The following is a 46,507-nucleotide window of genomic DNA, read 5'->3' as shown; positions in this document are numbered from 1 at the left end:
CCTTTTCTTCCCATGATATATACCTCTTACTTTCATTTATTTTTATATTATATCATGTCCGAATATTTATTGTATAGCTAATTATAACCCATCCATTCTTGATATTTTCCATTTGCAATCACCTCCAAGTAAGGTGCTTATATTGATTATAAGCACTTATTATCATTATGAGAAGTTTGTCGCTTTGCAATATAAGCACACCACAAATTGCATTGTGCAAAAATGTGGTGTGCATTGTCTTTATTCATTCGCCTTATTTGCCACGCACCCAGGCAAGGGGGATATTTCGAGCTGTCATTGGCTGACATCATAGCCCCACAATACCGATTAGCCCTGTCCCTTCAAGAGGCTACAAATATCGCAGGAACTCCCCCTCAAGTCTGTGGGAGGTCGTGAGAAAGTATCATTATCACTTATGTGTGTCATCGCACCAATCGAGCCACCGATTGGTCTAATGGTTGCATTTTATCGCTCTGGCTGTGCAATGCTCTGTTTTGACATTCATTAACTTACAAGAACATTACAGAACCCATCATGGCGATGCCCATTATGTTGCTTTGCTTTTCAGCCACATAAGATCTGTACTCAAAATACCGTATATTTAGTTGTCAAGGTACAATATTGTGTGAGGATATAAAGTACATCTCACTAATCAGGACAAAATTCAGGCAAAAGTAAGGGGTGTTAAAGAAACTTTTTTAAAAACTTTTCGATTGAGCACAAGCCTCTTTCGATAGATTCTGATACCGATACTTTGCTGACTCCCTCAGAACGAGCGATTGCGGCTTTGCTCATGCCTAAGAAGAAATGGGCATAGATTCGTTTTGCCTGCTTGTCGGGCAATGATGCTATTGCTGCATGGAGCTGTTCTTGCGTCAACTTGCGTTCGTAAAGTTCATCAGGAGAGAGGGAAACGAAGAGAATATCACGTTCAATGCCATCTCCACGATCAAGGGAGTATGTAGCTTTATAACGACGCTTTGTTCGTTCATAGGTTTCCTCTGCCTTGGCATATTCCTCAAATATCTGTACCAGCTCGTCCGGCACGTCAATCAATTTATCTTCTTTGAAGTAATAAGGGTAAATATCCTTTAGATTTATGGTTTTCATATTTGTCCATCCTTTCAATTTTTAAAAATCTGATTGAAAGGACAGAAGGCGGAGAACGCCCGGATTTTAATCTAAAAAACCTATAATTCAAAAGAATAAAAAAACGCACCGATCCAAAATGGTTCGATGCATTAAACACAACAAGAAAACTTGTTTTGAGTTTAAGACAAAAAAACACCATAACCCTCCTCTGAGTTACGGTGTTTTTATTTTGGGGGATATGACGTTTTCTATGGCAATGCGTAATTCGGCTATATACTTTGCTTGAGTAAACTCCTTTTAGAGCCATTGGTATGAAGTTTACAAGTGATATAGCTCATTACTCTTAAACATACCATATGTGCTCCTTATTATTATCAAACAGGCAGGTTATCTTACATACTTTCTTTTACACCGAACTTGGTTTTAAAATCCTCGTAGCTATTGACCCAATTGAATTTAACCAATTCAGATACAGCCTTGAAGTGTAACTCGCCACAACGTATTTTATTTGCTTCAACATCGGTTAAGTCTTTTTTAAGCTTTCCAGCCTTTGTTTCTACGATAAAGTAAATGCCTACGGCACCTGTTTCAAGTCCATCTTTCCTACAAACAACCGCCCAATCGGGAGAGTAGTGTCCGTAAGGGGTGTCTATTACAAAACCGCCTTTTTTCAGTTTGGTGAATAAGATAACATTGTCATTTGCTTCTAGTTTTTCGGCAAATTCCTTTTCGCCTTTGCTATCCATCTTATAATATTCATTTAAGGCGTTTTTTCTATTTGGGTTAGACTTAAAGATACGCCATTCATCATTAAAATCTTCTTCGCTGATGGTATCTGTAGCGAAAATCTGTCCCTCATCAAGCTCATAGCCGTCAATGACTTCATATGAAGAGATATTTGCTGCCTTGGCATCATTTAATCGCACCAAAATCTTTTGAGTTACTCTATCAAGAATGTCTTGGAAGTTGAGTGCATCCCGTTTTTCAATTTCAGCCAGCACCTTAAAAATGGCAAGACGGGGCAGCATAGTGTGGTGCATGATATAGTTAACGACTTCAAAATCGCTTTTCGGAGTAACCTTCATGCCCACATCGATATCAAAGGTTTTATCACCTGACTTTTCCATTTCAAACATTTGGGCATCGTTAAATCCAGCCTTGCCGGTAGCAATATTCACTGCCTTGGTAACTTTAAAGTATTGCAAATAGGCATTTATTTCTTCAATACAGCCGGAAATAAACTTATCTTTATCCACATTGCATTTATAAAGCGTGCGCTTAGTCAAATTGCTGCTAAGACCAAAGTAGATTTGCTGAAACTCTTCTTGGGATACAAAGGCACGGATTGTATTCACATAAGGTTCATTATCACCATTTTTAATTTCAATGCGTTGAGAGCCTTTCTGCACCATATACTCTGCAAAATTTTCTTTCAGCATTAGAGCGTGCTCATTTAGTATTTCATTTTCAAAAACAAGACCTTCAAGGAGCTTGGATGTTTGCTCCATGTTTTTGCCGAGGATATTATTACTGTCAAAGATGCCTTTCCGCATTAGTTCCTGCTTAAAGGTGTCCACCAGTTCCGCAGTGATTTTTTCTTTCGGAACACCTGCTTTTTCAAGTGTAACAGTAAGGATTTCGGCAGTTACTTCATTCTTGTTGAAGTTCATGTTTTGGTTGAAGTCCTCTTGGAGTACCCTTGAAAAATTCTCGTAGCTGTCGTTTGCAATAACAGTCAGTTCATTGACGACCGCATCTAAACAACGGTTGCCGGTAATATCAACCGGCAGCCTTAAGCCACGACCGATTTCTTGCTTCTTTGCGATATCAGAGCTTCCGTTTTTCAGTGTACAAAGGGTAAAGACATTGGGATTATCCCAACCTTCACGAAGTGCTGAATGAGAGAAGATGAAGCCAAGTGGTTCTTCAAAGGAAATAAGCTCGTCTTTTCTTTCGAGAATTAAGCTGATACCTCGGTCGATATCTTCCTGGGATTTCGCCTTAACATCTAACTCGCTTTTGCTGTCATCCCAATCTTCAATTTCAACTTCATTATTCTTTTTGTCGATAGCGAAGTAACCTTCACGCACTTTTAAAATATCTTGATGCTCAGGGAAATACTCCTTATACTTTGCAAGCTGTTTTTCGTAGCCTTTGATTGCACTCTGATACTCTTCATCAAAGATACGCAGATATTCTCCACGTCCATCAGGACGAGTATTATCACGAACTTTGCTGACAGCATCTACAAAGAACAAGGTTAAGGTTTTTATCTTTCTACCGCTTTTTAAAATTGAAAACTGCTTCTCAAAGTGATTTCTGATGGCAAGGCGAATTTGAATACGGGTAGCTTCGCTATCCTCAAGTCCATTGTTGCTTTCGCCAAGGGCTAAGGTTATAGTGCCATCTGTAGTAGCAATTTTCAAAGGTTTGAGCTTATGGGGTTCTTCTGCTATACGCATATTCCGATATTGCACCAGACCGCCGGATAACTCCTCTAAAGAAGTATTTGCCGATACATCAAAGGTTTTAAAGCGAATGGAATCCCCTTGTTTTTGAGAGAACATCTCGATCCTTGCCTTTAAGTCCTTTGTGAAAGCGACATAGCGAATGTAGGGGTAATCTCTTTCAATAACTCCGTTTACCGTTTTTACTGTAATTTTCTTAACCAAATCATTCTTGTAGGCGGCATAGGAGTCCAGTTTGTAAATTTGATTGTATAGCTGCTTATGGGTAGCCGAGTAGCGCAGCACAAATAAAGGCTCAATATCATCAATTGCTTGTAAAGACTTTGATTTCTTGCCTTTCTGTCCCTCAATCTTTTGTGGTTCGTCAATGATAACAATGGGCTTTATGTACTTAATATCCTCCCACAAAATCTGTCCGTATTCATCTTCGCTACGGATTTTGTTATTGTCTTTATTGAAAGCTTGAATATTAAGGACACAAATGCTTAAATCATTGGTTTCCACAAGGCTTGAACTGACCATTTTGGGGTTGTTGCTGTCATAAATAAAGCTGTGCTTGGACAAATCCACATCATAGAGTCTTTTGAAATGGTCTTTTAACTGATCAATGGATTTTTCCACGCCTTTACGGATTGCAATACTGGGCACAACAATCATAAATTTCTTAAAGTCATATTCTTTGTAAAGCTCTAAAATGGAACGCAGATAAACATAGGTTTTGCCTGTGCCTGTTTCCATCTCAATGGTAAAGTTGTTGTTTTCAAGCTCATTATCTGCAAACAGCTTGTTATCAAGCTGCACTTGTCTTAGGTTTTGTAGCAGCCTACTGCCTGCTACAATGCTTTGGTTTCTTACAGGATCGCCCTCGCCAACCTTTTTGGTGCGGTTTGGTCGATAGATTCCATCTGTTTGACGAGGAAGCCCCTTAAACAAGTCTACAGTGGAGTTGATTGCTTTTAACTGATAGTCCAATTCATCATCGAATTGGAATGCAATTCTTTTTGCCACGGCTACTTCCTCCTTATATAAATTCTACGGTATATGTTTTTTTTGCAAGACCTGAATTTCTTTCAATGAGATTTTTCAGTCTCCTAAATGTTTCGTCCTTCAGGTTGATATCGTCTTTAAAAGCAGAATCTCTAAAGATAAATTTAATAGGCAGTGGATCAAGGGCAGCCAGTTTATCAATTAAATTTTCAGTAATTTCTGTTTCAAGGCAAACCAAATATGCACTGCCATACAAATAGGTTCTGCTGCCAATGCCGGTTAATGTTTCAAAAGTAGAGGAGAGTGGCGCATCCTTTTGACGGAGCATTACTTCGTATACAACATCAATGTCGCTAAAGCCCATGGTGAAGTCAGCAAGGTCAGAGGTGTGAGTCATTGCACTGGTATCGAGCTGTCCTAACGCATCATACAGATTCCATTTGATATTGGTATCAGCTGTGCGGAATACTTTAAAGCCGATATCAGTTACTCGCCTTGGTTCTTCGCCAATCTTAAGCTGTGCATTGGCGGCTTCAATTTCTTGCTTGATTTTCTCACCTGCACGACGGATGCGTTCTTTACCAAGTTCGCATATATCTTTGTAACCTGCTCTGTATGCATCACCGTTTTCACCAGTTTCCTCGGGAAGCTGAACCATAATGAATTTCCGGTTTCCAACATCTTCAGAATTAAGTTGCATAACAGCATGCGCCGTGGTGGCGGAACCAGAGAAAAAGTCGAGAACTGTATATTCTTTGCCCATATGGAATAATAATTTTTTAATTAATGATATTGATTTTACAGTATCAAATCCAACAGGAGTCCCCATTATAGTATTTAGCTCGTCTTTTCCTGTCTGTGCAGTTCCGTATTCTGCGGCACTAAACAACGACCAAAAAGGTTTGAATTGTATTTTATCTAACTCATCTTCTGGGTAAATAGCTTTTTTAACAACTCCATCAACTATTTCCACTTTGCCTTCTTTTTCTAAAAGGCGAGCAGTATCTTCCCCAATCTGCCAACGTTTCCCTTCTCTTGGATACTGACCGAGAATTTGGAATTTCATAGTAGGTCTATTATAACTTCCAGCATCAGATTTCTCTATTATTTCAAATCTACATGGACCAAGCTTTCCGATATGGGGATATGATAAGTCACCATTAACTTCTTCTACATTAAAACCTGGCACATTACTCTTGTTTTTAGAATATATTAATATTGGCTCAGTTTTTTTCTGTAAACCGAACTTGGCTGAACCAGCATTTATCGGTTGTGTTGTAGATTCCCAAGTGATATCTCCAAAATAATTAGCTTCATCAAAAATCTCATCGCATACCTTTTTTAGATTACTGTATTCATGTTCATCAATACTGATAAAAATTACTCCATCATCGGTCAACAAATCCTTTGCTACCCTTAATCGTGGATACATCATATTCAGCCAATTAGCATGGAAACGGTTAGATGATTTTGAGTTCTTTTGCAAGGCATTACCAGATTCATCACGAGCGCCCTCCAAAATATCACTTTCTTCTACACTGATTTTAAATTTATCGTTATAAACAAAATCTCCATCCGTGTTATATGGTGGATCAATGTAAATCATTTTAATGGTGCCGTAATAGTTTTGGCGTAGCAGCTTTAAAACTTCAAGATTATCGCCCTCAATATAAAGGTTTTCTGTGGTTTCAGGGTTCTTGCTGTCTGATTCGATATAGTTAAGCGTTCTATTATAAACGTCTTCTTGAGCTTTTTTCTTTGCATCCTGCTTGCCAGCCCAAGTAAGTTCGTATTTTTCTTTGTCCACTTCTTCAAATTGTCCAAGCTCTTCTTTTAAAGCCTCAAAGTCAACCTGCCCATCTTTAACGGCAGAGGGGAAGATCTGTGCTAATAGCTTTACATTATCCTCGACAATGTTGTTAATCTCTTGTGGTACTTTTGGGTAGTCCATTTGTTTTTCCTCCATGTTTATATTTTATCTAATTCACTTATAGCTTGTCTGATTTCTTGATTCAGCTTCATTTTTTCACTGTTTGATACAGCCTTTTGAACCTTTTCTTTATTACTTGCAAGGTTACAGAGGAGGGCGTAAACCTCTTTTTGCTTACTCAAGCTGTACCATATTGGCTTAGATAAAAAAGATTTTGCACCTGCATACACTTTGTCATTTGTCAAAATATAGGCTCGCAGGTATAGTTCAAAATAAAATGATCCTTTGTTGTCATTATTTTTGACGTTGCCATAGGCAAGCTCCCTTAGCAAATTATTTTTATCGGTGCTGGGCAGAACAATGGGGTAGACGGCTGTAAGAACCTTGTCTGTAACCACAATCTGCGTACTATCGTTTTGATTCAGTCTTTTTAGGGCAAAGGAGTATGTCTCATTGCTGCTATCATGTAGCCGGATCACACAAGGCGATTTGATAATCTCCTGATACAGGTTCGCAATAAAGGCAGCCCTTTTGATATCCGCAAGCTCAAGGTTATAAAATTGAATGACTTGAAAATTGTATTCTTCATTTACCAAAGAGGGAATGTCTTCGCCCATAATCTGATAGCTTAAGATGACGCTTTTTACACTTTCTTTGATTTTCTTTTTTGCATCGGGCTTAAATTCCTTCGGGATAAAGTCCTTCATTGGGATTTTTTTGCCCACCTTATATTTTTCGGGTAAGTTAAACATCATTCCACCACCTCATAGCTTAAAGGAAACTCTAGTACAAATCTAAGATTCAAGAATATCAATATCTTTTAAGAATCTTGATGGAGCTTGTCGTTTATTATCACCCCAAGGCATTTTTTTACTTATGGGGTAGGAAAGATAGCATAGTCGTTTTGCTCTTGTCACAGCAACGTACATGTTGTTTTTTTCTTGTTCCATTTCAGAACCACCGGCGTTAACTGCACGATAGTCAGGAAATGTTCCTTCAGACAGTCCGATAACGAAAACTACATCATACTGTAAACCTTTAGACATATGTGCGGTAAGCAAGGAAATTCCTTTGGAAGAAGAGGTGTCTTGAGTTTTCCCAAGAGATATATAATTTCTAAAAGAGAGTAGTGTTCTATTTTCTCGCTGTACTTGCCCGGAGTACTTTTTCCAATGCTTCTCCCATTGCTCAATATCGTTAATAATTAAATATTTCTCTTCGTCCGATATACTTTTCGGAAGTTGATCTTTAAGTTGCATCAAAACCTTGGGAAAATTCAATTCTTCTTTATTTAACAATTGGAAACAAGGGAGTAAGTCGATGAATACCGTATTTTCTAAAGCTTGGGTTAGGATTGCTAATGAATTATCATCACTAATAATTTCAGATGATTTTCGGTCAGCAATTTTGCACAATTCTCTCAAATGAACAATATCTTTCGGGTTTAATAATATTCTGATTCCTAATTCAAATGCTTTCATGTATTCCGATTCGTTCTCAAGTCCATTTGAGCTTTTTTTATAAACAAACGGGATATTAAGTTCTGAAAAAATAGTTTCTAAAGGTGAGAGCACATACTTGTTTCTTGCAATAACTGCAAAAGAATCATAACTTAAACCATTTTCTATGTCTGGATGACCACTATCTAGTAATTCCTTAATTCTATCTAATACAAATTGAGCTTCATCTTTTTCATCCGAAAAAGAATATGCTTTTAATTCTCCGGAATAAACATAATTGGAAACGCTATCGTAATTTCCTAATTTATTCGCAAAGTTTACAATTGTTTTTGCAGACCTATAGTTTTCATTTAGCAAGTAAACAGTAGGGTTAAAGTCCTTAACAAACTTTTCAGACATTAGGGTGCTATCCGATCCATTAAACCCATATATCGACTGATTTTCGTCTCCTACAAGCATTATATTTTTGCACTTATCTCCACAGAGTGCTTTGATAACTTGATATTGTGCAAAATTTAAATCCTGTGCTTCATCAACACATATAAACTTATATAGTGAGGTATATAAGTTAACAACAGATGGGTTTTCAGTAAGAATTTTATATGCAAAAAACAATATATCATCAAAATCCAAAGCATTTTGGCTTAATAAACGTTCATTGTATTCACGATAAATTACTGAAAAAGGTTCGTTTATTTCACACATTTCAGGCGAAACAAACTTCTTTTTTTTCTCAGAAATTAGAGACAAGCATTTTTGTAGAAAAGCTGTAGGCTTTTCTTTAGACTTTAATATTGCCATCAGTTGAGGATCGCTGGAGAAAACATCTCGTATTATTGAAAGCTGATCTGAATTGCTTTCAAAAATCATCAGTTCTCTTCCTAAGCCGATTAAGTTGCCTCTGTTTTGCACTAAATCTAAACAAAAAGAATGGATAGTACCAATAGTGACATTTTCAGCTAAATCACTGATTGCAGTATCTTCTTTAAGTCTGTTTTTCATTTCATCAGCAGCGAGGTTACTAAATGTAAGTGCTAAAATTTTGCAACGTTTTTTGGATAGAAGAAGATGTTTAATCCTTTCTATGAGGACTCGTGTTTTACCACTTCCCGGTCCTGCTTTGACTAGAATAGCGCCTTCCACATGCTTAACAATTTGTTCTTGCTTATTCGATAACTTCATTAGTTCTGTAATCCTCCTTTTCTGTTAAATCTAAAAGACATCCAATTTCTTTTAAAAAAGTATTAATTTTTGATGGAATTCGCTTGGTAACGTCTTGCTGTGACACTATCTTTTCAGCCACGTATGTAGCATATTTCGCTTTTGCTTTTTTCCCAGTACAACAATCATATAATGCACGTTCCAATCCACCTTCACCATCGAAATCCCTTAAGACGTCCTTATATATAGGTTGTTGACAAGTTCCGCACATAGGATCATTAGTACGTTCTCTGCCCAACGATGTATGATTTTTAGTCAGAATATGGTTAGCAAAATATTCTTCATCATTTTCACACTCATTTATTGCGGAAATTATTATGTCAGTATAACCATCAGATATTAAATATTTTTCGTAATCATTTTCATTGTCTAAAATAATAATATTTGACATGCTGTTCAATTCTTCAATATTTTCAACACCGACGGCTTTTTTGAGAGTCTTTATGGTTGCTGTTTCACCATCGCTAAAAATAAACCAAGGGATATCAAGATCTTTAATTAAATTTAGGAATGTTTTGTAATTTTGACCACCAATACCGATAATGTTTACACCACAGCAAATGGCTTCCACGCCAAAGTATTCTTTGAAATATACAGGCAGAGCTTGTTCTTCAGTTATACCTTCACATAGAACGATAGCATTAGAGAACAGTAGCTCACCTCTTGTATTTATAACTTCTCGCTCTATTCGATTCAATTCTTCTGGAGTATATTGATTTACATTAAAATGTTTTGCATTTGTTTTGCCTTGTTGCTTGTTGATGTAAATAATATCCCCTAGCTCTGCTTGAGCAAGAACGCTGGGAGAGTGGGTGCTAATTATTTTTTGCCCATCAAATTCACTTATCTGAAAATACAGTTGACGCTGAGCTTGTGGGTGTAAATGTGCCTCTGGTTCTTCCATTGTCAACATTGTATAATTTTCAGCATCTTCATCATCCTGCTTAAGTTTTTCATTGTGCCAATCTACATAAGCCCCTAGTGTTAAAAATGAAATCCAACTTCGTGTCCCCATTCCGTGTTGCGATATGGAAAACTGAGCGGCTACCCCGTCTTTATATACAATGTCCATTCCTTTATGCAAATCAGATATTTTCCTTGCAAGCGGCTCAATTTCCACAGTACCTGTTGATGAACCCATCGTTTTACCTATAGAAGACATTCTTCTATTTGTTTGTTGCAGTGCAGGTATATTTCGAACAATTTCTGAATTAATATGGTTCAGCTGACCTTCTAGTTCGGAAGTTAGCTGATCCGATAAATCACTTTGTGATGTAGCTTTGCCAAAAAATGATTTTCTGTTTTTGATATCTTCAACAGCATCACGATGAGCGTCCATATAAAAAGATATCAACGAATCCATCATATCGTTTCCAAAGTTTTTCTTTGCTCCAACAACAGACGTTTCAATAGAATCATTCCATTCTTGAATAGGTTTTTTGACAATGATATAGTCATCTTTTCTTATATCGTATTGAAGGACTGTTCTTATCCCAACAAAATCCCCATTGGTTTCATCGGGAGTAATCCATGAATCTGTAAATACGCTAATCCAGAAATCAGAAAATGTTTTTTGAAAACTGCCTTCCAAATCTACTGGTTTTAATAGAATATCTATTATTGCTGTTTTGGTATTTGTAATTCTTTCCTCTGATGAAATAAAAATATCAGATTCAGAAATATCTCGAGCATTACCAAAAGCAATATTTATTGCTTTAAGCAAGTTGGATTTTCCGCTATTATTCTGTCCTATGAGAATATTGGTTTTATTGATCGTTAAATCAATATCTTCCAATGATCTAAAGTTGTTCACTCGAATATTTGTTAAAGAAATTGGCATAGAGCTACCTCCTTAAAATTGCCAGCATTTTGGGGAATTAAATAATAATCATTCCACCACCAAAAATGAAATCAGTTCAAAATCATCCGTGGTTTCCTCGGCAAAAGCATTATTGAATCCGCCAAAATCAAAAGTGGCCTGGAAGGCTTTTTCTTCTTCTTCGCCTTTGATGGAGTGAACTGCCTTGTTGAGAAGCTCGGAATAAATCTTCATATCCTTTGTATTGTTCGTTTTTATAAAGAACTGATTAAACAACGAATGGACGGGTTTGTTTTTTCCATAGCAGAGCTTTCTGAATATCTTAACGACTTCACGAGCTTTTCCATTTCCATAGAGCACCTCACCGTTATTATCAAGGTAAAGCAAATAATAAGGATACAGTGAGCTGTCGGACATTGGCTTTTCGTCATAATTGCTGTGCTTAAAGCAGAATAAAACGCCTTGCTTTTCGCCGTCAGAAACAGAATACACTCCGTTCGGCACGCCCTTTATTGCCGGAGTATTGTTCACATAATCGGATAATTCATACAAGTATTCGTTCATGTTTAAATCGGTGAGTGAGATATTTTCATTGGCATCTTCAATGTCAATGACTTCATCTTTTAAGCGTTCCAGCTGCCTTTTTCTAAAGTTGAAGTCGTTCATTTCAGGGGACAAGAAATCCTCATCACCGGTGGAAACAATGTTCAGGGTTGTCATTTTTCCTTTTACTCGCTGCTCTAAGCCTAAATATTCATTAAGCTCAAGGTTAGGGAAGAAGTTGATCATCTGAATAGATTCATTGGTGCTGCCAATACGGTCGATACGACCAAATCTTTGAATTAGCGAAACGGGATTCCATTGAATATCAAAATTGATAACCGTGTCGCAATCCTGCAAGTTTTGCCCTTCTGAAATACAGTCTGTACCAATCAGAATGTCAATCTGTTTGTCCGCTGAAAGCTCTTTTTTCATTTTAGACTTAGGAGAAAAGGCACAGAGCACAGAATTAAAATCACTATCCACATTTTTGTTTGTTGTCTTTACACCTTTGCCTGTAACACAAGCTGTATTCAAGTGGGCTTTTTTAAGCTCGGAGGCAATCTGCTGATAAATATAGTCTGCCGTATCCGAAAAGGCAGTGAATACGATAATCTTCTTGTTGCCGCTGTTATAAGGCGTTTGAGATACTTTTTTAATAATTTCATCTTGCAGGGTGCGGATTTTTAAATCTCTACTTTCGTCTAAAATGCTCTTTGCATCATTGTATATTTTTTCGAGAATGATTCTGTCGCCCTCTAAATCGTACAGATAATCTGCAACACGCAAGTGGGCAACTTCGATTTCATATTTGCCTTCTAAGTATTCATATTCTTCATCAGGTGTGCCTGTTTCTTCATCGACAAATCCACCTTTATTGAGAACCTCCATGGTTCTATCTATCTTTTCCATCAATCTTCTGATGGTTTCCGCAAAAGAATAGACCGAGCTTTCAAGGCGCTTAAAGAGGTTAAAACGGTGCATGATAATCATACCTTTGGACTGGGTTTGAAAGTCCATATTTCCGCCACGCTTTCCTTTTAAGCTGTATTTCTCAGCATATATCTTCTGGTATTCGCTTTTAATGTATTTTGTAGGGGTGTACACCGATAATTCAAGCGACTCTAACAATTCATTTGTGTCAGCAAACTTTAAGAGCTTTTCTTGACTATCTATTTCAGGACGTCTAGTTTCAGGCTTATTTTTGTGAGGAAATTTCCCGACACTGCTGTTTCCGTAATAGCTGGTAATATGCTTTCTGCTTCTGGAAATCGTCATAAGCTCAAGCAGCTTATAGAATTCCGATGGAAGAGTATCCAGCAAATCATTTTTGTTATGGTTGGGGGTAGTTTCCCACTGATTTATAATGGTAGAGGACTTTCTAAGAAGGTTCTCTACGCTGGAGATTCCCTCATCCTGAAAAGCAAAATCCCTATCCCCCGTTATAATGCTAATCTGATTTTTAAGGTCTACTAAACTGTTATTAACAGGAGTAGCGGAGAGGAGCAGTACTTTGGTATTGTTTTTGCCTCTTTTAATCACGTCCTGCATCAATCTGGCATACCTTGTCATAATCAATTGGTCGTTGTCATCGTAGCGATCATTTCTGTTTCTAAAATTGTGGGATTCATCAATGACCACAAGGTCATAATTGCCCCAGTCAAATCTCTTTAGGTCTTGTCCCGATTGAGACATACCTTTATAACGGGACAAATCTGTGTGGAACATGATCCTGTAATTAAAAATTTCATTCAGGAAACTGTCCTTGTATGTACCTCTGAAAGAGTTCCAATTATCATACAGTTTTGCAGGGGTAAGAACCAGAACATTGTCCATTTTAATTTCAAAGTATTTTATAACAGCGAGGGCTTCAAAGGTTTTACCTAAACCAACAGAATCGGCTATGATGCAGCCTCTGTATTTTTGCAGTTTTTGAATGGCAGATACAACACAGTCCTTTTGAAAATCATAAAGAGATTGCCATATTTCAGTCTTTTTGAACCGCTCACTGTCTCTTTCAAATCTTTCTACACCGCTGTCTATTTGATATCCAAAAAGTTCATTGAGGGTAAAATAATACAGAAACTCAGGAGAGTGTTCTTTATAAACAAAAGACAAGCTCTGCAACAACTCTTCTTTATAGTCCGAAGAAACCTGATCGTTAAACCAGATTTGATTGAATATGTTGAGGGCTGAGAGTATTTGGTCTTTGTCCATTGTTCCATTGAGCATTGTGTCAAAATTTATGTTCCTGAAACCATTGCTCTTTTTCTTTGGAGATACCTCCAGAGAGGATGATCCTTGTATCATGAAATCATCGTCAATGATGATGATATTTCCACCTATTTTAGTTTTAGGGTTTGCTCTCTTAACATTAACGTTAGATTTGATAAAATCGTGCATTGCTTTTGCTTTTGCAAAATGTTTCAATTTATTTTTTTCAACAATATCATAAGAATTGTATAAAATATCGGCAGGAGCCATTTCAAACTCATGAGATATTTCAGATTTCTCTGGCACAAATTTAGTGTCCCTGATTACAAAATTTATTTCCTTTACGTTTTTAAGATTTTGCTCAAGTAATGCAAAAACTGACAGCGTCAGTTTGTCATTTACAATATTAACTACTGCATTTTTTTTCGTTTTAAGGACATCGTTGATTTTTTCAATCATTTGCTCTGTTGAAGATATTACGTTCCCCATATCTCTACTCCGTTCTTATTGAATATTTCAATTGTCTTCTGTAACACTGCCACCTGAAACGGCTGAACAAATATCACCGATGTCACAGTGTAAAACTTCACAAATTGATAGCAATACGGCAATAGAAACAGGTTCGTTTTTATTCAGCTTTGTGATTGTCCCTGCCGATATTCCGGTTAGTTTTCTCAAATCACTTTTCTTAATATCTCGCTTAATAAGCTCAATCCATAATTTCTTATAACTAATATTCATATCCATCCCTCATTCATCGCCGACTTCGCTTTGCAAGTATAGTAATAACCATTACATTATAGATCAAATATCATAGATTTACAAGAATTTATAACAAATAGGTAAAGAAAATCATACGTTTTTGAGATAAATGCATGTTGTTTTGTAAAAACGATGGAATATGGCGAAAGAATATGAGAGAGGGTACTGTTTGTTTTCTTTGAAACATTCGTGGCAAGCAGGGCAAGGTGGTACACACCTTGCTATTTTGCTTGTTGGGGAGTTTCCCCAATCCCCACTGAACACACAATAAATTGTGTGGCTACGCTCCCTTTGGGAGCTGAAAACCATAGGGTGGGTTATCTCTGTTCCAGAGGTTTTTCTTTCTCCTTTTCAGATGTTTCGCTTTGTAAAAGTCGGTCAATATTAGCCTTCGCAATCAACACTTCCTGCATTTCTTTTTTTACATTGTGATATGATCCATAGGCTTTTTTCTTGTTGGCAAGTAGCTCGGCATATTCCGCCTGCAAAGCCTTAACTGTGGGCAGCTTTTTTACACCAAGCTCATCGAAAGTCGCTTTTGCTGCCTTGTGTAAAAGCAGATCGGAAGTGTTTTCTTCATAGAATTTTTTTGAGTAGCCTGCCTTGCGGTAGTCAGTATAAGCATCACGGGTTTTTGCGTAATTTATGATATGAGCTTTGAGTATGGCTATTTCTGCCATTCGCTTTTCCGCGGTCTTGATTTCCGCAGAAAGCAGATTGAAATTGTTGGTGGCAGTCTGTGATTTTTCCTCTAAATCCTCATAGGCAAGAAGGTTATTTCCCGTTAAGAAGTTGATAGTCTGCGCCATTTGTTTGAGGTTGAAAATCTTTGCCCACTGCTCATAGCCTGCACCTTTGCCGGCTTGTAATTTTGCCTGTATATCTACAAGCAAATTAACACGAGGCTGTGGTTTTTGGCTGGAGCGCTTCTTATTAGTTTGAGATTTCTCGCCACTAATAATCGACTTGATTTCTTCTTCTGAATAATCATTGCCGAGAGAGCGCAGGCGAATGAATTTCTTTTGATTCTCTCCCTTGAAGGACAGATGGCTGCCTTGTTTAATTTCATAACCTGATTGTTTTATTTCTTCTAAGAACACTGTGAAGTCCACAGGCTTTTTTGCAAGGATTTCGTCAATAATCTGACGCAGTCTTTCAGAGTGGGAAAGTTGTTTCTTATCACCTAACCACTTGCCATAATGGCTTTTCCCACGCTTTGGATTTTCGATAATAGACAGTCTGTTTTCGAGACAAAGGCGATCAGATATTTTGCGGACGGCTCTGCCTGAACCTAAAAAATCCCTGAACTTTTTTGTACAGTCCAAGGAGGTGGAATTGAAAATAATGTGGTTGTGGATATGAGCCTTATCAATGTGAGTTGCCACGATAAATGCATGGTTTCCTTTGGTAAAACTCATGCCAAGTTCATAGCCTATTTTGTTTGCTAACTCTGGCGATATTTCTCCCGGCTTAAAGGACTGGCGTATCTGATAGGCGATCACATCATTCTCTTGCTGCCTGCCCGTAATATCAGAATACTGCCGCTTTGAAAGGAGAAATTCACCTTGTATGGTTTTGGGGTCGCACTCATAAGAGCTGATGTGTTCACCCTCGTTTGTTTTGTCGGGATTTTTGGCATAATCGGTGCGGTCAGCAAGGCAATCGGCAATGGATTTGCCTTTGTTTTGGTGCATGGAAATTAAGCGTGTGGTAGCCAGGATAACACCTCCTTGAAATTAACATTTGAAACTATATTTGGAACATAGTTTATGATAATATAGTCTTATATAAGCTTAACGAAAGGGGAATTATTGTGCTGATAGAAAATGAAAATGCTATATGCCAAGAGCTATATCAATACATAAAATTTGATTTGTATGACTGTATTGATTCCGAAATATTTACTAAATCTACTATGCAGGAATTAGGGGAGTTCTATTTCAATAAAGCTGTTGGTAGTGTTGATGGCGCAAATGACAGACTGCTTAATATAGTCATTAAATCTGTCCTAAAGAATAACGAAATTAGTATGCCAGATGATTTTTATATATCCCTTTGCAAAATAATCGGCATTAAAGATTTGCCAAATGATAAACTTGTTATAATTCAGGAAGAATATGATAAAATATTCATTCAACTGTATGGAACTGTTTTAAATAAAGCCGATGTGAAAATTGATTTAATCAATACCCAACTGCTATCTATAAAAAGACGAATAGCATCTGTGGAATCAAAAAAGCCAACTCTTTCTTTGGTTAGGGATCTAGCGACCGAAGAAAATCTTTTACAAGAGTGTCATAGAGAGTGCAATGAATTGAGAACACAGAAGGAAATGATATTGTTCTCAAAACAACACATGGAAAGGCAATTGAACCGTTTCTGTAATTTAGGAGAACCACAAAGTGTCCAAGATATTCTTCAAGGCTTGGCTCTAAAGCTGTCAAAAGATACTATTACTATAATGAATGCATCCCTTGAATTTTCGTTTTATAGAGAGGTTCTTGAAATTGCAGAGGATCATTTAGATAGACCGTATGCCTTGTTTTTCAAAGTGAAACTGTATACAGCTATTGATGCCCTACACAAGAATTGGCATTTTCATTCATATACTAAAAGTGACGAAGATCGAGTGGCTGAACTTAATCTTGCCAAAGATAAAATTCCCTCCATTGATGAATTGCACACTCAGAAGAATTCTAATCCCCAACTATATCTAAATACACTAAGGAAATTTGTACTAGAGCATGATGTAATAAATGAATTATCTAAGTTACTTGAAAAAAGTGTTTGCTTAATAGAAAGAAAAGAAGTATTACTTAAAAGTATAACGCTGTTTCAATCCGATGATTTCATAATATTTAATCACATTGTTCCGTTGCAAATCGAAGGAATGTTCGGCGATTTTTTGAAAGATGCTACTACGTTTAATCGGTTTACAAATATGGCAATTTATATAAACGATGTTCTTAAAGAAAAAATCCAACACTTACAAGATATACAAGTCGATACATATCCTGAAGTAGTTGAATATTTCATGTATTATTTCAACAACCTAATTCGCAATCGCATTGCTCATGGTAATTATAAGGCTCTTTTCAATAACAGCATATCAGCTGAGATATTTGCTCATGAGTTGCTACTCGATCTAAGTATCTTAGTTCATATGCTATCACGTAAAAGCGAAACTGATAAAATGCACTGCTTTATATCAGGATATAAGACACATTATTCTATGTTAATTAAGTCGGAGGAAAATCCTCATTTCGGTGCAATGTTTAATGATATGATTGGAAATAAAATCATATCTGACTATGACTCTATAGAGAAAAACCGTCCACTTCAAGTAGCATATTGGCTTGTAAATCCATACTATGAAAGAATCTTCGAATCAACAGGTGATAAGACAGATTTAATTGAGTTAAGGACAGATTTTCTGAGCAAGGAATTCTGGGAATATGTTGTAGACTCATTGACTAATAGGATTGAAACAAATTTCGGCTATCAATTAATAGATATGGAGTTTTTAGCTGTTGTAAACGGACTTTTCAAATGCGATATAAGCCCAGATGTGAGAGTCCTACTGGGAAAAGCGAATGCTGCGCTCCAACAAATAAAAAAAATGCAAAGACAATAAAATAGCAGGAGCATCAGTATAAAAATAAGAGCAGAGATAATCGACTTGGTTGCCCTTATTCTATGAGGATACTCCTGCTTTGCGTCAATTAGGGGAGGAATAACCAAAATGCTTTTGTCCCTCTTAGTATCAAATAGATTTGAGCCTTTCATTTATTCCGCCCATCGTACCAAGGAGCCAAGCGGCGAGCAGGGGGATTCCATAGGGACTGATGAGGTAGGCAATGAACATTGCTGTTAATCCTTCATTTGTATCTCCCAAGAATACCATTGCAGCAAAGCCCAGCGCAAACAAGAAAAATGCTAAAATCGAAAGCAGCATCGAGCTGAATACACAGACAAACTGGCATACAAGTAAAATGATAGATACCATAAGTGTTATGGGAAACAACAATATTTTAAGCAGTATTCGCATATAATCGACCTCCATTTCTATGAGATAAGCGTACCAAAGCTTTTTCTGTCTGTCTATGATATGGATTTTAGATGGCAGAAATACGGCAGAGTATTTCGTCTGCCGTCTCCCAAAGCTTGTCATAGCTTTTTCTTAATTCCTCAATGTCATCGGCGTAAATATTGCCTGTTTCATGCACTCGCTTCGTGAGTTGATTTAAGCTGTTACTGGTGCGGCGAAGGAGACTTACCAGCTCTCGTATATCGGATAAATCAAGCTGTATTACATAGCCGTCCACCGCCATCTTGCGAAGATAGGCTCCTAAATTTTTTGTGCCGAGCTGTTCCATTTTTTCTGTTATAAAACTGCGTTCATGTTCTGTTACCATGAAGTGGAGTTGAATATTTCTTACTCGTTTTGCCATTATCGTGCCTCCATTTGTTTCTCGTGTTTTAACTTTTGCTCCTTTCCTGCTTTTGGTGACTGCTTTAAACTGTCTAAGATCGAGGGGCGGTCTTTTTTGCATAGAGCATCAGTAGTTGGAGCATGACCGCTAGCGTCCATATTAAGCTCTGCATCTAGGGCAGAGAGCCGTACAGTTTTCTCCTTTAGCTCCTGTTCTTGTGGGAATGGCTTGCCAAGCTCTGCCTTTGCAGCCGCTTGCTGATTGTAAAGATTTTCGAGCTGATCCGTCACTGCTTTTAAGCGTTCAGGCATAGCGGCAAGAACGTTGTCTATACGAATAAGATTACCCCTAGAATCCATACCGAGCTTAGCAGGGTGGCTCATTGCTCCCTTTAGGGAGAGTTGAAACTCCCTGTTAAAGCTGTCAAAGGATAGATGCATGGAAAAGCCACGGTAGCTGCCGATTTCCACGGATTCACTGCCTTTTACTTCTTTGCAGGCCTCTAAAAGTGCTGCTCCTGCGTTGTCCTTATCAGTTAAGGCATCGCGCTTAATGACCATTGGCATAAATTCGCCATCTTTTGGAATATGCGCTTTAAGGATCTGTAAATCCTGCTCGAAGCCTTTGATGTAGCCTTTATTTCTTTCTATGTTCTCAGGAAAGTATTTCAGTAAATTATCTTCAAGGCGGTACTGGCTGCTTTGGTGGTTTGCCTTTAATAACTTTAGCCTTGATACATCAATATCTAAATCCATCTTTTCCTTGATTTTGGGGTTACCTGCACAAAGCGCCTTAATTTCTGCATAAGAGAGAGCTGCCTCATCTACATCCTCACAGGAACGGACGGGACTTTTGGAGGTCATAATTTGCGAGATGAATTTTTGCTTGTTTTCTACAGTCTGCCAGAGGTACGCATCAAAGGTTGCCTCGGTTACATAGCGATAGATCCCGACTTCCTCGTTTAGGTTGCCTTGCCGTTCAATTCTGCCTGCTCGCTGGGTCAAATCCCCCGGACGCCACGGGCAGTCAAGGTCGTGGAGAGCTACAAGGCGGTCTTGGATATTCGTGCCTGCGCCGCATTTGGCGGTACTGCCAAGCAATACACGAACATCGCCACTGCGTACCTTTGCAAATAGTTCTTTTTTACGCACTTCGGTATTTGCCTCATGGATAAAGGCTACCTGATGTTTGGGCATTCCCATTTCCACCAGTTTGTTACGAATATCATCATAAACATTAAAAACAGCAAAAGGTTTAGTCGCACTATCCGGAAGACTGTCCTCAAGTGCTGCAAGCTCAACACCGTTAATGGCTTGTGAGCCTGCCTTTGCCGCTCGCTCGTCCAGTGACATGATTTTTCCCTTTGGAGTAGAGATGTCGCAAAATACAAGCTGTGTCAGCTTATCCACAGAACCTTCTTGCCAAATGCGGTAGATGTTATTTACACAGGCATTGACTTTGCTTGCTTTATCATCGGGAAGGAGTGGGTTGATAATGCGTTGGTCTAGCCCAAGTTTTCGACCGTCAGAGGTAATTTTAAGCATATTGTCGATGGAAGGGTCAACTTCATTCGCATGGACTTCGGCAGCTCGCTTTGATAGCTCCTTTACCATATCCGATTGAATCTCCGTAGGTTTTACTGCAACTGTTTCATAAATCACTTTTGGGGTCGGTAAATCTAACTGGTCAGCGGTTTTAATATCCGCTACTTCTTTAAACATCGCTATCAGCTCCGGCAGATTAAAGAACCTGGAAAAGCGTGTTCTTGCACGATATCCGGTGCCTTCAGGAGCAAGCTCTATTGCCGTTACCGTTTCGCCAAAGGTGCTTGCCCAACAATCAAAGTGGTTAAGTCCGTTTTTTTGTAAAGTGCTGTACTGCAAATATCGCTGCATGGTATAAAGCTCGGTCATGGAATTGGATACCGGCGTGCCGGTGGCAAAAACAATGCCTTTGCCGCCAGTCAGCTCATCCATATAGCGACATTTCAGAAACATATCACTTGATTTTTGAGCGTCGGAGGTGGATAGCCCTGCCACGTTTCGCATTTTGGTATATAGGAACAGATTTTTGTAGCTGTGTGTGGATAGGTTACACTAATTTAGACAGAAAATACTCGGACATGATAGAATAAATTAAATTAATTTGGAGGTTTATCATGTCTAATACAAATAAAAGGTATAATGAAGAATTTAAAAAGCAAATTGTAGAACTTATAAATAGTGGAAAAAACATAAATGAAGTTGTTAAAGAGTATAACATTGCTAGGTCTACTGTAAATAAGTGGGTAAAAGACTATTCTTCTTCTGGTTCTTTTAAAGCGAAGGATAACAGATCTGATGAAGAAAATGAGCTTATTAAACTTAAAAAGGAAAATCAAAGGCTAAAGATGGAAAATGATATTTTAAAGCAAGCGGCGCTGATAATGGGACGAAAATAGATGTAATTAAGGCTAATAAGCATAAATACAGTATCAGCGCCATGTGTAAAATCTTAAACATCTCAAGAAGTCTAATTTACTATAAAAAAGTTGAAAAAACTTGCGATAGCAAATTAGATAATGAGATTATATCTATCTTTAAAAAGAGCCGAAATAACTACGGCAGTAGAAAGATTAAGGTTGAATTAAGCAAAATAGGTTACATTGTTTCAAGAAGAAAAATACGAAAAATAATGAGCAAGTACTCACTGGTTTCTAAGTATACTTTAAAGCAATATAAAGTTCATAAGACAAAGTGCAATGAGGAAAAAATAAATAATCTTCTTAAAAGAGACTTCAAAAATAAAGAAAAACTAGATGTTATTGTAAGTGATTTAACATATGTAAATGTTAATGGAAAATGGAACTACATATGCATACTTTTGGATCTTTATAATCGAGAGATTATCGGATACTCTGCTGGCGCAAATAAAGATAAATACATTGTTTACAAGGCTTTCGCCAATGTGAAGTATCCACTAGATAATATAAGTATACTCCATACTGATAGAGGTAATGAGTTTAAAAATTCTATGATAGATAATCTTCTGAAAACCTTTAATATTAGCAGGTCTCTGAGTAAAAAAGGGTGTCCATATGATAATGCAGTAGCCGAAGCTACCTTTAAAATCATAAAGACAGAATTTGTTTTTAATAGAATATTTAAAAGCTTTGAAGAGTTAGAAACATCATTATTTGATTATGTCAACTGGTATAACAAATTTAGGGTTCATAGTTCTTTAGGATATCTTAGTCCTATTGAATACAAGGCAATTCTGTCCGAGAAAAAGTTGTCCTAATAAGTGTTGACAATCCACTTTATTAATGAATGCGATATGCTTAACCGCATTGTAGTTGGGATGTCAGCAAAGCAATTTAGATTGGCTAACAACATAGAAAAAGGAAAAAGTATTAGACCACACCTTAGTGATGAGCAAATCAATATGCTTGAAATCTTACAAAAGGTTGATATAGGTTTGCTTGTGGCAGTACCAGATTATGAGCAGCGTAAGCATCACCTTGAATGGTACGTTACTAAGATGAAGGACAAATCCATATAAGAGGAGGAAATTTTAATGTTTTATGTTAAGGAAAAAAGAAATGATGCTATAAAAGTGTCCATGGAAATAAATGATGAAAATGTATTCTGTATCTGCCCTATTTGTGGATGTAAAGTTAATGTTGATCTTTTACAAATATTTGCTGATAGGAATGAAGATTTATACGGAACATCTGTCTATTACAATGAGTGTAGTAAAGAAATCAGAGCGAGTTATGGAGGTAAGGGTTATGTGCATAAACAAATATAACTCACAAGGTTACTATGACCCAACAACCTATGAGGCTCTTACAAATATTATTAGAGAGGAGAGGGCAGAAAAAAATGCTGCCTTCAAACCTCTTGTATATGTTTGTTCACCCTATTCAGGGGATGTTGATGTAAATGTAAAAAAGGCTCGGGGTTTTTGTAGATTTACATTAGAGAAGAATGGTATTCCTATTGCTCCACATTTGCTTTTTCCACAGTTTATGAATGATGACATTCCACAGGAAAGGGAATTAGCCATGTTTATGAATATGGTCTTACTTGGTAAGTGTAATGAACTATGGGTGTTTGGAGAAAGAATATCAGAAGGTATGAGAGTAGAAATTCAAAAAGCCAAGCAAAGATGTATGGCAATCCGTTATTTCACAGAGAACTTAAAGGAGGAAAGCATATGAAGTTAATATTTTATACAGCAAATTGCACAGGCAATACCAAGAACTGTAGCTACCCCAACAGAGTGGAGGTAACTAATGCAGAAGAATTAAAAGCAGTAGTTAAAATGGATCATGTTTGTGCAGAGTACAAAAATAATTATCGTAGTGCAGATAACTTTAAAGAATCTGTAGTAGTTGTAATGGATTGTGATAATGACCATTCAGAAAAAGAAAATGAATGGATTACTCCGGAAAGAATAGATGAACTTCTACCAGATGTTTCTTATGCCATTGCACCAAGCCGTAATCATATGAAACAGAAGGATGACAAATCAGCAAGACCAAGGTTTCATATATATTTCCTTATTCGCCCATGCACAGATAACATAAAGTATGTGAAGCTGAAAAGAAGGATACAGGAGACATTTCCGTTCTTTGATAATAACGCCTTAGATGCAGCTCGTTTTATATTTGGTGCTGATTGCGATGAAGTTATATGGCATGATGGCTGGGAGACTATTGAAGAGGAATTACCTGTAGATAAAGGCGATGAAGATAATGAAACAACAGAAGTTTCTTCTATTCCAGAAGGAAAGAGAAACAGTACATTATCACGTTTTGCAGGTAGAGTGGCAAAACGTTATGGTGCTATAGAAAAGGCGCATCAGATTTTTCTTGATGAGGCAAAGAAGTGCGATCCTCCTATGGATGATGAGGAACTTGCTACTATATGGAACAGCGCCGTGAAGTTTGCTGAAAAAGTACAAGACCAAGAAGGTTATGTTGCCCCAGAGGATTTTAATGATGACTTTAAAGGAAAGTCCTTAAAACCTTCAGATTTCTCTGATATAGGTCAGGCAAAGATCCTTACCCATGAATATGGAAATGAACTTTGTTATACAGATGCCACTGATTATCTTCGCTTTAATGGGGAATATTGGGTGGAGTCAAAACAACAGGCTGTTGGGGCAATGGAGGAATTCTTGGATTTACAGCTTGCACATGCTTTAGATGAAGTACAAAGAGCGATGGATGCTGTTGTAGCAGTTGGAGTATCTATAGATGATGTTAAGGCAGGAGGAAAGAAATTTGAAAATTCATTACAAGGTCAGCAGTTAGATACATATCGTGAATATTTATCTGCAGTATCATACAGAACGTTTGTTATGAAGCGTCGTGACATGAAATATGTAATGAGTGCCTTACAGGCTGCAAAGCCTATGCTTTCTATTAGTGTCAGTGATTTAGATAAAGATGAGTTTCTTCTTAATACACCGGGAGCAACTTATCATTTAAAAGATGGGCTTTTAAGAATGCATAAACCCGATGCCATGGATTACATTACAAAACAGACCTCGGTTACTCCAGGAGATAACGGCAAGCAGCTGTGGCTTGATGCACTTGATACCTTTTTCTGCGATGACCAGGAACTTATTGATTATGTTCAGCAGATTGTAGGTCTTGCATCCATAGGGAAGGTGTATGTAGAAGCTCTCATCATTTCTTATGGCGAAGGTCGCAACGGTAAATCTACTTTCTGGAACACTATCTCAAGAATCCTTGGTACCTATAGTGGTTCTATGTCATCAGATGCATTGACAGTTGGGTGTAAGAGGAATGTTAAACCGGAGATGGCAGAACTTAAAGGTAAACGTCTTATAATAGCAGCTGAATTAGAAGAAGGTATGCGGCTGAATACTTCCGTCATTAAGCAGCTATGTTCTACAGATGAGGTTATGGCAGAGAAGAAGTATAAGGACCCCTTCAAGTATGTGCCAAGCCACACCCTTGTACTATATACAAATCATCTGCCAAGGGTAGGTGCTAATGATGAAGGTACATGGCGTAGATTAATTGTTATTCCTTTTAACGCAAAAATAGAGGGTAATAGTGATATTAAAAACTATACAGATTACCTAGTCCAAGATGCTGGCCCCTATGTATTAGCTTGGATTATAGAAGGTGCAAAGAAGGTTATTGCAAATGACTTTAAGTTAAAGCTTCCATCATGTGTTGAAAATGCGATTAATAGCTATCGTGCTAATAATGACTGGCTTGGAGCATTTCTTGATGAGTGTTGTGAACTTGACTCTAGCTATAAACAAAAGTCAGGAGAGTTTTATCAAGAATACCGTGCTTATTGTTTGAGAACAGGAGAGTACACGAGGAGTACCACAGACTTCTATGCTGCACTTGAGGTTGCAGGTCTAAATCGTAAAAAGTATTCAAAAGGTATTTTTATTATTGGAGTTCGCCTTAAAAACACAGATTTTATTGAATAAATAGCATAATGTGCAGGTCAGAAAGGTCAAAAACCAAACTTTTCTTAAGTAATGAATTTATAGATATGCAGGTCTAGTAAGGTCATATATAGAAAGTCCCTATAGCAAAAACATAAAATATCCTATAAGAAGAGTTTAGGATATGACCTTGACGACATGCATAACGTTATTTTTGATGGAGGTTAGCATGAGAGAAAAAGTTATAGAAAAGAAGTTAGTAATGGAAGTTAAAAAGCATGGAGGCATCTGTCCTAAGTTCACGTCACCTGGATTTGACGGGATACCGGACCGTTTGGTATTACTGCCAGATGGAAAGGTTGGGTTTGTAGAGGTAAAGGCTCCAGGGAAAAAGGCGAGACCCCTTCAGCTTGCAAGACATAAATTGCTTCGAGGCTTAGGATTTCAGGTATTTGTCCTTGATGAGATAGAACAGATTGGATGGATTCTTGATAAGATTGGAGGTGATGCCAAATGAAGTTCATACCACATGATTATCAGCAATATGCAATTGATTATATAAATCAGAAACCTATCACTGCTGTATTTCTTGATATGGGCCTCGGTTGATAAAACCGTTATAACTCTAACCTCAATATTTGACCTTTGCCTTGATAGCTTTGAAGTCTCAAAGGTTTTAGTTATTGGTCCTTTAAGAGTTGTTAGAGATACCTGGCCTATTGAAATTCAAAAGTGGGAGCACCTTAATGGACTTACTTATTCAGTAGTTGTAGGTAGTGAAACACAAAGAAAATCAGCACTAATGCAAAAAGTAAATATTTATCTCATAAACCGTGAAAATGTGGATTGGCTTATAAACCAAAGTGGTATGCCATTTGACTATGATATGGTTGTGATTGATGAGTTATCCTCCTTTAAGTCCTATGGAGCAAAGAGGTTTAAAGGTTTATTAAAAGTAAGACCTAAGGTAAAACGTATTGTAGGACTTACAGGAACTCCAAGTAGTAATGGACTTATGGATTTATGGGCAGAGTTTAGGATCCTTGATATGGGTGAAAGGTTAGGAAGATTTGTAACTCAGTATAGAAATAATTTCTTTAACCCAGATAAAAGAAATAATCAGATGATATTTAGTTATAAACCAAAAGTTGGAGCAGAGGATGAAATTTATCGTCTTATTTCAGATATCACCATATCCATGAAAAGCACTGACTACTTAAAAATGCCAGAGTGCATCATAAACGAAGTTTTTATAACTCTTTCTGAAAAAGAACAAAAGTTATATGACAGTTTAAAAAAGGATTTAGTATTATCCATTAAGGGTGAAGAAATAGATGCTGTAAATGCTGCAGCTTTATCAAATAAACTTTGCCAAATGGCCAATGGTGCAGTGTATGGTGAAGATAAAAGGGTTTGTGAAATACATGATGGAAAGCTAGATGCTCTTGAAGATTTAATTGAATCGGCAAATGGTAAACCAGTACTTGTAGCTTATTGGTTTAAGCATGATTTAGAAAGAATTAAAAAGAAGTTTAAGGTTCGTGAAATACAAACTTCAAAGGATATAACGGATTGGAATAATGGAGAAATAGAAGTAGCTTTAATTCATCCGGCATCTGCAGGACATGGACTTAATCTTCAAGCTGGAGGTTCAACTCTTATATGGTTTGGTCTTACTTGGAGTTTAGAACTTTACCAGCAAACAAATGCGAGGCTTTGGAGACAAGGGCAAAATGAAACAGTGGTTATTCATCATATTATTGCTAAAGGAACTATGGATGAGCAAATAATTAGATCCCTTAATAAAAAAGAAAAAATACAATCAGCTTTAATTGATGCTGTAAAGGCAAATCTGTAAAGCTAAGACAATTAGGGTCAATCCAAGGAAAAAAATTTTTTATTCGGAGGTACTGCTTATGTATAAAAATGATATGCAAGTCCAACCCACTACTAACGAGGATGGAATTTCTAATCTGGCAAATGCTATAATTCTACAAGCTGTAAAGGATTATAGGAGTGCTTTAAAGGCACTAAAAAAATACCCTTATAGCGTTGAGGGGAATAAAGTGAAATCTAATGTGGAACGCTTCTTTCGTTCAAAGTGGTATTCGGAATTAACAACTATTGATGGAAATATGCTGATTAAAGAATTAAGGGATGAGGTGTAGTGAGTATGAGGGCTAAAGAATATTTAAGTCAAGCATATCGTCTTGACCAAAGAATAAATAGCAAGATTGAACAGGTAGCATCCTTAAATGACCTTGCTACAAAAGCAACAACCACGATATCGGATATGCCCCGTAATCCGAACCGTGCAGTTTCTACTATGGCTAACGCTGTGGAAAAGATTATTGATTTGCAGGCAGAGATTAACCAAGACATTGATAAATTAGTGGATTTGAAACATGAGATTGTAAGAACCATAAAAGCAATTCAAAACCCAGAGTATCAAACTCTTTTAGAAAAGCGTTACTTGTGCTTTATGCAGTGGGAGCAAATTGCCGTTGATATGAACTACAGTATTGATAATGTATTTAAGGTACATAAGAAAGCACTAAATTATGTGGTTGTACCTAAAACATTACAGTAAAGTACAGAGAAAGACAGTAAGACATTATGATAGTATTATAATAGAGAAAAAATAAAACGAGCCTTGTGGGATTGCACCTGCAGGGTTTTTATTATGCCCAAAAACTGGAGGTGAATGTAATGCCAAGAAAGCCTAAAAGACCATGTTCCTTTCCTAGTTGTCCTAACTTAACAGAGGGTAGATTCTGTGAGGAACATGAAAAGATAGATAACAAACGCTACGAGAAGTATGGTCGTGACCCAGTTGCACGCCGTAGGTATGGTAGAGCGTGGAAGAGAATCCGTGATAGCTACATCTCACAGTATCCTTTGTGTCAGGAATGTGAAAGAGGTGGAAGACTAACAAAGGCTGAGGAAGTACATCACATACTTCCCTTGTCACGTGGAGGAACACATAACAGGAGTAATCTAATGGCTTTATGTAAGTCTTGTCACTCTGCTATTACTGCAAGGGATGGTGATAGGTGGAACAGAAGGTGATGCACCAGGGAGGGGCGGTCTTGATCTCTACAACTAACCCACTGGGGAACGGGCAGGGGGTCACACGCACAAAAACCGCAGTTCAAAGGGGGTATTAACCACTTGGGGCTAAGAAAGGAGTAGAAAATATGGCCAAGGACGGTACAAATAGAGGTGGCAGACGAGTTCGTGCAGGTGATAAGCAAATACCTCTTTCAGATAAAATAACAAAAGGTAAAGCAGCAAAAATATTAGAAGTACCAAACCTACAGCCAGAAACAATTCTGGAAGCTAGTGATTTAGATGGTGCTGAAAATTTAAATGGTCGAGATATGCCATCACCAAGTGACTACCTTAGTGCAAAGCAAAGAGATGGTAAATTACTTGGAGCAGATTTGTTATTTGCTGAAACTTGGAAGTGGCTAAAAGATAGAGGATGTGAGAAGTTTATTAATCCAAGACTTATAGAATCTTATGCTCAGGCATTTACAAGGTATATCCAATGTGAGGAAGCCATAAGCACTTATGGACTTTTAGGAAAACACCCTACAACAGGTGGAGCTATAGCAAGTCCTTTTGTACAGATGAGCCAATCTTTTTTAAAGCAAGCTAATTTATTGTGGTATGAAATTTTTGATATTGTTAAACAAAACTGTACTACAGCATTTGTTGGGGATCCTCAAGATGACATTATGGAGGCACTTTTATCGGGGAGAAAGGGAAGATAAAAATGGAGAAACAAATTTTTATGAAGCAACTTAATCAAAATAAAAATGTATTAACTAAGCAACAATATAAAACCTTAAAAGGGCAAGTAGTAGCAGGCGATGTTGATGGTGCAAATAAAGGACTTATAAAAATATTACAAAGGGGGTATTAGTTTGGATAGGGAAAATAAATTTACTGAGGAAATGCAACAAGTAGAAATATCAAAACTTGTACCATATGCCAATAATTCAAGAACTCATAATGAAAAGCAAATAAAGAAATTACAATCAAGCCTTAGAGAATTTGGTTTTGTAAATCCGATTTTAATCGATAGAGCTTTTAATATTATAGCAGGTCATGGAAGAGTTCTAGCAGCTAAAGAAGATGGAATGAAAACTGTACCTTGTGTATTTGTAGACCACTTAACCGAGGCACAAAAGAAAGCTTATATTATTGCAGATAATAGACTTGCAGAAGATGCAGGATGGGATAAAGATTTATTATCTATAGAACTTGAAAGTTTAATGGAACTAGATTTTGATGTTGACCTCTTAGGGTTTGAGGCAGCTGAATTAAATATGCTTTTAAATTCTGCTGAAGATGTTCAAGAAGATAACTTTGATGTTGATGAAGAATTGAAAAAGCCTACATTCTCAAAGCAAGGCGATGTGTGGATTCTAGGAAGGCATACACTTATTTGTGGAGACAGCACAAAATCAGAAACCTATGAAAGATTGATGGAGGGGAAAAAGGCAAACTTAATAGTTACAGACCCACCTTATAATGTAAAATACGAAGGCACTGCAGGAAAGATACAAAATGATAATCTTTCAGCAGATGCTTTTTTAAATTTCCTTTTTGATAGCCTTAGCAATATGGAAAAGGTTCTTGCAAATGATGGATCTATATATGTTTTTCATGCAGATACAGAAGGATTTAACTTTAGAAAAGCATTTGCAGATGCTGGATTTTATTTAAGTGGTACATGCATTTGGAAGAAACAAAGTCTTGTATTAGGCAGAAGTCCTTACCAGTGGCAACATGAACCAGTTTTATTTGGATGGAAGAAATCAGGTAAACATCAATGGTACTCAGATAGAAAACAGACAACAATATGGGAATTTGATAGACCAAGCAAAAATGCAGATCATCCAACAATGAAACCTGTGGCTCTTATAGCTTATCCAATTCAAAATTCAAGTTTAACAAACTCAATAGTTTTAGACCCATTTGGTGGAAGTGGTTCAACGCTTATAGCTTGTGAGCAAACTGATAGAATCTGTTGTACCATTGAACTTGATGAAAAATTCTGTGATGTTATTGTAAAAAGATACATCGAACAGGTTTCAAGTGATGAAGGTGTGTTTTTAATAAGAGATGGTAAGAAGTTGCCTTATAATGAGATGGTTAAAGATGAGGAAGTTACTTCTTAAGAATCACATTATTCTGGTTAAAGGACTTGATACTTATACCTTTTAGAGTGATATATGTAAGTACCAAAAAATAAGGAGGTACTTAAAAGTGGAAGTTAAATTTAATGTAACAGGAGAAGAGCGCAAGTCACTAGTTGTTGCCATTGCAGCAATATTAGAATGTAGGCCAAGATACCTAGGAATGCCTAGTATGGCTTACGAGGTTGGAGATATTGTTGTAGGCAAAGATGGCTGCATATCTTTTGATGATCAAGTAGAGAAAGAAAAAGTTGAGGCTTTGCTTAAAGCTTTAGAGAAAGAAGGTTTTATTTCAGAGGCACCAGTAGCTGAAAATGAAATGCTAGAAACTACAGTAGATAGTTTAGTTGTAGAAATGTCAATTGAATTATTTACGGAAGACTCATTTGATAACCTGGAAAAGTTAGTGGAAGTAAAAGCAGACCTTATTAAAAAGGCATTAGCTACAGATAGTTTGCCGATTGAGAAAGCTGAAGAAAGAATTAGGTTTCCTTGGTTTCATGGAGAGCAAGACAGTAATACAGTAAAAGCTTATACCCATTTTGTTACTGCAATTTGTGAAATGGCAAGAAACCAGAAACGCATTAGTTCAAAGAAAAAGGAAGTAGAAAATGAGAAATACGCATTCCGCTGTTTCCTTCTTCGCCTAGGTTTCATTGGAGAAGAATACAAAGAAGAACGTAAAATTCTCCTTCAGAATTTTTCTGGGTCATCAGCTTTTAAGGGAGGTACTAAGAATGAAGTTTCCAAGTAAAGAAAGAGTTGAAATGCTAAGAAAACAATACCCAATAGGTACAAGGATAGAACTTGTGAAGATGGATGATGTCCAAGCACCACCAATAGGAACAAAAGGTACAGTAAAAGGTGTTGATGATGCAGGTAGTATTTTAGTTAAATGGGATAATGGTAGTGGATTGAACGTTATTTATGGTGAAGATAGCTGTAGCAAAATTGAGGTAGAGTAACATGACGCATAAGATTAAAGAACAAATACTAGCTATTAGGGATACTTCACTTACCAATATGTTTGACCTCTCTATGGTGAATAAAATTGCATCGGAGATGGGATTTCATGAATTAATAGCTTTCATTGAAGAGTATGAGGAAGAGTATATAAGGTTTATTTTTACAGGAAAGTAATGGGCAACCCTTAAAAGGGGTTGTTCTTAGTTACAGGCTACTTAATTGTAGTCTTTTTTAAATTTAAGGAAAGGAGGTGACAGCTTATGAGAAAATTAAAGAAGTACACTAAAACTAAGTTTAAGGCAAAGGGTAGCATATACAGCAAAGAACACGCAGATTATGCTGTTGCCTTTATTGAAGCCCTTTGTCATACAAAAGGTACATGGTCAGGTAAAAAATTTGAACTTATAGATTGGCAGGAAAAGATTATAAGAGATATTTTTGGAACACTAAAACCCAATGGTTATAGACAATTTAATACCGCTTATATCGAAATCCCTAAAAAGCAAGGCAAGTCAGAACTTGCAGCCGCAGTTGCACTTCTTTTATGTTGTGGTGATTTTGAAGAAAGGGCCGAAGTTTATGGCTGTGCAGCTGATCGTCAGCAAGCGTCTATAGTATTTGAAATAGCTGCTGATATGGTGCGTATGTGCCCTGCACTTAGTAAAAGAGTTAAAATTTTAGCATCTCAAAAGAGAATAATTTATGCACCTACAAATAGCTTTTATCAAGTGTTATCAGCAGAAGCCTATTCTAAACATGGTTTTAATATTCATGGAGTAGTATTTGATGAACTTCATACACAGCCAAATAGAAAACTATTTGATGTTATGACTAAAGGTTCTGGTGATGCTAGAATGCAACCACTATATTTTTTAATTACTACAGCTGGAACAGATACAAATTCTATATGTTATGAAACCCACCAAAAGGCAAAAGATATTATTGAGAGAAGAAAAAAAGATAATACATTTTATCCTATAATTTATGGAGCAGATGAATCAGATGATTGGACAGATCCTAAGGTGTGGAAGAAAGCAAATCCTTCTATAGGAATAACTGTTGGAATAGATAAAGTAAAAGCTGCTTGTGAATCTGCAAAGCAGAACCCTGCTGAAGAAAACTCTTTTAGGCAACTTAGACTTAATCAGTGGGTGAAACAAGCTATCCGTTGGATGCCTATGGATAAATGGGATGCCTGTTCTTTTAAGGTAGATGAAGAATCTTTAAAAGGGAGAGTTTGTTATGGAGGGTTAGACCTTTCAAGTACAACGGACATTACAGCTTTTGTTTTAGTATTCCCACCATTGGATGAAGAAGATAAATTTTGTGTACTACCTTATTTTTGGATACCAGAAGAAACAATAGACCTTCGTGTAAAGCGTGACCATGTTCCTTATGATGTATGGGAAAGACAAGGTTATATACAAACAACAGAAGGAAATGTAGTCCACTATGGTTTCATAGAAAAATTCATAGAAAAGCTTGGTGAAAAGTTTAATATCAGAGAAATAGGATTTGATAGATGGGGAGCAGTTCAGATGGTACAAAACCTTGAAGGTATGGGATTCACAGTAGTGCCTTTTGGACAAGGGTTTAAAGATATGAGTCCACCTACAAAGGAACTTATGAAACTAACACTTGAGAAGAAACTTGCACATGGAGGTCACCCTGTTTTAAGGTGGAATATGGATAATATCTTTATTAGAACTGACCCAGCTGGAAATATTAAAGCAGATAAAGAAAAATCAACGGAGAAGATAGATGGTGCTGTTGCAACTATAATGGCCCTTGATAGAGCAATTCGTTGTGGTAATGGGGAGGGTACTTCTGTTTATGATGACAGAGGAATATTATTTATATAATAAAACACTTTTATACTACATTATAATACTACTTTTTGTTGACAAACCTAAAAATGTAGCATTATAATGTAGTATAAGGATGGTGTATATGAAGACATACAGTGTTAAACAGATTGCTGATTTGCTTGAAACTAATCCAGAAACTGTGCGCAGGTGGATTCGTGATGGGCGGTTAACTGCAGTTCAAGCATCACGAAAAGACGGAAATATTGTTACTGATGATGAATTGAAGCGTTTTTTAAGGGCAACACCGAAATATTTACCAAAGGTTACATCTAGTGTGGCAACGATGTCTCCAACGGTTGGTTTAGCTACTTTAGCCGCAGGACTAGTGGCCGGTGCTGTTATCAGTTATTGCGATAAAAAAGGCGAAACCGATGTTCGTGTATTACCGGAAGACTTTGAAAAGCATTTGAAAGAAAATATCAAAACTTTAAATCGTACTATACTTCAAAAAAAGTCTCTAATCGTTCAAACTGAAAAAGAAATTGAAGGCATCCAAAAGCAGATTGAACAATATCAACATTTGTTAGAACATGACGAGGTCATAAAGGATACCATCAAAAAGGCAATCGATGCAGATGAAATAAAGGAGGATTAGTAATGGCATGGAATTATGCAGAATTATCAAAAGCAGCCAAAGCAGCAGGAGGTCCTGAGAAACTTATAGAGGCACTTATTGATGCTGGGAAAAGTGCTGGTAGAAAAGAAATGTTGCCAGTTGTGGGAATTACACTTGCTGTAGGTGCTCTCGCAACCATCGGCATTCAAAAACTAATTAAGATCTTCAGCAAGGGAAAAGCACTACCTCAGTCTGAAATTGAGGCAATTAAGGCTGAACTGATTCAAGGTATAAAAGATTATGATGCTGCACATGAAGATATAGAAGAACATACTGAAAATGTAATCAGTTCCGATGAGAACTGCTGAAAATGCGACAAAGAAATGGTATTGTAAAACAGAGAATTATGAAAAGGAGTTATCTATATGAAAATGTTTAAAATTTTAATGAAATACTCTGATGGAAGTAGTGAAGAGCAGGACGAAGTGTTTGATTCTGAAGCTGAAGCCGAAGATTATGCAGGATACTTATGCAGTTGCTACCATGATGGTGCGGAAATTTTGAATTTATCAAATCCTGGAGACTATCCAATTGATGAAGATGATGATGTTGATTATGAGATTCTTGAAGTTGATGTTTAGTCAAAATGCAAAAGGCTATAAAAATTTTACATAATAACAGTGTTTATTGTTAAAAGCATTTACCACAACGGTAGGTGCTTTTCTTATGTCTATTTTAGAGGGGAGTGTGATTGCTATGGGAATTTTATCTGGAATATTTAAATCAAGAGATAAGCCTAAAAACAGAACAGCGGGGAGTGCATATGGTTTCTTTTTAGGCAGTACAACTTCTGGGAAACCTGTTACTGAAAGAACAGCAATGCAAATGACTGCTGTATATTCTTGTGTGAGAATTTTAGCTGAAGCTGTGGCAGGATTACCACTTCATTTATATCAGTACACTGATAATGGAGGGAAAGAAAAGGCGATAAATAGTCCGTTATATTTTCTATTACATGATGAGCCAAATCCAGAGATGACTTCCTTTGTATTTAGGGAAACCCTTATGACTCATTTACTTTTATGGGGAAATGCCTATGCACAAATTATTAGAAATGGGAAAGGTGAAGTAGTAGCTTTATATCCATTAATGCCAAATCGTATGAGTGTAAATAGGGATGAGATGGGAAAGCTTTATTATAGTTATATGATAAGTAAAGAGGATGCTCCTAATAATAAAGGAAACATAGTAAACTTGAATCCTTCTGATGTACTTCATATTCCTGGCCTTGGATTTGATGGACTTATAGGATATTCTCCAATTGCAATGGCTAAAAATGCAATTGGTATGGCTATTGCCTGTGAGGAATATGGAGCTAAATTTTTTGCTAATGGTGCTGCACCGGGTGGGGTACTAGAACATCCTGGTATGCTAAAAGACCCTACAAGGGTTAGGGAAAGTTGGAACGCAACCTTTGGTGGAAGTAGCAATTCAAGTAAAGTAGCTGTTTTGGAGGAAGGTATGAAATATACACCTATAACAATATCTCCAGAACAGGCACAATTTCTTGAAACAAGGAAATTTCAAATCAATGAGATAGCTAGAATTTTCAGAGTTCCACCACATATGGTTGGTGACCTTGAAAAATCTAGCTTTTCTAATATAGAACAGCAATCTTTGGAGTTTGTAAAATACACATTAGATCCTTGGGTTTCAAGGTGGGAACAAGCAATGATACGTTCACTATTATCTCTTAGTGATAAAAAGAAATATTTCATTAAATTCAATGTAGATGGGCTCCTTAGGGGCGATTATCAAAGCCGTATGAGTGGATATGCAACTGCAAGGCAAAATGGATGGATGAGTGCAAATGACATTAGAGAACTTGAAAACTTAGACCGTATATCAGTTGAAGAAGGTGGAGATTTATATTTGATTAATGGAAATATGACAAAGCTACAGGACGCAGGAATATTTGCTAATAAAAATAATTTAGGAATGGAGGGAACAAAGTGAGAAAATTTTGGAACTGGGTAAAAGATGAAAATTCAGATACTAGAACACTATATTTTAATGGTGCAATTGCAGAAGAAAGTTGGTTCGGTGATGAAATTACACCTAAAGCATTTAAAGCAGAACTTGATTCTTCACAAGGAGATATTGTTGTTTGGCTAAATTCTCCCGGCGGAGATTGTATTGCTGCAAGTCAGATTTATGCAATGCTTATGGATTACAAAGGAAACATAACTGTAAAGATTGATGGTATTGCAGCATCAGCAGCAAGTGTTATTGCTATGGCAGGAACAAATGTCTTAATGGCACCTACTGCACTTATGATGGTTCATAATCCACTTACGGTTGCAATTGGAGATGATGAGGAAATGAAAAAAGCAATTGATATGCTTTCAGAAGTTAAAGAAAGTATCATAAATGCTTATGAGATAAAGACTTCTTTATCTCGTGTAAGATTATCTAATCTTATGGATGCAGAAACATGGCTAAATGCAAACAAAGCATTAGAACTTGGTTTTGCAGATGGGATTTTAAAAGATAATAAAAAGCAAAAGTCAGGTGAGGATACTACTTATGCTTTTAGCAGAAAAGCAGTAACTAATTCATTACTTGATAAAATGATAGTCAAAAAGGGTATAAAAATAAATGAAAATAAACCATCAATTGGGGCGCTAAAAGAGCGTCTTAAATTTATTTAGGGAGGAATTTTAATATGAATAAACTTATGGAATTATATGAAAAGCGTAATAAGGCAGTAGCAGATGCAAGGGCATTTCTTGATAACAAAAGAAATGAAAGTGATGTGCTTTCAGAAGAAGATAATGCTATTTATACAAAGATGGAAAACAATATAATGTCTTTAACTAAGGAAATTGAAAGGGAAAGTAGACTAACAGCAATTGATGCTGAAATGTCAAAGCCTACAAGTAGCCCAATCTTAAGTAGTCCTGCAAAGCTACAAACAAATGAAAACCCTAAAACGGGAGTTGCAACAGCTGAGTACAAGGATTCTATGCTAAATGCTCTTCGTTCTAATTTTAGAAGAATTAATAATATACTTCAAGAAGGTGTTGATGCAGATGGAGGATACCTTGTTCCATCAGAGTATGATACTAGACTAATTGAAGGTTTAACAGAAGAAAATATCATAAGAAAACTTGCAACTACAATTAAGACCGGTGCTGAAAGAAAAATAAATATTGCGGCATCTACCCCAGCAGCTGCTTGGATTGATGAAGGGGGAGCATTAACTTTTGGAGATGCTAAGTTTGAACAAATCAATCTTGATGCACATAAGCTACACGTCGCAGTTAAGGTTACAGAAGAACTTCTTTATGATAATGTGTTTAATCTTGAAAGTTACATCTTAAACAAGTTTGCTAAGGCTCTTGCAAATGCAGAAGAAGATGCTTTTTTAAATGGAGATGGAGTAGGAAAACCACTAGGTATTTTTGCAGCAACTGGTGGAGGTGAAATTGGTGTTACAGCTGCAAGTGCAACTACAATTACAGCTGATGAGATAATCAATTTAATTTATACACTAAAGCGTCCATATAGAAAAAGTGCTACATTTATAATCAATGATCAAACATTAGCAATTCTTAGGAAACTAAAGGATGGCAATGGCGCATATATCTGGCAGCCATCATATCAAGTTGGAGAGCCCGATAGTTTACTTGGATATCCTGTTTATACTTCAGCTTATGTTCCAACAGTTGCAGCAGGAAAACCCGTTATAGCCTTTGGTGACTTTAGCTACTATAACATTGGTGATAGAGGCCCTCGTTCCTTTGCAGAACTTAAAGAATTATTTGCAGGTAATGGAATGGTTGGATTTGTAGCTAAAGAAAGAGTAGATGGTAAATTAGTTCTTCCAGAAACAGTACAAATTTTAAAAATGAAAGTTAGTTAATGGAGGTGATGAGTGTATGGTAGTGACCCTTGAAGAAGCAAAGTTATATCTGAGAATAGATAGTGATGAGGAAGATACGCTCATCACTAATTTTATTCTTACAGCTGAAGAAATCTGTGAAGATATATTAAGATATCCTTTATCTGAATTTAAACAAATACCCAAAACTGCAAAGCAAGCTGTTCTTTATGCAGTGGCAAATATGTATGAAAAAAGAGAAGGAACATACTATTACATGAAAAGTGAAAGTGGTAGTATTTCAGAAACTATTAATGTAATGAAATTAATACTAGCTAATATTAGAAAAGAAAGCTGGTGATTTTATGGAGATTGGTGAATTAAGACATAGAACCACTTTGCAAAAGTTTTCTACAAATACTAATGAGAATGGATTTGAAGTTGAGAATTGGCAAGATTACAAAACAGTATGGGCAGCGGTAACTAACTTAAGTGGAAAGGAATACTATGCAGCTGCAGCTGTTCAGGCAGAAAACACTGTAAAGTTTACTATAAGATACACTGATGAAATTGATACTACAATGAGGGTTTTGTTTAAGGATAAGCAGTACAATATAATTTCTATTGATAACATAAAGTATGTAAATAAATTCATAGAAATCAAGGCTATGGAGGTTGATAGTAGTGGCTAAAATGGAGCTTGAAGGAATGCAGGAGCTTATAGATAAAGTAAATAAGCTTGGAGAAAAGGGAGAAAGAATTAAGAAAAATGCTCTTGATAAAGCAGGAGATTTGGTTAAAAGTAGCATGGAGAAAAAGGCTCCGAGGTCAAGTTTAAGTAAAAAACACATGGCTGATAACATAAAGATATCAGATATAGAAAACGAAAACGGAGTAGACTTTGTTGATATAGGTCCTAATAAGGGTGATAACTCAGAGTTCTTTTACTCCAAGTTTTCGGAGTGGGGGACTAGTAAACAATCAGCACAGCATTGGGCAGAAAACTCTGTTGTTGAAAATAAAAAAGAAATTAACAATGTAATTAAAGAAGAATTGCAAAGGGGGCTTGAGGAGTTTGATTAATAAACTAATTATTGATGCCTTAAATCCTCTCAATATTCCTGTGTGTTTTCAAAGGTATTCTGGAAAGGGTGAAACCTATATAACCTTTCATGAATATTTCTCAGGTGGAGAAGATTATGAAGATGATAGGGAAAGCTTAACGGCGCATTATGTTCAAGTAGATGTTTGGTCAAAGGGTGATTACGCAAATATAGTTAAAAATATAAAAGAACTTTTGCTTAAAGCTAGATTTAAAAGATTAAATGAAATAGATCTTTATGAACAAGATACAAAAATCTATCATAAAGGTCTTAAATTTTATTATTTAGAGGAGAGTGATTTAAATGGCTAGACAAATAGGCCTTAAAGATATTCACATAGCTATATTGAAAACTGATGATAATGAGGCAACAACATATGATGTACCTATAAAACTTGAAAGGGCAATAAGTGCAAAGCTTTCACCAAAGTCAAATTCAGATAATATTTATTCGGACGATGCAGTGGAAGATATTATTACTGCATTTGAAGGAGTGGATGTTGAGATTGAAGTAAATCAGCTATCTTTAGAGAGTAGAGCAAAGCTTCAGGGGGCAAAGGTTGCAAAGGGTGTACTTATTGAGAATAAGGATGACATAGCACCAACTATAGCACTAGGCTTTAAATCTAAGAAGAACAATGGAAAGTATAGGTATGTGTGGCTTCTAAAAGGTAAGTTTGAACTTGCTACAGATGAATATGATACGGAGGCTGAAAAGCCAAAGGCTCAAAGTGCAAAGCTTAAGGGAAAATTTTATCCAAGAGAAGCTGATGGAAATTACAGATTTATTGCTGATGAGGATATGAAGGATGTAGATACAACAACTATAAGTTCATGGTTTACAGCTGTTCCAAAAGAGCCTACAGTGTCATCATAGAAAAAGTTGATTTCTAAAAATAAATAGATGGATTAGAAATGTGGAAAGGATAAGTATAAAAACTCTATACTTATATAATTGGTTGAGTTAAAATAGATTTATGAAATAAAGATGGCATGAAAGCAATAGATAAATAGTAATTTGTTCAATCACGTGGATTGGATGAAGGGAGGAAAAGATGGCACGCTTAACAACATCTGTTAGACAAAGAATATTAGAACAGAACGAAGGTTTCAGTAAGAGAACATATTATGAGGGGAGAAATTCCAGCGAAGAAAGAATATACACAATTTCAGGTGGATCACTACACATACGTGCTGTAGGAAAGACATCTTGGGCTGATAGTCGATATGACAATGAGTGGATTGCTAGTGACGAGGAAACTCATAGGTTTTTATATGATCATCAATGGGAAATGAATCTTGATGGAATAGAATAACAAAACACAATATTCAATCAATCATCTTACTATTTCAACCTGAATTGAACCAATGATATATTTAGCAAAATTCACAGACAAATTCCAATTTATAAATCAGTTTTAATTTTAAGACTTACAATTTAGTAGGTCTTTTTCTCGTTAGAAATTTTGAAAGGAGCTGAAAACATGAGAGCATCAGAACTTAAAAATAAAGGAATTAAGTTTAAGCTTAGTAATAAAGAATATGAACTTAAATTTGATATGAACACCTTCTGTGAGTTAGAAGAGGTATACGGTGATATCAACCAAGCCTTTGAAGATTTGCAAAATAAAAAGATTAAAGCTATAAGGGCACTTATTTACTCAGCAATTAAAGCTGAAGATGAAAGTGTTACACTTAAAGAAGTAGGGAAAATGCTTACTTTAAGTGATATGGAAAGGTTAGGTACAGCTGTTAATGAAGCATTAAGTGCTGCTATGCCAGAGGTAAGTGAAGAAAATATGGGGGAATAGAAAGCTGCTCTGATTCTAGTGGATGGGATTGGGAGTGGCTTTTTTATTTAGCTACTAATATTTTAAGGATGACAGAGGAGCAGTTTTGGAATAGTACACCAAAGAAGTTACAAGCTCTTTTAAAAGTATATAAGAAAGTCAATGGAATTGCTGATAAAGAAGAGTTTGATTATATAGATAATGTTATGTTTTAGAAACTCAACGTGAGAGGGGGTGAGGGGATATGGCGAGAGATTCAAATACTGTAGTTGCTAGAGTAGGTCTTGATGATAGAGGATTTCAAGAAGGAGTTTCTAAGATTCAAAGAAGTCTAAAGGTAGTTCAGAGTGAGTTTGCTGCTACAAGCTCTAAAATGGGCGATTATGGAAAGACTACAGAAGGACTGAAGCTTAAGGCAGATAGTTTAAATAAACAGATGGAACTTCAGAAGTCTAAGGTCGAGGCTCTAAAAAAGAGTTATCAAGAAAGTGTAACTACAAAAGGTGAAGATGCTAAGGCTACTGAAAACCTTAAAATTAAGCTCAATTATGCAACAGCAGAACTTAACAAAATGGAAAATGAACTCTCTGGATTAAACAAGGAGATACAGGTTCAAAGTAGTGGATTTACCACATTGGGGAAAAACCTTGAGGGTATTGGAAGCAAAATGAAAAAAGTAGGAGATGGCTTTTCAAGTGTTGGAAGCACCTTAAGCAAAACAGTAACAGCCCCTATAGCAGCGGCGGGAGTAGGACTTTTTAAGCTTGCTAGTGATTTTGATGAAGCAAGTGATTCAATAAGAATAGGCACTGGGGCTACAGGGGAAGCACTTCAAGGTTTAGAAGATGATTTTAAATCTGTATATACAACTGTAGATACGACTATGGGGGATGCAAGTAAAGCAATAGCAGATTTAAATACTCGTACAGGTCTTTCAGGAGAATCCCTTCAAAATCTTTCTACGCAGATGTTAAGACTTGCAAAAATAACCGGAGAAGATATAAATACTTTAATCCCCGCTTCTACTAGAATGTTTCAAGATGCTGGACTAAAAACAGAAGACTATGGAAAAGCATTAGATTACACCTTTAAAGTAAGTCAAAGCACAGGAATAGGTGTTAGTAGACTACAACAACTTATGGCACAGTTTGGTGGCCCTTTAAGACAAATGGGTTTTGATTGGGAAACTTCCGCAGCAATGATGGGGAAGTTTGAAAAGGAAGGGGTTAATACAGAGCTAGTTGTAGGATCTTTAAGAGTTGCCCTTGGAAAGATGGCAAGAGAAGGTATTAGTGAACCTAATAAGGCTCTTCAAGAGATGGTAACAAGAATCAAAGAAGCAGGTACTGCAGGTGAAGCTAATGCCATGGCATTAGAGATGTTTGGGGCGAGAGCAGGTCCAGATATGGCATCAGCTATAAGAGAAGGAAGGTTAAATTTAGATGAGTTAATAAACAGTCTTAAGTCAAGTCCAGAAACTATTGAACAGGTTTATACAGATACAGCAGATGCAGCTGAACAGTTTGTGATGTTAAAAAACAAAATGGCTGTAGCCTTAGAGCCCTTGGGCAAAAAGTTATTTGAAGCAGTAAATAATGCAATGCCTGCCGTTGAGAAGTTTATACAAGCAATAATATCAATCATTGAAAAGTTTAATGAACTAAATCCAGCACAGCAGGATATGATTTTAAAACTTGCTCTTGTTGCAGCTGCTATTGGACCTGTTTTAGGTGTTGTAGGAAAGCTTATATCCGCTGGTGGTATACTATTTTCAACATTAGGTTCTATTTCTACAGCCCTTGGTGCTGCAGGAGGCGCAAGCGGAGCCTTAGGAACTGCTTTTACTGCTATTACAGGGCCGGTTGGAATAATTATAGGTGCAATAGTAGGACTTATAGCCACTTTTGTAGTTTTATATAAAAATAATGAAGACTTTAGAAATTCAGTAAATATTGTATGGAATGCAGTTAAAACTTTAATAGGTGGTGTTATTGAAAGCTTAAAGTCTATGTTTCAAGCTTTTGTTGCATTGGCAAATCAAATATGGATCAAGTATGGTGATGATTTTGTAAATATAATAACTACTGCTTTTAACTTGGTGGCTACTATAGTAAATACAACACTAAGGGTTATACAGGACATTATAAAAATTATAACTAGCGCAATCAAAGGTGATTGGAATGGAGTGTGGGAAGGAATAAAAAATATCACCTTTAATTTATGGAGTGGAATACAGAGTGTTATAAAATCAGCCGTTGATTTAATTAGAGAAATTATAAAAACAGGATTTGAAGTTATTAAAGGGATAATATTAGGTACATGGAACGGAATTAAAGATATAACTGCAATAGTATGGAATAAGATTAAAGAGTCTATTGTAAATCCGATAAATGCTGCTAAAAATGCTGTGAGTAATGCAATAAATGCAATTGAAGGATTTTTTAGTAATCTAAGATTACCAGAGATTAAAATACCTAAAATTAAGCTACCTCACTTTAGTTTAAAGGGAGAATTTAACTTAACACCACCAAGTGTTCCACGCCTAAATGTCGATTGGTATGCGAGTGGGGGTATTTTTAATAGACCTAGTATTATAGGGGTTGGAGAAGCCGGATCTGAGGCGGTACTGCCTATTGATAGATTGGATAGCTTAATGGCTAAGGCAATAGAAAAGGCTAAAGGTGGAGGGAGTGGTGGTCTATCACTTCATATAGAAAACTTCATAAACAACACAGATAAAGATATCGAACAACTTGCTTATGAACTTGAATTTTATAGACAAAGAGCTGTAATGGGAAGAGGGGGTAAATAGTATGTTAAGTTTTAGCTTTGCCAATAAGGATAGCTATAAAGATTATGGCATTTTTATTGCCAAAAGACCTATAATTCCTTCACCAAAACGTAGAGTATCTTATGTGCCTATTCCTGGGAGAGATTCAAGTATAAAATTTGATGAAGAAACCTATGAAGATATAACTGTCTTAGTAGAATGTACTCTAAAGTCAAGAGAAAATTTAACAGATAAAATAGATGAAATAAAAGGATGGCTTTTTAGTAGTGGTGAGTCGAATCTTATATTTAGTTATCAAGCAAATAAAAGGTATATAGCACAAGTTGTAAACGCTATAGATTTTAAACCTATATATAAATCTGTTGGAGCCTTTCCATTAGTGTTTAACTGCAAACCTTTCAAATATGAAGTTAGTAATCAAGTTATAACAATAGTGAAAACAGATAGTATTATAAATAATATGGGTACTCTAGAGAGTAGCCCTATCATAACTGTTTATGGTAGTGGAAACATTGAATTATTTATAAATGATACACTTATAAAATTAAAAGGAATTAATAATAGCATAATAATTAACAGTGATATAGAGGATTGTTATAATGAAGCTTTAGATAATTTAAACTTTAAAATGGAAGGAAATTTTCCAAAGCTAAAAATAGGAGAGAATAAGATAAGCTGGGTAGGCAGTGTTAGCAAAATAGTCCTTTTACCTAATTGGCGGTGGCTATAATGATTTATGTTTATGATAAGAAAACTAAAAAAGGTGAATTTGAAAATAATGGACTAGGTAAATTAAATGAAGCTATTAAAGCAGAAATTACTAATGAATTAAATGGTGAATACAGCTTATATTTAGAATATCCGGTTAAATCTAAAAAAGCAGTTCATCTAGAATACTTCAATATTATAAAGGCAAATAATCAACTGTTTAGAATATATAAAGTTGAGAAAAAGCAAGATAATAATAAAATAATTATGATTTGGGCTAAGCATATTTTTTATGACTTGGCTTTTTATTTTATAGAAGATGAAAGAGCGGTGAAATGTAGTGTAAAAACTGCTCTAGAAAAGTCTTTAGTTGGTGATCTAGAATCAAGATATACAGTAGACAGTGATATTTTAATAAATAATACATTATATATGATAGAACTAAATCCAGTAGAAGCAATATTTAAAATTATTGAAAGATGGGGAACTGGTGAATTATATAGGGATAATTATAATATTAAAATACTAAAGCAAATTGGAAAAGAAACAGGTATGTTAATTAAGTATGGAAAAAATATTAGAGGTATAAAGGTTACCAGTGATACCACTGACTTAGCTACTAAGATTTATCCTAAAGGCTTCAATGGTATAACACTAGCTGAAAAATATATAACTATACCTAATTTTGATAGTTTAAAGTACCCACCTTTTCATATCATAAAGCCAGTTGAGTTCAAAGATGCAGCTGATGAACCTACCTTAAGGATAATGGCAAAGGAGTATGTAAAGACCAAGGGAATTGCTAACGTGAACATAGAAGTAGACTTTATAGAGATTAGTAAATCAAAGGAATATGAAAACTTTAAAAGTCTTCAACAGGTTAATCTAGGAGATTATGTTTTAGTAAAGTATGAAGAGTTTGATATAGATGTGTTAGTGGAAGTAATTAAAATAAAGCAAGACTTATTAAGTGGATGGAATACAAAAGTTGAGCTAGGTCAGCCTAAATCTAGAGGTCAAAGTGATTTTACAGCAATGATTAGCACAGTAAGAGATGAACTGGGAAACAAGGTAGCTCAAGCGTTAACTAGTATGCTTTATTATGCCAATTCACAAGAGGTTATAGTTTCAACCAGCGAAATTCAACCAATCTATTTAGGCATTACTGCAGTTTCAAGTACAAATTTAAGTGTTAATTTATCTATAAGTTGTAATTCAAGTATGGGGAGCACTTTAACTGTAAAGATACTTTTAGATAATGTAGAGATACCGTTTAAACCAAAGCAGAAACTGGAGCAAGGTGATAATATTATAGGAATCCCACTCGGAATTCCTCAAGTTGCTCAAGGAAATCATTATATAGGTATAAACTTAAAAGCTGATAATGGAACGGTAACAATACCAATTTATAATCTTCAATGTATGATTGATGGAAGAAATCTTCAGGGGGGCATGAGTGCAGAACCGCCTCATGCAGAAGTAATTGAAAACATTGATATAGTAAATCCGTCACAGATATTAAAAGAATATGAAACAGGTATAACTATGAATGAAATTATAAAGTCAAATTCAGTTCAAGAAGTAAAGGTTGCTGATGTTGATATAAGAATCGCAGAGGCTGGTGTAACAATAGAGATTATATGAATTAAGAAAGGGTATTTAATAATGGAAGAGAAAGGAGCCTTGTTATGTATAGAGAGACTATATCTTTTAATAAAGATTTAATTAATAATAATGTAATCAAACTTAATAAGAAAAAACCTATCTCAAATATCAGAGGAATTGGACCTATGTCAATAACTTAGACACAAAAAGTCGTACAATATTACTAAGCTGCTTTTCTAAGATTTTCAAATTCTACTGGGGTCATATAGTTTAAAGCACCGTGAATTCTCTTACGATTATACCAGGATTCAATAAATTCAAAGATAGCTCTTTGTGCATATTCAAAGTTAGGGTATTTATGTACATATACTTCCTCTTTCTTAAGAATAGAGTGAAATGACTCTATACAAGCATTATCGTAGGGATTACCCTTACGGCTAAAAGAGTGAATTAAGCCCTTATCAGCAATTATCTTTTTAAACTGTTTGCTAGTATACTGTGTTCCAAGGTCACTATGAAGTATTATACCATTAGGATTAGTAACATTAAGACAAGCATTTTCAACCGCCTTAACGGCTAATTCTGCGGTCATATGCTTGCCATAGGCGTAGCCTACTATTCTTCTGGAATATAAGTCCATCACAGATGCTAAGTAGGTCCACCCTTCTTTAAGGACATGGATATA

Annotated in this window: 47 protein-coding genes and 1 pseudogene; 35 read left to right on the top strand and 13 right to left on the bottom strand. The window is 36.1% G+C overall.

The genetic code is table 11. The features are described 5' to 3' along the window. Positions 1 to 684: 684 nt before the first annotated feature. From BD821_RS11960 to BD821_RS11920, 9 genes are all read right to left on the bottom strand, one after another. Entirely contained in the window at positions 685 to 1,110 is a 426-nt protein-coding gene (locus tag BD821_RS11960; RefSeq protein WP_104410680.1) for a sigma factor-like helix-turn-helix DNA-binding protein, read from the bottom strand. A 374-nt stretch (positions 1,111 to 1,484) separates the two neighbouring features. Continuing rightward, positions 1,485 to 4,568 (bottom strand): restriction endonuclease, encoded by a 3,084-nt coding sequence (locus BD821_RS11955; RefSeq protein WP_104410679.1) that lies wholly within the window; start codon positions 4,566 to 4,568, stop codon positions 1,485 to 1,487. Between the two features lie 13 nt (positions 4,569 to 4,581). Continuing rightward, positions 4,582 to 6,498: a site-specific DNA-methyltransferase gene (locus BD821_RS11950; RefSeq protein WP_104410678.1), complete on the bottom strand. Its 1,917-nt coding sequence runs from the start codon at positions 6,496 to 6,498 to the stop codon at positions 4,582 to 4,584. 17 nt (positions 6,499 to 6,515) lie between these two features. Next, positions 6,516 to 7,232, bottom strand: coding sequence for a DUF4391 domain-containing protein (locus tag BD821_RS11945; protein WP_104410677.1), 717 nt, complete (start codon positions 7,230 to 7,232; stop codon positions 6,516 to 6,518). A gap of 39 nt (positions 7,233 to 7,271) precedes the next feature. After that, on the bottom strand, positions 7,272 to 9,119 hold the full coding sequence (locus BD821_RS11940) for an ATP-dependent helicase (RefSeq protein WP_104410676.1): 1,848 nt from the start codon (positions 9,117 to 9,119) through the stop codon (positions 7,272 to 7,274). After that, positions 9,103 to 10,998 (bottom strand): AAA family ATPase, encoded by a 1,896-nt coding sequence (locus BD821_RS11935; protein ID WP_104410675.1) that lies wholly within the window; start codon positions 10,996 to 10,998, stop codon positions 9,103 to 9,105. The genes BD821_RS11940 and BD821_RS11935 overlap by 17 nt, the downstream gene beginning before the upstream one ends. Positions 10,999 to 11,046: 48 nt before the next feature. Next, entirely contained in the window at positions 11,047 to 14,220 is a 3,174-nt protein-coding gene (locus BD821_RS11930; RefSeq protein ID WP_104410674.1) for a helicase-related protein, read from the bottom strand. Positions 14,221 to 14,247: 27 nt separating this feature from the next. After that, entirely contained in the window at positions 14,248 to 14,472 is a 225-nt protein-coding gene (locus BD821_RS11925) for a helix-turn-helix domain-containing protein (RefSeq protein WP_104410673.1), read from the bottom strand. Positions 14,473 to 14,810: 338 nt separating this feature from the next. Beyond that, positions 14,811 to 16,211 (bottom strand): relaxase/mobilization nuclease domain-containing protein, encoded by a 1,401-nt coding sequence (locus BD821_RS11920; protein ID WP_104410672.1) that lies wholly within the window; start codon positions 16,209 to 16,211, stop codon positions 14,811 to 14,813. 95 nt (positions 16,212 to 16,306) lie between these two features. Between BD821_RS11920 and BD821_RS11915 the strand changes: the two genes are divergently transcribed. Continuing rightward, entirely contained in the window at positions 16,307 to 18,127 is a 1,821-nt protein-coding gene (locus BD821_RS11915; RefSeq protein WP_104410671.1) for a hypothetical protein, read from the top strand. 129 nt (positions 18,128 to 18,256) lie between these two features. On the opposite strand, the gene BD821_RS11910 is transcribed toward BD821_RS11915, so the two are convergent. The 3 genes from BD821_RS11910 to BD821_RS11900 all read right to left on the bottom strand — a co-directional run bounded on the left by BD821_RS11910 (position 18,257) and on the right by BD821_RS11900 (position 20,902). Beyond that, positions 18,257 to 18,541, bottom strand: a complete 285-nt coding sequence (locus BD821_RS11910) for a CD1845 family protein (protein WP_104410670.1) — start codon at positions 18,539 to 18,541, stop codon at positions 18,257 to 18,259. A 67-nt stretch (positions 18,542 to 18,608) separates the two neighbouring features. Further along, a complete protein-coding gene (locus tag BD821_RS11905; RefSeq protein WP_104410669.1) occupies positions 18,609 to 18,944 on the bottom strand; it encodes a plasmid mobilization protein in 336 nt (111 codons plus the stop codon). Then, a complete protein-coding gene (locus BD821_RS11900; RefSeq protein ID WP_242971508.1) occupies positions 18,944 to 20,902 on the bottom strand; it encodes a helicase-related protein in 1,959 nt (652 codons plus the stop codon). Before BD821_RS11900 ends, BD821_RS11905 begins: the two co-directional genes overlap by 1 nt. A 182-nt stretch (positions 20,903 to 21,084) precedes the next feature. Here BD821_RS11900 and BD821_RS11895 point away from each other — a divergent pair. From BD821_RS11895 to BD821_RS11740, 34 genes and pseudogenes are all read left to right on the top strand, one after another. Next, positions 21,085 to 22,205, top strand: a protein-coding gene (locus tag BD821_RS11895) for an IS3 family transposase (protein WP_104410668.1) whose coding sequence is annotated in 2 segments (ribosomal slippage) — positions 21,085 to 21,331 and positions 21,331 to 22,205 — 1,122 coding nt in all. Because the reading frame shifts where the segments join, the coding sequence is not laid out codon by codon here. Positions 22,206 to 22,241: 36 nt separating this feature from the next. After that, positions 22,242 to 22,466 (top strand): hypothetical protein, encoded by a 225-nt coding sequence (locus tag BD821_RS11890; protein WP_242971507.1) that lies wholly within the window; start codon positions 22,242 to 22,244, stop codon positions 22,464 to 22,466. Positions 22,467 to 22,481: 15 nt separating this feature from the next. Further along, a complete protein-coding gene (locus BD821_RS11885) occupies positions 22,482 to 22,715 on the top strand; it encodes a hypothetical protein (protein ID WP_104410667.1) in 234 nt (77 codons plus the stop codon). Continuing rightward, on the top strand, positions 22,696 to 23,127 hold the full coding sequence (locus tag BD821_RS11880; RefSeq protein WP_104410666.1) for a DUF7768 domain-containing protein: 432 nt from the start codon (positions 22,696 to 22,698) through the stop codon (positions 23,125 to 23,127). Before BD821_RS11885 ends, BD821_RS11880 begins: the two co-directional genes overlap by 20 nt. Continuing rightward, a complete protein-coding gene (locus BD821_RS11875; protein WP_104410665.1) occupies positions 23,124 to 25,388 on the top strand; it encodes a phage/plasmid primase, P4 family in 2,265 nt (754 codons plus the stop codon). The genes BD821_RS11880 and BD821_RS11875 overlap by 4 nt, the downstream gene beginning before the upstream one ends. 187 nt (positions 25,389 to 25,575) lie before the next feature. Then, a complete protein-coding gene (locus BD821_RS11870) occupies positions 25,576 to 25,863 on the top strand; it encodes a VRR-NUC domain-containing protein (protein WP_104410664.1) in 288 nt (95 codons plus the stop codon). Continuing rightward, positions 25,860 to 27,204, top strand: a pseudogene (locus tag BD821_RS11865) (SNF2-related protein). Before BD821_RS11870 ends, BD821_RS11865 begins: the two are co-directional and overlap by 4 nt. Before the next feature lie 58 nt (positions 27,205 to 27,262). Next, positions 27,263 to 27,514 (top strand): hypothetical protein, encoded by a 252-nt coding sequence (locus BD821_RS11860; RefSeq protein ID WP_242971506.1) that lies wholly within the window; start codon positions 27,263 to 27,265, stop codon positions 27,512 to 27,514. 5 nt (positions 27,515 to 27,519) lie between these two features. Continuing rightward, on the top strand, positions 27,520 to 27,936 hold the full coding sequence (locus tag BD821_RS11855; RefSeq protein WP_104410663.1) for a DUF1492 domain-containing protein: 417 nt from the start codon (positions 27,520 to 27,522) through the stop codon (positions 27,934 to 27,936). A 119-nt stretch (positions 27,937 to 28,055) separates the two neighbouring features. After that, positions 28,056 to 28,415, top strand: coding sequence for an HNH endonuclease (locus tag BD821_RS11850; protein WP_104410662.1), 360 nt, complete (start codon positions 28,056 to 28,058; stop codon positions 28,413 to 28,415). A 128-nt stretch (positions 28,416 to 28,543) separates the two neighbouring features. After that, positions 28,544 to 29,122 carry a P27 family phage terminase small subunit gene (locus tag BD821_RS11845; RefSeq protein WP_104410661.1) on the top strand — a complete coding sequence of 193 codons (579 nt, stop codon included), beginning with the start codon at positions 28,544 to 28,546 and terminating at the stop codon, positions 29,120 to 29,122. Positions 29,123 to 29,124: 2 nt separating this feature from the next. Continuing rightward, on the top strand, positions 29,125 to 29,274 hold the full coding sequence (locus BD821_RS13505) for a hypothetical protein (protein ID WP_169994177.1): 150 nt from the start codon (positions 29,125 to 29,127) through the stop codon (positions 29,272 to 29,274). A gap of 31 nt (positions 29,275 to 29,305) precedes the next feature. Then, complete coding sequence (locus BD821_RS11840) at positions 29,306 to 30,535, top strand: site-specific DNA-methyltransferase (RefSeq protein WP_104410682.1); 1,230 nt, start codon at positions 29,306 to 29,308, stop codon at positions 30,533 to 30,535. An 88-nt stretch (positions 30,536 to 30,623) separates the two neighbouring features. Continuing rightward, the gene (locus BD821_RS11835; RefSeq protein ID WP_104410660.1) at positions 30,624 to 31,307 is read left to right on the top strand and encodes a virulence protein; all 684 of its coding nucleotides are present in this window, start codon (positions 30,624 to 30,626) and stop codon (positions 31,305 to 31,307) included. Beyond that, positions 31,291 to 31,518 carry a DUF4314 domain-containing protein gene (locus tag BD821_RS11830; RefSeq protein ID WP_104410659.1) on the top strand — a complete coding sequence of 76 codons (228 nt, stop codon included), beginning with the start codon at positions 31,291 to 31,293 and terminating at the stop codon, positions 31,516 to 31,518. Before BD821_RS11835 ends, BD821_RS11830 begins: the two co-directional genes overlap by 17 nt. 1 nt (position 31,519) lies before the next feature. Continuing rightward, positions 31,520 to 31,693: a DUF5049 domain-containing protein gene (locus BD821_RS11825; protein ID WP_104410658.1), complete on the top strand. Its 174-nt coding sequence runs from the start codon at positions 31,520 to 31,522 to the stop codon at positions 31,691 to 31,693. An 86-nt stretch (positions 31,694 to 31,779) separates the two neighbouring features. Further along, positions 31,780 to 33,381, top strand: a complete 1,602-nt coding sequence (locus BD821_RS11820) for a terminase large subunit (RefSeq protein ID WP_104410657.1) — start codon at positions 31,780 to 31,782, stop codon at positions 33,379 to 33,381. An 88-nt stretch (positions 33,382 to 33,469) separates the two neighbouring features. Then, positions 33,470 to 33,982, top strand: a complete 513-nt coding sequence (locus BD821_RS13330) for a helix-turn-helix domain-containing protein (RefSeq protein WP_115641621.1) — start codon at positions 33,470 to 33,472, stop codon at positions 33,980 to 33,982. Positions 33,983 to 33,984: 2 nt separating this feature from the next. Then, positions 33,985 to 34,311, top strand: coding sequence for a hypothetical protein (locus BD821_RS11810; protein ID WP_174905315.1), 327 nt, complete (start codon positions 33,985 to 33,987; stop codon positions 34,309 to 34,311). Positions 34,312 to 34,368: 57 nt separating this feature from the next. Further along, entirely contained in the window at positions 34,369 to 34,584 is a 216-nt protein-coding gene (locus tag BD821_RS11805) for a hypothetical protein (RefSeq protein ID WP_104410656.1), read from the top strand. Between the two features lie 115 nt (positions 34,585 to 34,699). Next, positions 34,700 to 35,959, top strand: a complete 1,260-nt coding sequence (locus BD821_RS11800; protein WP_104410681.1) for a phage portal protein — start codon at positions 34,700 to 34,702, stop codon at positions 35,957 to 35,959. Then, positions 35,956 to 36,654 (top strand): head maturation protease, ClpP-related, encoded by a 699-nt coding sequence (locus BD821_RS11795; protein ID WP_104410655.1) that lies wholly within the window; start codon positions 35,956 to 35,958, stop codon positions 36,652 to 36,654. The genes BD821_RS11800 and BD821_RS11795 overlap by 4 nt, the downstream gene beginning before the upstream one ends. Positions 36,655 to 36,668: 14 nt before the next feature. Then, positions 36,669 to 37,868 (top strand): phage major capsid protein, encoded by a 1,200-nt coding sequence (locus tag BD821_RS11790; protein WP_104410654.1) that lies wholly within the window; start codon positions 36,669 to 36,671, stop codon positions 37,866 to 37,868. A 16-nt stretch (positions 37,869 to 37,884) separates the two neighbouring features. Continuing rightward, the gene (locus BD821_RS11785) at positions 37,885 to 38,187 is read left to right on the top strand and encodes a head-tail connector protein (protein WP_104410653.1); all 303 of its coding nucleotides are present in this window, start codon (positions 37,885 to 37,887) and stop codon (positions 38,185 to 38,187) included. A gap of 4 nt (positions 38,188 to 38,191) precedes the next feature. After that, on the top strand, positions 38,192 to 38,518 hold the full coding sequence (locus tag BD821_RS11780; RefSeq protein WP_104410652.1) for a phage head closure protein: 327 nt from the start codon (positions 38,192 to 38,194) through the stop codon (positions 38,516 to 38,518). Between the two features lies 1 nt (position 38,519). Next, a complete protein-coding gene (locus BD821_RS11775) occupies positions 38,520 to 38,909 on the top strand; it encodes an HK97-gp10 family putative phage morphogenesis protein (protein WP_207719864.1) in 390 nt (129 codons plus the stop codon). After that, positions 38,905 to 39,240, top strand: coding sequence for a hypothetical protein (locus BD821_RS11770; RefSeq protein WP_479723209.1), 336 nt, complete (start codon positions 38,905 to 38,907; stop codon positions 39,238 to 39,240). The genes BD821_RS11775 and BD821_RS11770 overlap by 5 nt, the downstream gene beginning before the upstream one ends. Further along, positions 39,233 to 39,805: a major tail protein gene (locus BD821_RS11765; protein WP_104410649.1), complete on the top strand. Its 573-nt coding sequence runs from the start codon at positions 39,233 to 39,235 to the stop codon at positions 39,803 to 39,805. Before BD821_RS11770 ends, BD821_RS11765 begins: the two co-directional genes overlap by 8 nt. 178 nt (positions 39,806 to 39,983) lie before the next feature. Continuing rightward, positions 39,984 to 40,244 carry a hypothetical protein gene (locus tag BD821_RS11760; protein WP_104410648.1) on the top strand — a complete coding sequence of 87 codons (261 nt, stop codon included), beginning with the start codon at positions 39,984 to 39,986 and terminating at the stop codon, positions 40,242 to 40,244. 150 nt (positions 40,245 to 40,394) lie between these two features. Then, complete coding sequence (locus BD821_RS11755; protein WP_242971505.1) at positions 40,395 to 40,739, top strand: tail assembly chaperone; 345 nt, start codon at positions 40,395 to 40,397, stop codon at positions 40,737 to 40,739. A gap of 68 nt (positions 40,740 to 40,807) precedes the next feature. After that, the gene (locus BD821_RS13790; protein ID WP_278335174.1) at positions 40,808 to 40,933 is read left to right on the top strand and encodes a hypothetical protein; all 126 of its coding nucleotides are present in this window, start codon (positions 40,808 to 40,810) and stop codon (positions 40,931 to 40,933) included. A 29-nt stretch (positions 40,934 to 40,962) separates the two neighbouring features. Continuing rightward, complete coding sequence (locus tag BD821_RS11750; protein ID WP_104410646.1) at positions 40,963 to 43,530, top strand: phage tail tape measure protein; 2,568 nt, start codon at positions 40,963 to 40,965, stop codon at positions 43,528 to 43,530. A 1-nt stretch (position 43,531) separates the two neighbouring features. After that, a complete protein-coding gene (locus BD821_RS11745) occupies positions 43,532 to 44,239 on the top strand; it encodes a distal tail protein Dit (protein WP_104410645.1) in 708 nt (235 codons plus the stop codon). Further along, positions 44,239 to 45,861, top strand: a complete 1,623-nt coding sequence (locus BD821_RS11740) for a phage tail spike protein (protein WP_104410644.1) — start codon at positions 44,239 to 44,241, stop codon at positions 45,859 to 45,861. Before BD821_RS11745 ends, BD821_RS11740 begins: the two co-directional genes overlap by 1 nt. 184 nt (positions 45,862 to 46,045) lie before the next feature. Here BD821_RS11740 and BD821_RS11735 read toward each other — a convergent pair. Then, positions 46,046 to 46,507: IS3 family transposase (locus BD821_RS11735; protein ID WP_146076385.1), on the bottom strand; the 462-nt coding region annotated here is incomplete at its 5' end.

The organism is Clostridium algidicarnis DSM 15099 (genome assembly GCF_002934235.1).
Lineage (GTDB): Bacteria > Bacillota > Clostridia > Clostridiales > Clostridiaceae > Clostridium_L > Clostridium_L algidicarnis.
This window is presented reverse-complemented; position numbering and strand designations above follow the sequence as displayed.

What these genes read in the sequence shown, in the direction of transcription:
- BD821_RS11960 (WP_104410680.1), bottom strand. Translation starts at nt 1,110, where the DNA reads ATGAAAACCATAAATCTAAAGGATATTTACCCTTATTACTTCAAAGAA.
- BD821_RS11950 (WP_104410678.1), bottom strand. Translation starts at nt 6,498, where the DNA reads ATGGACTACCCAAAAGTACCACAAGAGATTAACAACATTGTCGAGGAT.
- BD821_RS11945 (WP_104410677.1), bottom strand. Translation starts at nt 7,232, where the DNA reads ATGATGTTTAACTTACCCGAAAAATATAAGGTGGGCAAAAAAATCCCA.
- BD821_RS11940 (WP_104410676.1), bottom strand. Translation starts at nt 9,119, where the DNA reads ATGAAGTTATCGAATAAGCAAGAACAAATTGTTAAGCATGTGGAAGGC.
- BD821_RS11935 (WP_104410675.1), bottom strand. Translation starts at nt 10,998, where the DNA reads ATGCCAATTTCTTTAACAAATATTCGAGTGAACAACTTTAGATCATTG.
- BD821_RS11930 (WP_104410674.1), bottom strand. Translation starts at nt 14,220, where the DNA reads ATGGGGAACGTAATATCTTCAACAGAGCAAATGATTGAAAAAATCAAC.
- BD821_RS11925 (WP_104410673.1), bottom strand. Translation starts at nt 14,472, where the DNA reads ATGAATATTAGTTATAAGAAATTATGGATTGAGCTTATTAAGCGAGAT.
- BD821_RS11910 (WP_104410670.1), bottom strand. Translation starts at nt 18,541, where the DNA reads ATGCGAATACTGCTTAAAATATTGTTGTTTCCCATAACACTTATGGTA.
- BD821_RS11905 (WP_104410669.1), bottom strand. Translation starts at nt 18,944, where the DNA reads ATGGCAAAACGAGTAAGAAATATTCAACTCCACTTCATGGTAACAGAA.
- BD821_RS11900 (WP_242971508.1), bottom strand. Translation starts at nt 20,902, where the DNA reads ATGGATGAGCTGACTGGCGGCAAAGGCATTGTTTTTGCCACCGGCACG.
- BD821_RS11890 (WP_242971507.1), top strand. Translation starts at nt 22,242, where the DNA reads ATGCTTAACCGCATTGTAGTTGGGATGTCAGCAAAGCAATTTAGATTG.
- BD821_RS11885 (WP_104410667.1), top strand. Translation starts at nt 22,482, where the DNA reads ATGTTTTATGTTAAGGAAAAAAGAAATGATGCTATAAAAGTGTCCATG.
- BD821_RS11880 (WP_104410666.1), top strand. Translation starts at nt 22,696, where the DNA reads ATGTGCATAAACAAATATAACTCACAAGGTTACTATGACCCAACAACC.
- BD821_RS11875 (WP_104410665.1), top strand. Translation starts at nt 23,124, where the DNA reads ATGAAGTTAATATTTTATACAGCAAATTGCACAGGCAATACCAAGAAC.
- BD821_RS11870 (WP_104410664.1), top strand. Translation starts at nt 25,576, where the DNA reads ATGAGAGAAAAAGTTATAGAAAAGAAGTTAGTAATGGAAGTTAAAAAG.
- BD821_RS11860 (WP_242971506.1), top strand. Translation starts at nt 27,263, where the DNA reads ATGTATAAAAATGATATGCAAGTCCAACCCACTACTAACGAGGATGGA.
- BD821_RS11855 (WP_104410663.1), top strand. Translation starts at nt 27,520, where the DNA reads ATGAGGGCTAAAGAATATTTAAGTCAAGCATATCGTCTTGACCAAAGA.
- BD821_RS11850 (WP_104410662.1), top strand. Translation starts at nt 28,056, where the DNA reads ATGCCAAGAAAGCCTAAAAGACCATGTTCCTTTCCTAGTTGTCCTAAC.
- BD821_RS11845 (WP_104410661.1), top strand. Translation starts at nt 28,544, where the DNA reads ATGGCCAAGGACGGTACAAATAGAGGTGGCAGACGAGTTCGTGCAGGT.
- BD821_RS13505 (WP_169994177.1), top strand. Translation starts at nt 29,125, where the DNA reads ATGGAGAAACAAATTTTTATGAAGCAACTTAATCAAAATAAAAATGTA.
- BD821_RS11840 (WP_104410682.1), top strand. Translation starts at nt 29,306, where the DNA reads ATGCAACAAGTAGAAATATCAAAACTTGTACCATATGCCAATAATTCA.
- BD821_RS11830 (WP_104410659.1), top strand. Translation starts at nt 31,291, where the DNA reads ATGAAGTTTCCAAGTAAAGAAAGAGTTGAAATGCTAAGAAAACAATAC.
- BD821_RS11825 (WP_104410658.1), top strand. Translation starts at nt 31,520, where the DNA reads ATGACGCATAAGATTAAAGAACAAATACTAGCTATTAGGGATACTTCA.
- BD821_RS11820 (WP_104410657.1), top strand. Translation starts at nt 31,780, where the DNA reads ATGAGAAAATTAAAGAAGTACACTAAAACTAAGTTTAAGGCAAAGGGT.
- BD821_RS13330 (WP_115641621.1), top strand. Translation starts at nt 33,470, where the DNA reads ATGAAGACATACAGTGTTAAACAGATTGCTGATTTGCTTGAAACTAAT.
- BD821_RS11810 (WP_174905315.1), top strand. Translation starts at nt 33,985, where the DNA reads ATGGCATGGAATTATGCAGAATTATCAAAAGCAGCCAAAGCAGCAGGA.
- BD821_RS11805 (WP_104410656.1), top strand. Translation starts at nt 34,369, where the DNA reads ATGAAAATGTTTAAAATTTTAATGAAATACTCTGATGGAAGTAGTGAA.
- BD821_RS11800 (WP_104410681.1), top strand. Translation starts at nt 34,700, where the DNA reads ATGGGAATTTTATCTGGAATATTTAAATCAAGAGATAAGCCTAAAAAC.
- BD821_RS11790 (WP_104410654.1), top strand. Translation starts at nt 36,669, where the DNA reads ATGAATAAACTTATGGAATTATATGAAAAGCGTAATAAGGCAGTAGCA.
- BD821_RS11785 (WP_104410653.1), top strand. Translation starts at nt 37,885, where the DNA reads ATGGTAGTGACCCTTGAAGAAGCAAAGTTATATCTGAGAATAGATAGT.
- BD821_RS11780 (WP_104410652.1), top strand. Translation starts at nt 38,192, where the DNA reads ATGGAGATTGGTGAATTAAGACATAGAACCACTTTGCAAAAGTTTTCT.
- BD821_RS11775 (WP_207719864.1), top strand. Translation starts at nt 38,520, where the DNA reads ATGGAGCTTGAAGGAATGCAGGAGCTTATAGATAAAGTAAATAAGCTT.
- BD821_RS11765 (WP_104410649.1), top strand. Translation starts at nt 39,233, where the DNA reads ATGGCTAGACAAATAGGCCTTAAAGATATTCACATAGCTATATTGAAA.
- BD821_RS11760 (WP_104410648.1), top strand. Translation starts at nt 39,984, where the DNA reads ATGGCACGCTTAACAACATCTGTTAGACAAAGAATATTAGAACAGAAC.
- BD821_RS13790 (WP_278335174.1), top strand. Translation starts at nt 40,808, where the DNA reads ATGACAGAGGAGCAGTTTTGGAATAGTACACCAAAGAAGTTACAAGCT.
- BD821_RS11750 (WP_104410646.1), top strand. Translation starts at nt 40,963, where the DNA reads ATGGCGAGAGATTCAAATACTGTAGTTGCTAGAGTAGGTCTTGATGAT.
- BD821_RS11745 (WP_104410645.1), top strand. Translation starts at nt 43,532, where the DNA reads ATGTTAAGTTTTAGCTTTGCCAATAAGGATAGCTATAAAGATTATGGC.
- BD821_RS11740 (WP_104410644.1), top strand. Translation starts at nt 44,239, where the DNA reads ATGATTTATGTTTATGATAAGAAAACTAAAAAAGGTGAATTTGAAAAT.